Annotated in this window: 54 protein-coding genes (1 of these 54 only partly in view); 48 read left to right on the forward strand and 6 right to left on the reverse strand. The window is 33.6% G+C overall.

All coding sequences use genetic code 11. The annotated features are described in order from the left end of the window. From HGP29_RS09485 to HGP29_RS09515, 7 genes are all read left to right on the forward strand, one after another. Positions 1 to 833: the 3' portion of an MBL fold metallo-hydrolase gene (locus HGP29_RS09485; protein WP_168882159.1), read on the forward strand. The gene continues 319 nt to the left of window position 1, outside the view; the window shows 833 of its 1,152 coding nt (coding positions 320-1,152); its start codon lies off the left edge, out of view; the stop codon is at positions 831 to 833. 121 nt (positions 834 to 954) lie between these two features. After that, positions 955 to 1,797, forward strand: a complete 843-nt coding sequence (locus tag HGP29_RS09490; protein WP_168882160.1) for a class I SAM-dependent methyltransferase — start codon at positions 955 to 957, stop codon at positions 1,795 to 1,797. A gap of 87 nt (positions 1,798 to 1,884) precedes the next feature. Beyond that, complete coding sequence (locus HGP29_RS09495) at positions 1,885 to 2,460, forward strand: Crp/Fnr family transcriptional regulator (protein ID WP_168882161.1); 576 nt, start codon at positions 1,885 to 1,887, stop codon at positions 2,458 to 2,460. A 77-nt stretch (positions 2,461 to 2,537) separates the two neighbouring features. Beyond that, positions 2,538 to 3,392, forward strand: coding sequence for a glyoxalase III HchA (gene hchA, locus HGP29_RS09500; RefSeq protein WP_168882162.1), 855 nt, complete (start codon positions 2,538 to 2,540; stop codon positions 3,390 to 3,392). A 174-nt stretch (positions 3,393 to 3,566) separates the two neighbouring features. After that, positions 3,567 to 5,828 (forward strand): ATP-binding cassette domain-containing protein, encoded by a 2,262-nt coding sequence (locus HGP29_RS09505; RefSeq protein ID WP_168882163.1) that lies wholly within the window; start codon positions 3,567 to 3,569, stop codon positions 5,826 to 5,828. Positions 5,829 to 5,861: 33 nt separating this feature from the next. Continuing rightward, a complete protein-coding gene (locus HGP29_RS09510) occupies positions 5,862 to 6,314 on the forward strand; it encodes a DinB family protein (protein ID WP_168882164.1) in 453 nt (150 codons plus the stop codon). A gap of 147 nt (positions 6,315 to 6,461) precedes the next feature. Continuing rightward, positions 6,462 to 7,910, forward strand: a complete 1,449-nt coding sequence (locus tag HGP29_RS09515; RefSeq protein WP_168882165.1) for an alpha-L-fucosidase — start codon at positions 6,462 to 6,464, stop codon at positions 7,908 to 7,910. Positions 7,911 to 7,993: 83 nt separating this feature from the next. Here the strand turns inward: HGP29_RS09515 and HGP29_RS09520 are convergent, their stop codons facing one another. Continuing rightward, positions 7,994 to 10,240 (reverse strand): TerD family protein, encoded by a 2,247-nt coding sequence (locus HGP29_RS09520; protein ID WP_168882166.1) that lies wholly within the window; start codon positions 10,238 to 10,240, stop codon positions 7,994 to 7,996. 450 nt (positions 10,241 to 10,690) lie between these two features. After that, positions 10,691 to 12,067: an RtcB family protein gene (locus HGP29_RS09525; RefSeq protein ID WP_168882167.1), complete on the reverse strand. Its 1,377-nt coding sequence runs from the start codon at positions 12,065 to 12,067 to the stop codon at positions 10,691 to 10,693. Between the two features lie 88 nt (positions 12,068 to 12,155). On the opposite strand from HGP29_RS09525, the gene HGP29_RS09530 reads away from it, so the two are divergent. The 3 genes from HGP29_RS09530 to HGP29_RS09540 all read left to right on the forward strand — a co-directional run bounded on the left by HGP29_RS09530 (position 12,156) and on the right by HGP29_RS09540 (position 14,678). Next, on the forward strand, positions 12,156 to 13,193 hold the full coding sequence (locus tag HGP29_RS09530) for a helix-turn-helix transcriptional regulator (protein ID WP_168882168.1): 1,038 nt from the start codon (positions 12,156 to 12,158) through the stop codon (positions 13,191 to 13,193). Beyond that, on the forward strand, positions 13,181 to 13,762 hold the full coding sequence (locus HGP29_RS09535) for a Crp/Fnr family transcriptional regulator (protein WP_168882169.1): 582 nt from the start codon (positions 13,181 to 13,183) through the stop codon (positions 13,760 to 13,762). The genes HGP29_RS09530 and HGP29_RS09535 overlap by 13 nt, the downstream gene beginning before the upstream one ends. A gap of 64 nt (positions 13,763 to 13,826) precedes the next feature. Continuing rightward, a complete protein-coding gene (locus tag HGP29_RS09540; protein ID WP_168882170.1) occupies positions 13,827 to 14,678 on the forward strand; it encodes an SDR family oxidoreductase in 852 nt (283 codons plus the stop codon). Here the strand turns inward: HGP29_RS09540 and HGP29_RS09545 are convergent. Both HGP29_RS09545 and HGP29_RS09550 read right to left on the reverse strand, forming a co-directional pair. After that, positions 14,675 to 15,907 (reverse strand): hypothetical protein, encoded by a 1,233-nt coding sequence (locus HGP29_RS09545; protein ID WP_168882171.1) that lies wholly within the window; start codon positions 15,905 to 15,907, stop codon positions 14,675 to 14,677. The genes HGP29_RS09540 and HGP29_RS09545 overlap by 4 nt on opposite strands. 106 nt (positions 15,908 to 16,013) lie before the next feature. Then, positions 16,014 to 16,586, reverse strand: a complete 573-nt coding sequence (locus HGP29_RS09550) for a Crp/Fnr family transcriptional regulator (RefSeq protein ID WP_168882172.1) — start codon at positions 16,584 to 16,586, stop codon at positions 16,014 to 16,016. A gap of 81 nt (positions 16,587 to 16,667) precedes the next feature. On the opposite strand from HGP29_RS09550, the gene HGP29_RS09555 reads away from it, so the two are divergent. Next, positions 16,668 to 17,360 (forward strand): HAD family hydrolase, encoded by a 693-nt coding sequence (locus HGP29_RS09555; RefSeq protein WP_168882173.1) that lies wholly within the window; start codon positions 16,668 to 16,670, stop codon positions 17,358 to 17,360. A 47-nt stretch (positions 17,361 to 17,407) separates the two neighbouring features. On the opposite strand, the gene HGP29_RS09560 is transcribed toward HGP29_RS09555, so the two are convergent. Next, the gene (locus HGP29_RS09560; protein WP_211093250.1) at positions 17,408 to 18,376 is read right to left on the reverse strand and encodes a helix-turn-helix domain-containing protein; all 969 of its coding nucleotides are present in this window, start codon (positions 18,374 to 18,376) and stop codon (positions 17,408 to 17,410) included. Between the two features lie 236 nt (positions 18,377 to 18,612). On the opposite strand from HGP29_RS09560, the gene HGP29_RS09565 reads away from it, so the two are divergent. The 32 genes from HGP29_RS09565 to HGP29_RS09720 all read left to right on the forward strand — a co-directional run bounded on the left by HGP29_RS09565 (position 18,613) and on the right by HGP29_RS09720 (position 52,664). Beyond that, positions 18,613 to 19,854, forward strand: a complete 1,242-nt coding sequence (locus HGP29_RS09565) for a C45 family autoproteolytic acyltransferase/hydolase (protein ID WP_168882175.1) — start codon at positions 18,613 to 18,615, stop codon at positions 19,852 to 19,854. A 528-nt stretch (positions 19,855 to 20,382) separates the two neighbouring features. Further along, positions 20,383 to 21,528 carry a C45 family autoproteolytic acyltransferase/hydolase gene (locus HGP29_RS09570; RefSeq protein WP_168882176.1) on the forward strand — a complete coding sequence of 382 codons (1,146 nt, stop codon included), beginning with the start codon at positions 20,383 to 20,385 and terminating at the stop codon, positions 21,526 to 21,528. Positions 21,529 to 21,625: 97 nt separating this feature from the next. Continuing rightward, a complete protein-coding gene (locus tag HGP29_RS09575; RefSeq protein WP_168882177.1) occupies positions 21,626 to 22,726 on the forward strand; it encodes a porin in 1,101 nt (366 codons plus the stop codon). Between the two features lie 263 nt (positions 22,727 to 22,989). Beyond that, positions 22,990 to 24,003 carry a sensor histidine kinase gene (locus HGP29_RS09580; RefSeq protein ID WP_168882178.1) on the forward strand — a complete coding sequence of 338 codons (1,014 nt, stop codon included), beginning with the start codon at positions 22,990 to 22,992 and terminating at the stop codon, positions 24,001 to 24,003. Positions 24,004 to 24,011: 8 nt separating this feature from the next. Continuing rightward, positions 24,012 to 24,419 carry a response regulator gene (locus HGP29_RS09585; RefSeq protein WP_168882179.1) on the forward strand — a complete coding sequence of 136 codons (408 nt, stop codon included), beginning with the start codon at positions 24,012 to 24,014 and terminating at the stop codon, positions 24,417 to 24,419. Between the two features lie 113 nt (positions 24,420 to 24,532). Next, entirely contained in the window at positions 24,533 to 25,111 is a 579-nt protein-coding gene (locus HGP29_RS09590; RefSeq protein WP_168882180.1) for a Crp/Fnr family transcriptional regulator, read from the forward strand. A 90-nt stretch (positions 25,112 to 25,201) separates the two neighbouring features. After that, the gene (locus tag HGP29_RS09595; RefSeq protein WP_235958290.1) at positions 25,202 to 25,828 is read left to right on the forward strand and encodes a hypothetical protein; all 627 of its coding nucleotides are present in this window, start codon (positions 25,202 to 25,204) and stop codon (positions 25,826 to 25,828) included. Between the two features lie 102 nt (positions 25,829 to 25,930). Then, the gene (locus HGP29_RS09600) at positions 25,931 to 26,503 is read left to right on the forward strand and encodes a Crp/Fnr family transcriptional regulator (protein WP_168882181.1); all 573 of its coding nucleotides are present in this window, start codon (positions 25,931 to 25,933) and stop codon (positions 26,501 to 26,503) included. A gap of 61 nt (positions 26,504 to 26,564) precedes the next feature. Next, the gene (locus HGP29_RS09605; RefSeq protein WP_168882182.1) at positions 26,565 to 27,503 is read left to right on the forward strand and encodes an NAD(P)-dependent alcohol dehydrogenase; all 939 of its coding nucleotides are present in this window, start codon (positions 26,565 to 26,567) and stop codon (positions 27,501 to 27,503) included. A 223-nt stretch (positions 27,504 to 27,726) separates the two neighbouring features. Further along, positions 27,727 to 28,035, forward strand: a complete 309-nt coding sequence (locus tag HGP29_RS09610; protein WP_211093251.1) for a hypothetical protein — start codon at positions 27,727 to 27,729, stop codon at positions 28,033 to 28,035. A 108-nt stretch (positions 28,036 to 28,143) separates the two neighbouring features. Continuing rightward, positions 28,144 to 29,190 (forward strand): DUF3626 domain-containing protein, encoded by a 1,047-nt coding sequence (locus HGP29_RS09615; protein ID WP_168882184.1) that lies wholly within the window; start codon positions 28,144 to 28,146, stop codon positions 29,188 to 29,190. A gap of 19 nt (positions 29,191 to 29,209) precedes the next feature. Next, positions 29,210 to 29,950, forward strand: a complete 741-nt coding sequence (locus HGP29_RS09620) for a helix-turn-helix transcriptional regulator (RefSeq protein ID WP_168882185.1) — start codon at positions 29,210 to 29,212, stop codon at positions 29,948 to 29,950. A 46-nt stretch (positions 29,951 to 29,996) separates the two neighbouring features. Then, on the forward strand, positions 29,997 to 30,725 hold the full coding sequence (locus HGP29_RS09625) for a transglutaminase-like domain-containing protein (protein WP_168882186.1): 729 nt from the start codon (positions 29,997 to 29,999) through the stop codon (positions 30,723 to 30,725). A gap of 173 nt (positions 30,726 to 30,898) precedes the next feature. Next, the gene (locus tag HGP29_RS09630; RefSeq protein WP_168882187.1) at positions 30,899 to 31,900 is read left to right on the forward strand and encodes a S1 family peptidase; all 1,002 of its coding nucleotides are present in this window, start codon (positions 30,899 to 30,901) and stop codon (positions 31,898 to 31,900) included. A gap of 213 nt (positions 31,901 to 32,113) precedes the next feature. Beyond that, complete coding sequence (locus HGP29_RS09635; protein ID WP_168882188.1) at positions 32,114 to 32,674, forward strand: hypothetical protein; 561 nt, start codon at positions 32,114 to 32,116, stop codon at positions 32,672 to 32,674. Positions 32,675 to 32,697: 23 nt separating this feature from the next. Beyond that, on the forward strand, positions 32,698 to 33,354 hold the full coding sequence (locus HGP29_RS09640; protein WP_168882189.1) for a class I SAM-dependent methyltransferase: 657 nt from the start codon (positions 32,698 to 32,700) through the stop codon (positions 33,352 to 33,354). Positions 33,355 to 33,475: 121 nt separating this feature from the next. Further along, entirely contained in the window at positions 33,476 to 34,312 is an 837-nt protein-coding gene (locus tag HGP29_RS09645; protein WP_211093252.1) for a helix-turn-helix domain-containing protein, read from the forward strand. Between the two features lie 85 nt (positions 34,313 to 34,397). Further along, positions 34,398 to 34,805, forward strand: a complete 408-nt coding sequence (locus HGP29_RS09650; protein WP_168882190.1) for a DUF4345 domain-containing protein — start codon at positions 34,398 to 34,400, stop codon at positions 34,803 to 34,805. Positions 34,806 to 34,825: 20 nt separating this feature from the next. Then, positions 34,826 to 35,749: an SDR family NAD(P)-dependent oxidoreductase gene (locus HGP29_RS09655; protein WP_168882191.1), complete on the forward strand. Its 924-nt coding sequence runs from the start codon at positions 34,826 to 34,828 to the stop codon at positions 35,747 to 35,749. 148 nt (positions 35,750 to 35,897) lie between these two features. Then, a complete protein-coding gene (locus HGP29_RS09660) occupies positions 35,898 to 37,067 on the forward strand; it encodes a vWA domain-containing protein (RefSeq protein WP_168882192.1) in 1,170 nt (389 codons plus the stop codon). 12 nt (positions 37,068 to 37,079) lie between these two features. Next, positions 37,080 to 37,454 carry a VOC family protein gene (locus HGP29_RS09665; RefSeq protein ID WP_168882193.1) on the forward strand — a complete coding sequence of 125 codons (375 nt, stop codon included), beginning with the start codon at positions 37,080 to 37,082 and terminating at the stop codon, positions 37,452 to 37,454. Between the two features lie 252 nt (positions 37,455 to 37,706). Beyond that, complete coding sequence (locus HGP29_RS09670; RefSeq protein ID WP_168882194.1) at positions 37,707 to 40,544, forward strand: DUF7619 domain-containing protein; 2,838 nt, start codon at positions 37,707 to 37,709, stop codon at positions 40,542 to 40,544. A 636-nt stretch (positions 40,545 to 41,180) separates the two neighbouring features. Then, entirely contained in the window at positions 41,181 to 41,879 is a 699-nt protein-coding gene (locus HGP29_RS09675) for a hypothetical protein (RefSeq protein ID WP_168882195.1), read from the forward strand. Positions 41,880 to 41,888: 9 nt separating this feature from the next. Beyond that, positions 41,889 to 42,473 (forward strand): MotA/TolQ/ExbB proton channel family protein, encoded by a 585-nt coding sequence (locus HGP29_RS09680; protein ID WP_168882196.1) that lies wholly within the window; start codon positions 41,889 to 41,891, stop codon positions 42,471 to 42,473. Between the two features lie 12 nt (positions 42,474 to 42,485). Then, on the forward strand, positions 42,486 to 42,818 hold the full coding sequence (locus HGP29_RS09685; protein ID WP_168882197.1) for a DUF2149 domain-containing protein: 333 nt from the start codon (positions 42,486 to 42,488) through the stop codon (positions 42,816 to 42,818). Between the two features lie 63 nt (positions 42,819 to 42,881). Further along, positions 42,882 to 47,660: a cobaltochelatase subunit CobN gene (locus HGP29_RS09690; RefSeq protein WP_168882198.1), complete on the forward strand. Its 4,779-nt coding sequence runs from the start codon at positions 42,882 to 42,884 to the stop codon at positions 47,658 to 47,660. A gap of 148 nt (positions 47,661 to 47,808) precedes the next feature. Then, complete coding sequence (gene fumC / locus HGP29_RS09695) at positions 47,809 to 49,203, forward strand: class II fumarate hydratase (protein WP_168882199.1); 1,395 nt, start codon at positions 47,809 to 47,811, stop codon at positions 49,201 to 49,203. A gap of 10 nt (positions 49,204 to 49,213) precedes the next feature. Continuing rightward, complete coding sequence (locus HGP29_RS09700) at positions 49,214 to 49,444, forward strand: DUF2249 domain-containing protein (RefSeq protein WP_168882200.1); 231 nt, start codon at positions 49,214 to 49,216, stop codon at positions 49,442 to 49,444. A gap of 138 nt (positions 49,445 to 49,582) precedes the next feature. Continuing rightward, positions 49,583 to 49,954, forward strand: coding sequence for a DUF2200 domain-containing protein (locus HGP29_RS09705; RefSeq protein WP_168882201.1), 372 nt, complete (start codon positions 49,583 to 49,585; stop codon positions 49,952 to 49,954). Between the two features lie 48 nt (positions 49,955 to 50,002). Then, entirely contained in the window at positions 50,003 to 50,545 is a 543-nt protein-coding gene (locus HGP29_RS09710) for a GNAT family N-acetyltransferase (protein ID WP_168882202.1), read from the forward strand. Positions 50,546 to 50,551: 6 nt separating this feature from the next. After that, positions 50,552 to 51,271, forward strand: coding sequence for a GNAT family N-acetyltransferase (locus tag HGP29_RS09715; protein ID WP_168882203.1), 720 nt, complete (start codon positions 50,552 to 50,554; stop codon positions 51,269 to 51,271). Between the two features lie 151 nt (positions 51,272 to 51,422). Next, entirely contained in the window at positions 51,423 to 52,664 is a 1,242-nt protein-coding gene (locus HGP29_RS09720) for an adenylate/guanylate cyclase domain-containing protein (protein WP_168882204.1), read from the forward strand. Positions 52,665 to 52,725: 61 nt separating this feature from the next. Here the strand turns inward: HGP29_RS09720 and HGP29_RS09725 are convergent, their stop codons facing one another. Further along, complete coding sequence (locus HGP29_RS09725) at positions 52,726 to 53,148, reverse strand: hypothetical protein (RefSeq protein WP_168882205.1); 423 nt, start codon at positions 53,146 to 53,148, stop codon at positions 52,726 to 52,728. 260 nt (positions 53,149 to 53,408) lie between these two features. Here HGP29_RS09725 and HGP29_RS09730 point away from each other — a divergent pair, with 260 nt between their 5' ends. The 5 genes from HGP29_RS09730 (at position 53,409) to HGP29_RS09750 (ending at position 57,463) form a co-directional block, all read left to right on the forward strand. Beyond that, the gene (locus HGP29_RS09730) at positions 53,409 to 53,966 is read left to right on the forward strand and encodes a hypothetical protein (protein WP_168882206.1); all 558 of its coding nucleotides are present in this window, start codon (positions 53,409 to 53,411) and stop codon (positions 53,964 to 53,966) included. A gap of 186 nt (positions 53,967 to 54,152) precedes the next feature. After that, complete coding sequence (locus HGP29_RS09735; RefSeq protein WP_211093253.1) at positions 54,153 to 55,037, forward strand: alpha/beta hydrolase family protein; 885 nt, start codon at positions 54,153 to 54,155, stop codon at positions 55,035 to 55,037. A gap of 11 nt (positions 55,038 to 55,048) precedes the next feature. Beyond that, positions 55,049 to 56,008, forward strand: a complete 960-nt coding sequence (locus HGP29_RS09740; RefSeq protein ID WP_168882208.1) for an SDR family NAD(P)-dependent oxidoreductase — start codon at positions 55,049 to 55,051, stop codon at positions 56,006 to 56,008. Between the two features lie 39 nt (positions 56,009 to 56,047). Then, positions 56,048 to 56,548: an SRPBCC domain-containing protein gene (locus tag HGP29_RS09745; RefSeq protein ID WP_168882209.1), complete on the forward strand. Its 501-nt coding sequence runs from the start codon at positions 56,048 to 56,050 to the stop codon at positions 56,546 to 56,548. A 6-nt stretch (positions 56,549 to 56,554) separates the two neighbouring features. Continuing rightward, positions 56,555 to 57,463 (forward strand): helix-turn-helix domain-containing protein, encoded by a 909-nt coding sequence (locus HGP29_RS09750; protein WP_168882210.1) that lies wholly within the window; start codon positions 56,555 to 56,557, stop codon positions 57,461 to 57,463. Positions 57,464 to 57,671: the final 208 nt, after the last annotated feature.

Here is a 57,671-nt window from a genome sequence, read left to right on the forward strand (position 1 = left end):
CATTACCTAGAATCACTTGGTTAGGTCACTCGTCATTCTTAATAGAAATTGATGGTAAAAAGGGTTTAATTGATCCTGTTTTTGGTCAATACGCTGCTCCACATCCTTGGTTAGGAAGAGCTCGATTCAATAAGGAAATGCCCATAACTATTGATGATTTATCTAATATTGATTTTGTAATTATCTCTCATGATCACTACGATCATTTGGATTATGAATCGATTGATGAATTAAAAGAAAAAGTGAACCATTTCTATGTTCCGCTGGGTGTTGGAAATCATTTAAGAAGATGGGAAATCAGTGATGATAAAATCTCAGAAATGGATTGGTGGCAAGAAGCCAAGTATAAAGATTTAAAAATAGTACTCACCCCATCAAGGCATATGTCGGGAAGAGGGTTAAGCGATCAATCTGCTACACTTTGGGGATCATGGGTGATACAAAGTCAAAACACTAATATTTACTTTAGTGGCGATGGTGGATATGGAAAACACTTTAAAGAAATAGGAGAAAAATATGGCCCTTTTGATGTAGGTTTAATGGAATGTGGACAATACAATGAACTATGGAGAGATGTTCATATGATGCCCGAAGAATCCGTTACTGCTGCACAAGACATCCAAGCGAAATTAATTGTCCCTATACATTGGGGATCATTTGCATTGGCTACGCATTCTTGGACTGATCCTGTTGAGAGGATAGTTAAAGCTGCCAAAAAAGAAAATATGCCAATTGCAACGCCAAAAATTGGTCAATCTATATTGATTGATGGAGAGCTGAAAACAGATTATACACATTGGTGGGAAAGTAAACGCTACGCAATGATGAGATAGACATTTAAAAGACTACATCTTTAGAAAGGTGTAGTCTTTTCTATTTTACATAAAAATGCATTCAGAAATAAATAGTATTTTTAATATCTAAGAACAAAAATCCATCAATTATTTACGTATCATGAACATCAAGAAAATTATCAATTCCACTCAACGCCCTGCCCTATATGAAAAAGGAACCACCTTTATGTGGACAGATCCTTATATTTCGAAACAATTACTTCAAATTCATCTGAACCCCGATATTGACCTTGCTAGCCGTAAACAATCTTCTATCGAAAAAACTGTCAATTGGATTCTTGATCACTTAAAAGTGGAGAAACCTTTAAAAATTCTGGATCTAGGATGTGGTCCAGGTTTGTATACCAAAATTCTTGCAGAAAAAGGACATCAAGTCACAGGTATGGATATCTCTAAAAACTCAATAGAGTATGCCACTTCCACAGCAGACAAAAATGGTCTCTCTATTCATTACAGAAATGAAAGTTATCTTGAAGCTGATTTAGGAACTGAAGAATATGACCTCATTCTACTTATTTATACTGATCTCGGTGCTTTAACTCCTTCAGAAAGAGCTCCTTTACTCATCAATATAAAAAATGCCCTAAAGAAAGGTGGTTCATTTATTTTTGATGTATTGAAAGATAAAGACTTTACGAAAAAGGCATCTCTCAAATCTTGGGATGCAGTAGAAGCAGGCTTTTGGAAAGGTACACCACACTTAGCTTTATCAGAATCATTCTTGTTTGAAGAGGAGAAAGTTCTCCTTTCACAACATACCATTATCGACGAAAATGATACTACAGATGTCTACCGTTTTTGGACACACTTCTTCTCTAAGAAAGATATTTTAGAAATGATTGCCGCTCCAAATTTTAGCAACGTTACTTTTGAAGAAGGTTTACTCCCAAAAAGCGATATGTGGAATGGCGATAATGTATTGTTTATCAAATGTGATAAATAAGAAAGAATCAATTAATTTTGGAGAATTAAAACAACCAAAAGCTATTCATAATTGTAGAATCGCTTTACTCATCAATTTATTTAGAGATTGCAACAATTATTTGATAAAATCAGAAACGACATTCCATTGTCACCCGAAGCAGAGGAACATATTTATTCGATCGGGGAAATAAAGAATATATCTAAAGGTGACTTATTAATACAACAAGGCCATACTGTTCATACAACTTTCTTTGTTACTGAGGGATGTTTACGTTCTTTTTATGTTGATAAAGATGGGAAAGAACATACCCTACAATTTGCAGTAAATGATTGGTGGATAAGTGATTTTATGGCCGTCTACAACCAAGATGTCGCATCACTTACTGTTGAGTGTATACAAGACTCTAGAGTCATCGAATTCCAGATGGAACAATTGCAAGAGATCTACCCTTTATTCCCTGAATTTGAGACATTTCAAAGAAAGAACTTGGAACGTCATGTGATGCACTTACATAAAAGAATTCTAAATCAGCTTAGGTTAACAGCTACCGAAAGATATGAATTATTCATAAGACAATATCCTAATATAGAACAGTTTACCCCTAACTATTATATTGCTTCTTATCTTGGTGTAACAAAGGAAAGTTTAAGTAGAATACGAAAATTAAAAGCTCAGAAGTAGCTTTGTTATCATAGGGTAATTTCTGAGAGATCTTTATCATGTAACTTTGTGAATTGAATATAAAATCACCAAAAGTTATGCTAAAGAAAATTCTTGGATTATCACCAAAATTAGAGTCTGATGGCTCATACAGCCCGTCTAAATTGGCGTTAATGATAGGAACATCGAAAAAAACTGACTATGAAAATATCTCTTACAATCAATACAAAGGTGAAAAAACTAAGATTTTAGTCATCTTTACAGAAGAGAAAAATCTTAAAATGAAGAACGGTAAATACTTCTCAACAGGCAACCACCCTGTTGAAGCACTATTACCAATGCTTCATCTGAGAAATGCTGGGTTTGAATTTGAAATCGCAACTACTACTGGTAAACCTGTCGTATTTGAAATGTGGGCTTTCCCAGATAACGATATCGCTGTGAATACCCTATACTATGATCTGAAATCTGAATTTGATAATCCTGTTAAACTCTCTGATTTCATAAACCTATCTTCTCACCGCCCAGAAGATTATGCAGCAATATTTATTCCGGGAGGGCATGGAGCCATGATTGGAATTCCTGAAGATAAAAATGTAGATAACGTCTTAAGATGGGCTGATGAGAATGAACTGTTTACAATCAGTTTATGTCATGGTCCGGGAGCTTTTTTAGCTACTACATTAGACGATCAGAAGTTCCTTTATGAAGGGTATAACATGGCTGTTTTTCCAGATTCTGTGGATAATCAAACGCCAATGTTTGGATACTTACCCGGAAAAATGCCCTATGGGTTAAGTGAAAAACTAAAAAGCCTCGGAGTATCTCTAATGAATACAAAAATGGATAAAACGGTTTGTCTTGATAGAAAACTGATTACAGGAGCTAGTCCTTTAGCCTCTAATGAGCTTGGTAAATTAGCTGCAAATACCTTATTGAAAGAATTAGGTTAAAAGGGTATTATCCAAAAAAATACTACAACGGTCTGTGGATTTGTTCATCACCATTGAATGAATTTACTGGCCGTTTTTTTATTCAATTACCTCTTTTAATAGTATTTTTAATGGTGATTCATTGAGTTGAATGGACTAAAAAGTCTAGTTTTCATAACCTTCTATTGTCATTTCATGAGAAATATTATTATCAAAGGTGCAAGGCAAAACAATCTTAAGAACTTGGACTTAAAAATACCAAGAAATAAGATTGTAGTATTTACGGGTGTTTCTGGATCGGGGAAATCGTCTTTGGTTTTTGAAACCATAAATGCTGAAGCACAACGTCAGCTGTACGATACTTTTAGCACTTTTGCGAGAAGCAGAATGCCAAAATACGAACAAGCAGACTACGACTTGATAGAAAATTTATCTCCTGCAATATTAATAGAACAAAAGCGGTTTTCTGGTAATTCTAGATCTACTGTAGGTACTGTAACGGAAATATACACTTACCTTAGATTATTATTTTCTCGTATTGGTTCTGAATTTATTGGAGGTTCTAACCACTTTTCCTTTAACTCTCCTGAAGGGATGTGTGAGCACTGCAGTGGAACCGGATTCGCCACTAAAATTGAAGTCGATGCCCTCATAGATTGGAATAAAACTATTAATAATGGTGGCATTTTATTTAGTGATTTTAAAGTTGGTTCTATCTTTTGGAAACAGATTGTGATGTCCAATTTATTTGACTGCGATAAGCCTTTCAAAAATTTCTCTGAAAAAGAGATACATGACTTCTTATATGCAAAAAGTATTCGACATGATTTTGGAGATGAGGAAGGTTTTCTGAAAGGTAATTATGAAGGCTTATACCGAAAAATCAATCGCCTGTATCTGAATAAAGATATCGCTAGTCTTTCAAAAAAGAAACAGGATGTGATCAAAAATTATATCCATCAAGGAACATGTGACCAATGCAACGGTACTCGTCTAAACTCAAAAGCTTTATCAGTAACTATCCATCAAAAAAACATATTTGAATTATGTGAGATGCAACTAAATCAATTATCTCATTTTATCTCACAAATAAAAAATGAGATGGTAGCTACGGTGCTGGAACAAATACAATTGCGTTTACAATATCTGATAAATATTGGCGTCGGGTACCTCAACTTATCGAGAGAAACCAGTACATTATCGGGAGGAGAAGCACAACGAGTAAAACTTGCTAAACAACTAGGCAGTAGCCTTACTGAGATGATCTATATACTTGATGAACCAAGTGTTGGACTCCATCCTAGAGATGTTCATTTAGTCAATGAATTATTCAAAGAACTCAAAGCAGGAGGAAATACGGTCTTAATTGTTGAGCATGATCCTGATGTGATTAAGATTGCTGACCATATTATCGATATCGGTCCTCATGCTGGAGTGAAAGGTGGTAAAATTATGTATCAAGGTGATTTTAAGGGCTTACAAAGAGCAGATACTCTCACCGGAAAGTTCTTACATACTCCGATTCCTAAAAAGGAGCCAATAAGAAATTCAAATGAGTACTTCACAATAGAAAAGGCTACGTCCAATAACCTAAAGAATATTACCGTAAAGATTCCAAAGGAGTTATTTGTCTGCATTACTGGCGTTGCCGGATCTGGAAAAAGCTCATTGATACATCAAGAGTTCTTGAAGAAAAACGCTAAAGCCATTGTGATTGATCAAAGTCCAGTTGGACAATCTGAACGTTCTAATTCGGCCACCTATACCGGTGTATTCGATTTGATTCGTAAAGTGTTTGCTAAACAGAATAAAGTAAGTAGTGCATTATTTAGTTTTAATTCAAAAGGCGCCTGTCCAAAATGTAATGGATTAGGTTATATCACGATAGACATGGCATTTTTGGATGCTGTGAAGTCGAAGTGTGAAGAATGTAATGGAAAACGATATAATCATGAAGTACTCACCTATAAGTATCAAGGGAAAAATATCCATGAAGTATTAGAACTTACGATTCAGCAAGCCTACGAATTCTTTGCCATCAAGGAAATTCAATTAAAACTAAAGCTGTTAATTGATGTAGGACTTGGCTACTTAAAACTAGGACAACCTCTTTCTACATTATCTGGAGGGGAATGTCAAAGGGTGAAGCTAGCTAGTGAATTACATAAAGAAGGGAATATCTATATTATGGATGAGCCAACAACGGGCCTTCATATGTCAGATATTCAAAAAATTATTGAGTTAATGAATCAATTGGTAGATAATGGAAATTCATTAATCGTTATCGAACATAATTTGGATGTGATTAATAATGCCGATTGGATTATCGATATTGGACCTGAGGGAGGTATTGCTGGAGGGGAATTAGTTTTTGAAGGAACACCAGATAAGATTGTACTTTCGAAGACAAGTTACACAGGCAGATACCTAAAGGAATATAAGAACGCTTTCAAGTAAAACAGCCACTCTCTCAATAAATGATTTAATAAAATGAAAGAAACTATACTAAAATTCAGTCAGCTATTATCAAAAGGAAAAGAGTATATTGAAAACTCTCCGATTGAAGAATTCACCAAAAAAGAAAGGCTAGAAAAATGGTCAAAACAAGAGATCTTAGGCCATCTTATCGACTCAGCAGTAAATAATCTTCAACGTTTTACGGAAATTCAATTTGAGGAAAAACCTTATGTTATCAGAAAATACAACCAAGATGAGTTGGTAAAGGTCAATGATTATCAAAATGCCAATCGTACCGAATTACTTCATTTCTGGATGTCGATAAACTATAGAATCATAGCAATTATGAAACTCCAAACGGAAGCAACTTTAGGATACAAAATTGTATTAGGTGATCATGAAATTTCGGATTTAAAGTTTCTCATGCAAGATTATGTTGCTCATTTAGAACATCATCTCCAACAACTAACCATCCAAAGTAAATAATATATCTTCCACATTTTCTGTATATAAACTATTTATCGCTCTTTGTCTTTTAAGATTCGGGCAATACTTTGAAAGCAATACGACATCTTTTGACAGGATAAATAATTAGAATTACAACATCAATTTTTTAAGTATAGAAATGTTGTAATGAAAAAATTCACTCTATTTTTAATATTAGCAAGTCTGGTATTTACCTCCTCAGCACAAACTTGGGAACAAATGAATGCTTCAAAAAAAGAAGCAATGGAACATTTTAATGAAGATAAATTTGGAATGTTTATTCATTGGGGACTGTACTCCATTTTAGGAGGAATGTATAAAGGTCAAAAAATTGATGATATAAAAAGTCCAGATCCTGGTGTTGCAGAGTGGATTCAAGCAAGAGCTAGAATTTCTAGAGATGAATATTCAAAACTAGTTGATGAATTCAATCCTGTAAAATTTGATGCAGAGGAGTATGTGTTGCTATTAAAAAATGCAGGAATGAAATACTTGGTCATAACTTCTAAGCATCATGATGGTTTTGCACTTTTTGATTCTAAACATAGCACATTTGATATAGGTTCTACTCCTTTTAAAAGAGATATCATCCAAGAATTATACAATGCCTGTCAGAAACATAATATTGATTTTGGGGTATACTATTCCCATAATATCGATTGGAATGATGCGAACGATTGTAACATTAAAAATTACTTAGATTATACGGGAGAAGTTTGGCCAGAACCTGCCGACTTTAAAGGAAAAAAACGCAGAACAATGGGGGCAAATCTTTGGGATCCATCACCAAATACATTTGATGACTACTTATATAACAAGGCGTTTCCTCAAGTGAGGGAATTACTCACAAGGTTCCCAAATATTAAATTTATGTGGTACGATTTTGCTCACTTTTTAACGAAATACCAAAGTTTTCAATTTTATAAAACGGTGTACGATATCAACCCTAATGTGATTGTTACTGATAGAGTGGGGCATGGTTTGGGTGACTACAAAATTCCAGGGGATAATAAAATTCCAACAGTAGAAGAAATGGAAGGCAAACCTTGGGAGACAGTAGGAACTTTCAACCATTCTTGGGGGTACAAAGAATATGATAACGATTGGAAATCTCCTTATGAGTTAATCTATTGGCTTACTGCTATTGCTTCGAGAGGAGGCAATTACATGTTAAATATTGGACCTAAAGGTGACGGATCTATTCCAGCACAAAACATTGAAAACTTAAAAGCTTTAGGCAAGTGGACTAGCGTAAATGGTAAAGCAATTTATGGAACGCATAAGTGGAAAATTAATCAGGAGAGTGCTGAAATAGATAAGAACGAAAAAGGCTACGGCTTTAAAGAAAAGTTTACTCCATCTGATTTCTGGTTTACAGCAAAAGGAGATAAAGTATACGCTATCGCTTTAGAAAGAGGTAAAACAGCTCTTATTAAAAGTTTTGCCAATGAGGATATCAAAGACGTAAAACTGTTAGGTTACGATAAGAAATTAAAATGGAAACAAACTGATGATGGGTTATCAATTGTTCTACCTAAAAATAAAGATAATCAAATTGGTTTTGCTGTAGAGGTAACATTAAGTAACTCATTATAGAGTACTTTTGAGGAATATATAAGGCTCCCAACCATTAAACTAAAGTTTGTTTAATGGTTGGGAGCTTTCATATTACATGCCCATCAAGCTCCTAAAAATACTCTCGATACTTCAGCCGTATTTCTTGACCAGTCAATATCATACACTTCATCTGCTTCTTCTATATTATCAACAACCGTCAAACTTTGTACTTCAGATTTAAGCTTCAATAATTGACCAATTTTTAATTTAGCATCAAGTTTTTTGATCAAGGCTTCTACACCTTCTGTATTTAAATTACGAATCAATTGCCCTTGAAAACTCATTTCTAACCAAATGATTTCTCTTGTTTCAATTGCTAAAACTCCAAATACCAATCCTTTCGTTAAAGTCTGATTTATTCTCACTTGATGTTGGACCGTTGTCGGGTCGTAAGCCACTCCACTTTCAGAGATTTTCATAGGATGTTTACTATTCATCCAGCCAACAACTAGATTCGGAGATAAACTACCATTTGTGTAAGAGTTGCAGGTGAAAGTAACATACTTTGCATTGAGCTTTTCTAACCTAGAAAGATCTACATCTATATATTCGGCGGTCCCCACTTTTTCAGGGATATACTGTATATCTCCACTGTGCTGACATCCTGGAATTGTTAATTGAGAATATGAGCAAAATTCTGATTTACCTTCATAGGCAACATGACAACTTAAATCCATATCTAAGTGTTGAGCCGATAATCCCTCTCCCCACTGTAAAAATAACCTAACCGTATCTCCCTCCACCTTAAATCGAGTTCCCATTAATCCACAAGAAATATCCTGAACCGTTTCCGAACGGTCTCCAATGGCAATAGGAATATTAAATAGACTCTCTTCAATATATATTGTTGAATGTTCATTATTCTCAGCCAAAAACTTCTTTTTCATACATTTCAAACTAAGGTCTTTTACCAATTCCTGCATATTGCTTAGTTCTTCATGGGTATACAATTGAAGCAACTTATTAGGAGGAATCATTTTATTTACTCCTCCCAAAGGATTCACTGACCTTGATACATTCTTATCAAAATAATTTTCAGCATACATATCTAAAGTAAATACTAGTCGTAATGGAACTTGATCCATAATATCTTCGAAATGTTGGATAGTGATATCTCCACCAAACCAAAGCATATTAGAAAACAATGAGCGAGCAAAAATTCCTGGTCTTTTTTTCAATATCTGAAAAGTATTTTCAGCATCTGATTTCATTCTGAAATGATCCACTTTACCCTGCCATACCTCATACTTTTCATTATAAAAAGTATCCATTAAAAGAGATAACTGACTAAAGCCTTTTCTTTTGCTATATTCTGATAACCGTAATGCTCTAATCACTCTCACCCAAATGTTTCTTTTCGAGTGCATTAGTTCACATTGAGACTGAATATCCATCGAAAGGCTATTTAACCAAAATGCATATTGACGACACTCCTTTCTTGTAAATTTCAGCTTAAGTTTATTTTTCGCTTTTTCTTCTGCAAGCGTACTTTGGTCTGATGCTGAATGTAAATGGTATGAATTTTTCTTATTGCGGCGAACGATCACTTTTGGCTCAACAAGCTGAAGGAAACCCGTATGTTTAAACCATAAATATCTAAGAATATCATTTGGTGATTTAAACAATGCATTCACTTCCTCAATTTTACCCTCTTCGACTAATGCATCTATCACAAACATTAGCGTTTCTTTTATTTTAATATCTGTATGAGGTAGTACACCAAACTCATTGATCAAGATTTTTAAATCCTCTCTTTGAGTGGCATCTAAAGCAACAGGAGAAGCGAGAAGATCTGCTAAATACTCTTTTAATTGATCCATAGACCATAGTTTCAATACCTTCAACTTATTCTTTGATGGCTGTAAGTCTAATTGATCAAATTGAAACGGAGTACCACAAAATGGACACCCGTTGTATCGTTCCAATGGAAAAGTGTGCTCTGGTATATGATGGCCACATTCTAAAGTCACCCCATTTTGATGTTGAAATAACTGAGCAAATAGTGTAATAATATAATTTTTAATTGACGCACCAGTAGGTATATCCCATTGTCTAACCAAGGGAGTCCAATTCTTATTTACTCCTGTGACTTCTTTTATGAGGTCCAAAATCTCTAATAGAGTTTCTTGAGAACATTGATTCACTTCTTTCAATAGTTCCTCAGAAAATGTAAAGCCTAATTTAGTACAATTGGCCACCAATAATGTAGTGGTATGATGTAAGTGAGATCCACTAATTCTCGTTTTCCATTGTGTAGGAACTACCAATGCGTTTTTTCTTAACGCTACTTTTAATATATCTGATTTCATAATAATTAGTTTAAATCAGGTAATCTTGCTTCTAATTAGTTATCAATAATGGTGGGGACGGATCCCCTGAAGTAAGAAGCAATTGACCTTGATTATATTGGGTAATTTAGAGACTTTTGCCAACCAATCGTTCTCCTTTCGGAGACCAGGATTCGAACCTGGATTATAGAAGTAAGCCTCTATTGACCCATGAGTAAACAATACATCAGTTTCTAATTTTGTAGGACAGGTAGGATTCGAACCTACGACACAGATACCCAAAGTATAGGAGTAAATTTGACTTGACCTCACTATGGTAATTTAATAACATAGTCTGGATTCGAACCAGTTTAAACCGTTCTGTAGTAAGTTAGTATTGACCAAGATTCGGTAATCATCAAATTATCTTGCTCTACCTACTGAGCTACTGTCCTAGTATGAGGAAGGTGACTACGCAATAGTTGCGTAGCCTTATTTTTTCTTTCTCCAAGGGGCATTTTTATTATGATCACCTGCCATAATAGAACCATAAGGTAAAATCTCGTCGACTACTTCACCTAAACCGAACTCTTTCATCTGTTGTCTTACAGTGTCAGCATTCTTATAGGCAGAAGGTAATTCTGAAATATCAATTTCGTTAGAGTAGAATCTAACATCTAACCCTGCAGTTTCATCAGCAAAAATTTCTGCATCAGTTTTATGATCATTATTTTTCTTATGCTGAGTTCTACTCATATTTCTTCCTGCACCATGTGGAGCAAAGCCTAAATTGGTAGCACTTTTTTGTCCTTTCACTACTAATATTGGTGATGCCATGTTCAATGGAATCAACCTTAAATCAGAGTCTTCCGGCATAAAAGAAGGATGTAAAGGTGTAGCTCCTTTCGCATGATAAAAGTGATTACCTTCTTTGAAAACAAAGTTATGCTCATTCCAAAACCTGTCTTTAACATCCAATTGAAGTTTATCTGCAATATCATCATGTATACAAGTATGATTTTGCTTGGTCCAATCTCTCATCACTTGTAAAGCCTTCCAATACTCTTGTCCTTCCTCCGTATCAAAAGGAATCCATGCATTTTGCTTTAAGGTTTTAGGAGAAAGATTCCTTCTAAATTTTTCAGCTACTTTCATCCCTGCCTTAAATAACTTCGCTCCAGGAGCTCTCGAACCATGATGAGTTACTACAACTGTATGTCCAGTAGCTTTTGATATCCCTACATAAAGAAAATGATTTCCATCTCCTTGAGTACCTAGGTGTTTTCTTGCATCATGGATCATAAATCTTTGATTCAAGAATGAATTTCCATTGAAAGCTGCTAATAAATCTGCAGGAAATCTATATTGATCATCTCTACTTCTGCCTCCAGGACCAAAGTGTGTGGCCTCATGAGCTGCATCCAATACTAGCTTGGGATCAACTTTTCCGTAATCTGAAAGCATTAGCGAGCAACATATATCTGCACTGTGCATACCTGGGTGAATAGCATTTTCTGTCACCACTACCCCACCAACTGGGATCGTTCCCTCTGGTCCACTTGGACAAGCATCTGGCATAATGGCTCCATTCACCACTGTAGGTGTCTGCATCACTTTTTGCATTGTATTTAATACTGATGCTACATTCGATTTTTCTAACTCATTATCTGCTTTAATATTGATTGAAAAATCAATAGGCTGATCATGTAAGTCCATTACAGGAGCCGTTTTAAATTGCTCTAAGTAAGTCTTCATTTCATCATCGGTAAGTGAGTTTGCATTGATATGCTCTATCGCTTTCTTAAACCATTTCCCCGGTCTATATCCTAAATCTATTAGTGTATTTCCATTAATCATTTTCTTTTCCATTTGATTGTGTTTTTGATAACAATTCAAAGGTGAAACTCAACTACGCAATGAATTTGCGTAGAAGTAAATATTTTTTAATTTTTGTGATATGGCACAAAATAAGAATGCTTTAATACGTTACAAAACGATAGATAAATGTCTGCAAAACAAGTATAAAGAGTGGACATTAAATGATTTAATAGAAGCTTGCTCTGAAGCGTTGTATGAATATGAGGGAAGAGACATCAACGTAAGTAAACGTAGTGTTCAGCTTGATATTCAAATGATGCGGAGTGATAAATTAGGATACAATGCTCCTATTGTTGTATATAATAAGAAATACTACAAATACGAAGACGACAACTACTCTATCATGAATATCCCTTTAAATGAAAATGATATGAGTATTTTATCGGAAACCGTAGAAATGCTAAAGCAATTCAAAGACTTTTCCTTGTTTTCTGAATTGGGTGGCATCATTCAACGTTTAGAAGACAAAGTCTATTCTGAGAAAACCAATCAACCCTCGATTATTCATCTAGATAAAAATGAAAACTTAAAAGGTCTTCAACATTTAGATATTATCTATCAAGCAATATTAAAGGAGGTAACTTTAGATATAAAGTATCAATCATTCACAGCAAAGAACCCTTCTAAAGTGGTGTTTTTTCCATATATACTGAAAGAATTTAATAACCGGTGGTTTGTCATAGGAAAACGACAAAAAAATAGAGTAATCCTCACTTTCGCATTAGACCGAATTTTGGAAATCGACTACAATCTAAAGGTCGACTATGTAAAAGAAAACTTTGATGGGGATGAATATTACAAAGACACTATTGGGGTAACGGTAATGAACAAAAAGCAACTTCATGATTGCCATCTAAAAGTCAATGCTTTTAATGCTCCCTATGTGATTACCAAACCAATTCACCATTCTCAAAAACTTATCGAAACCTATGATGATGGTAGTGTTGTAGTATCTGTAAGAGTACATCTCAATTATGAGTTTGAACGAATAATATTAGGTTTTGGTGATAGTATGGAGGTACTGAAACCTTGGAGTTTAAAAAGTAGAATAAAACAAAGACATAAAAAGGCCTATCACAATTATCTAAAGGAAGAGGAAGAACAATGCAAAGATTAATAGATAGCATCAAAGCTTATATTACATTAGATCAAGAAGAACTTTCTATTTTAGAAGAGTCTCTATCCATCAAACAGTATACAAAAAAAGAAGTCATTTTTAGCGAGGGCCAAGTAGCCAATGAGCTTTACTTTGTTACTAAAGGCTGTGTACGACTATTTTATAATGTAGAGGGAATCGACAAAACAGCTTTTTTCTATACTGAAGGACAATTTATCTGTGCTGGCGAAAGTTTTACCTTTGGAACGCCTGCTTTGGAAAGTTATCAAGCCATTGAACCTACAGAGTTGATTATTTTTACTAAATCTGATATTGAAAAACTAACTCGCCTAGTTCCAAAAATGGAAGTGATTGCAAGAGTGGCGGTAGAAAATGAATTAATTACAAGTCAGAAAATCATTGCTTCTTTTGTCACCAAATCTGCTAAAGAAAGATATCGTGATTTACTAAATACTCAAAAAGAATTATTCCAAAGAGTTCCACAACAATTTATTGCTTCCTTCTTGGGTGTATCTCCTGAGACCTTAAGTAGAATAAAAGCTAGAGTTCACAAAGAAGACCTTTCTTGACGATCGTCAAGAGAATTCTAATCTGCTGCCTGTACCTTTAAAATATCATTAAATAACAAAGAAAATGAAGCATGTATTAGTAGCAGGTGCAACCGGTTATCTTGGGCAGTACCTTGTCAAAGAACTTAAAAACAAAGGTTTTTGGGTTAGAGTTTTGATCCGCAAAGAAAGTCAAAAAAGCCTTTTTGAACAGGTAGATGATTTTTACGTTGGTGAAATCACAAAACCTGAAAGTATCCAAGACTTAACTCAAAATATTGACTGGGTAATTTCAACGATTGGAATCACCCGTCAGAAAGATGGTCTCACTTATATGGATGTCGATTACCAAGGCAATGCCAACTTATTAGCGTTAGCAAAAAAAGATAAGGTAGAGAAGTTTCAGTACATTTCTGCTCTTAACGGTGACCGATTGAAACATCTAAAAATCTTCGAAGCCAAAGAGAAGTTTGTAGATGAGTTAAAACAATCTGGTTTATCGTATTCCATTGTAAGACCTTGCGGGTTCTTTTCAGACATGAAAGATTTTCTTGATATGGCAAAAAGCGGTAGAGTTTATCTTTTCGGTGACGGAAACTTAAAAATGAATCCGATTCACGGTGAAGACCTTGCAAAAGTATGTTTGCAACTGATACAAGGAGAAAACAAAGAATCCACAGTTGGTGGACCCGATATATTTACTCAAAATGATATTGCTACTTTAGCATTGCAAGCATGGGGTAATCCTATTAAAATCAGTCACCTGCCTGATGCAATAAGAAAACTTACCATCTGGTTATTAAGAACATTTACATCATCAAAAACATATGGCCCATTTGAGTTTTTCTTAACTGCAATGGCCTTAGACAATGTAGCTGATGTGTATGGAGATCATCAACTTGAAATTTACTTTAATAACAATACATATAACAGTTAAATATTCTTTGTAGACCAAAATCGATCCATCTCAATGTGTTCTTTCAATGAATATTGACAGTATTCGATATAAAAAATATTTGATATTATTGAGCTCATTATTCTAGATATTTTAATCCAGTTTTCATAGGATTTTATAGTAATGAAAATTAGAATAAATAATGACATAAAGTATTTAAATAGTGTGAATAATGAAGATCTTGTTAGATCATCAATCAAAGGTTCGTTTCTTGTATTCTCTTCTAAAATATAATCACAAATTTCTTTGAATAGTGTTTTGTTTGTAATAGAATTAATTTGAATAAAATCAAAATATATATCCGAAAAAAATGAAAAAGCTAAAACAAAAGAAGGTAAAAAAGAAAAAACAAAAGTAATAAAATCTTCTTCTTTCTTTGTTTTTATTTTTGAAAAAAGAATTAAAAATTTAGAAGGAAGTAGCTCAATTATTGAATATGTCTCAGATTTTAACTCTTCAATTATTAAATTCAACTGTTTTTCTTGTTTATTTTTTTTATTTAGAAGGTTACTTTTTACTATTGTTACATCATCATTGTTTTGTATTGAATATTTCCGTTTAAAAGAAATTAATTCATGATTTTCAGAATGATTTGATTCTATTTGTTCTATTAAGAATAGTTCTTTTATTATTTCTTTATTATTTCCCCATAAAATATGAGCTTCCTCATCTTGAGGTTTCGCTGTTAAAGGGTATATTAATTGAGTTAAAATATTTTTTTCTTTCAGAATAGTCTTCGAGTACCAAAAATTTAATAGAAGAAAAACAATTGACGAAATAAAAGTAAGGTCCCTTGCTGAAAATGAAATATTAATTATTGGAACTTTAACAGTATCAAACTCTTTAATTTTTTGTGTTTTTAAAATATTTATCTCTTTTTCTTCTTTTGAAATATTGCTTTCATATTTATAATCTGAATATTCACCAATAGAATTTATATTATTCAATGGCTTACCTTGATTTAAAATTTCAAATTTTTGATTAAAGAAATTCTTATTATGATCAGAGAATTTCAATTTTAAAATATTGTTCTCTCTAACTTCTATTCTTATATTATTTCCACTATAAATATGATTAATAACTCCAATAAATATTATCAATGAGAACAAGCTCATTATAATCCAACTCTGTCTTGAATTATTGGATTTTTCATTCAATGTTTTTAAAAGTTCAGATGTTCTATAAGAGAGATCTATTTTTAGCTTAGTCATTGCTATTAAGTTTGTTAATTTATATCATAACGTCCGATCAAACACACATTATAAATATAATTAATACAATCAAAAATTTAAAATTTTATTATAAATCCTATAGTATTTAATAATTAATTCTAACTTTCTTCAATGCTCGATTCAAACTTCTTATTGTCACACCTAAATAAGAAGCCATGTTCTCTTTGGATAATGGTACTTCCTGCTTTGCTTGAAGTTCTAATAGTTTACCTAAACTATGTTCTATTGTATAAAGTTGTTGAAATGATGCTCTACTTGATGTATTGATAATTCTTTCTGCAAAAACATCTAGCAGCAAATTATTCAGAGCAAGATCCGTCTTCACTAATTCTGAAAAGTAATCATAGGCAATTGCATAAACAGAAACATCAGTAATTGCTTGAATGCTACATAGACATTTTATTTTCTTGATAAACTCAATTTCTCCGACGATTTCACCACTACCTAAAAACTCTAAAATATATTCTTTATCATTATCTTCAGTAAAAAAACACTTTGTAATCCCTTCTTTGATGAAAATTACTTTGGTCGGTTTTTCGTCCTGACTAAACAAAAAATCTCCTTTACGATAGTGTTTTACAAGAATCTTATCCTTTCTATTTTCTTGTTCATAGAGACGTTGTATATAGGTTAAAAATGTCTGGTTTTTCCTTAGCATAAATTAGGTGGGACAAATGTCCTTTTATAGATTTTCTCTTCTATTTAATTTTGTATTTTTAAAAAAGATAAACATAAAGAAATGAAAAACAATATTAAAACCATAGCATTTGATGCTGACGATACATTGTGGGTCAATGAGACGTATTTTCAGGAAGCTGAAAAGCAATTTGCAGAATTATTAAAAGATTACCTTCCATTACAAGAAGTCTCTAAGGAGTTATTTCAGACAGAAATCAAAAATTTACCATTATACGGTTATGGAGTAAAGGGATTTATGCTGTGTATGATTGAAACAGCCAATAGAGTATCCAATAACACCATCTCACCTACTGTAATCAATAAAATTTTAGAAATAGGAAACGAGCTTATCCTCCAACCTATCGATGTACTTGATGGAGTAATTACTACTTTAGATGCCTTAAAAGATGATTACAGATTGATTGTAGCTACAAAAGGTGATCTTTTAGACCAAGAACGTAAATTGAAAAACTCAGGATTGGAACATTATTTCCATCACATTGAAATCATGAGTGATAAAAAAGTAATGGATTACCAAAAACTTATTCATCACTTAGATAGCAAACCTGAAGAGTTTTTGATGATTGGTAACTCAGTAAAATCAGATATTCTTCCAGTATTGGAGCTAGGGGGTTATGCAGCACATGTACCATTCCATACAACATGGGCGCATGAAAAGCATGAGGAAGATATACAAAACCCTCACTTCACAAAGTTACAAGCTATCAATGAAATCGTTAGTATTTTAAAATAGATAGCAAAAAAGTCTCTCAATAAGGTAAATCCTCATGAGAGACTTTTTTATTTCTTATCCCTTAAATCAGATGGTGGATATCCATAGTATTTTTTAAATACTTTACTCATATGAGCGATATGGCTAAAGTTTAAATCAAATGCTATTTCCGTCAAGCTTTTATCAGTATAGGTTATCTGCCTAAAAACCTCTTCTACTTTTTGTTGATTATAAAACTGAAGTACTGGCTGATCAAATATGGATTTAAAAATACGATTCAACTTAGAAACACTCATGCCATATTCATCGCTTAGTTCTGTTAAGTTGGGTTGTTCTGAAAAGTCCGATAAATAGGTATTCTTTAGTCGAACCATTGCTTTCAGGTCTTCCGGATGGATATTCGTCTTTAATCTTGTCGACTCGTTTTCCATCTTCTCTATTATTGCCCCCATAATATCTGCAGACTTACTAAAAAATGTAATATGTCTACGTCTTGACGGGTCAACATTGGCCATAATAGTCTTTACATAGTTCTCAATTTCTACATCAAGAGAAAAATATTGCAACCAAGGTGATTTGTCATCAAAAAGAGTTTTGAGTTTAAAATCTGGGTTGGGGGAATTAAAGCTATTGAAAAGATCTAATGAAAAGCGGATCGTTACCCATTGACAGTCAATATTATTAGGAAACTCTAACTCAAACTCCTGACTAGAATTATATATGTATATGCCAAGGTTATTAAAGTTGGTACTCTGTCCTTTTCTATAAAATTCACCAGTACATCCTATACGAACAATGATATAATGCTTTTCCTCATTGGGAGTATATTGAGCAACTATAGGTTTCTTAGAATTGAGGTGAAAGATATCTACAAACATATCTCCTAAGAAGCGTATAGAATTGGCTTTCACCTGACACCAACTATTATTAATATTTAATTCTTCACCATCCCAAGTTCCACCTAACTCTTTGGCAATTATCTCATACCCTTTATGATGGTCTATATCACTGGTTGAAATGATGTACTTATCTTCCATAATCTGCATTTTCTATTTATTCTAATATACAACGCTCCATTATTTTACACATCATTTCATGAAAAAATCAAAAAAAATATGAATTGACGATTTTTGACAACCGCTTAAAGAAAACGTACAAATCATTGCATAGGATAACGACGACATTTGTAATGTAATCAATTGGGAAACACACTTAATCATCTCTTCCTAAACTGTTTACAACAAAATATTTTATCATAAATAAATTCATAAAAATGAAAAACTTAAAAAATTACTTATTCGTTGTTATCGCATTTATCTTTTCTACAAATGTTATCGCTCAAAAAAGCATTACAGAAAATTTATCTGAATTGAATCTAAAAAGTGAATACAAAGGAGGCAAGCTATATGAAGCCAATGGATTTTTAATTCCAGTAATTGAAGGTTCAAATGAGGAAATGGGAGAACAATATGGAGCCTTAATGAAAGAAGAAATGCAAAAAGCATATGACTTCTTAATTCAACCAGAATTGAAAGAAGGTAAACTCGATCAAGAAACGATTCAGTTCTGGGTAAATAGAGCATACGGAACAGGCTCTCTTAGAACTAAACAATTTTATGATGGTGTGGCCAAAGGATCCGGTTGGTCTTTAAATGATGTTGTATTCTTAGATCAAATAATGGAATATGGTATCTATTATGGTAAACTTCATTCATTTGCAGGTTGTACATCTATTGCGGCTTGGGGAGAAAATTCTAAAGATGGAGAAATGTACATCGGTCGTAATATGGACTGGTCTGAAGCCTTTTTAAATTTCCCAACTGTACTTACTGTTAGAAAGCCTAACGATGGATCATACAAAATGGCAACTACAGGATGGCCTGGTATGTTCTGTGCTTTCACTGCAATGAACGAAGAAGGTGTTTATATTGATTTGCATGATGGTACAAGTATGGGTGGTTCTTTAGTATTCTTAGAGAGACCGTCGATCATCAATACTCTAACTGACTTTATGAGTGAGTCGGCTTCATTAGATGCTTTAAAAGCAAAATTCAACGGAATGAATAACAGTACTTCTACCATCTTTACTATTGCTGATAGTAAAAGTGCTGCTTCGATGGAATGTTCTTCATTAAACGGAAATAGAGTGCGCTTACCAAAAGGTGATGCGATTACAGTTGTAAATACTTTCTTAGTAGATGATTGGGGATTAGGTAAGAGAGAAACTGTAAGTAATTCGTTAAGAAGATACTCTAATATGGAAGATCGCTTAGCTGAAAGTAAAGGTAAAGTAGATGCTCAATACACAAGAGACCTAATGGATATTAGAATCTTCAATGAAGATGGTTCTTTCAAAGAAAATGGTGGGTCTACAAAGCCAGCATTACAGGATGCAGACTTAACAGTATACCAAACAGTATTTGATATCCATAATCAAAAGGTTTGGATGAAAGTTCCTGTTCCAGAGTACTTTGCTGACTGGACTGAAATCAACCTAAACGAATTATGGAAATAAAATAAATAGATTGATGGATAGAAGCGGGCCTCGAATTGAGGTCCGTTTTTTTATACTAACTATTTTGTAAAAATAATGATTAACGATAATACACAACTACTTGACGAAAAGGTATAACTAAATCATCTTTTAAAATCGGATATTTGTTGTGTAATAAGGAGAAACAATAGATAAAAACATCTCTAGTTTCATTTAGTATTTGATGATTAATATAATGTTCGAACTTCAATCATTTCCCTTAACTCTACATTGAATTCGGACGATTACAGTGAATCAAATCGTAGTTAAGATTGACTTGAACGGGCCCCTAAAAAGGCCCGTTTTTTTATATCAAAATTTTTAGGCTTTCTCCCTCTTAAAAAAAGAAAAAACACGATGACGATTTTTGACAACCACTTAAAGAAAACGTACAAATCATTGCTTCAAAATACCCCGACATTTGTAATGTACTCAATTGGGGAAGACACTTAATCAACTCTTCCTAAGATCGATACAGAAATATTTTATCAATTTAAAAATTATAATACAATGCAATTAGTAAAAGAATTCAAAGCGGGTAAACTTTATGTAGCAAACAATTTTTTAGTACCAGTATTAGAAGGTTCTAACATTGAAATGGGTGAACAATACGGGGCATTAATGTTGGATGAAATGCAAAAAACATTTGATCTAGTAGTACAACCAGAAATTAACTCGGGACACTTGGACCAAGAAGCGATTGATCTTTGGGTAAATAGAGCATACGGAACTGGTTCTTTAAGAACAAAAGATTTTTATGATGGTGTAGCTCTTGGTACAGGTTGGAGTCTAGAAAATGTAGTTCTTCTAGACCAAATTATGGAATATGGTATCTATAAAGAAAAACTTCACTCTTTTGCGGGTTGTACTTCTATCGTTTCTTATGGAGAACAATCAAAAGATGGCGGAATGTACATCGGACGTAACTTAGACTGGAGTCCTGCTTTTAATAAATTCCCTACCGTATTTACAGTTAGAAAACCTAACGATGGTTCTTACAAAATGGCTACTGCAGGCTGGCCAGGAATGTATTGTGCTTTTACTGCGATGAATGAACATGGAGTATACCTGGATGTTCATGATGGAACAAGCATGGGTGGTTCTTTAGTCTTTTTAGAAAGACCTTCGCTTCTCAACACTTTAACTGATATTTTAAGTGAGTCGAAAACACTAAAAGCAGTAAAAAGTAGATTTAATGGTATGGTCAATAGCCTTTCTATCATCTTTACCTTAGCAGACAAAACAGATGCAGCTTCTGTTGAAGGATCATCTTTTGGTGGCAATAGAGTACGTAATGCAAAAGAAGATACGTTAGTGGTTGCCAATTCATTTTTTAATGAAGATTGGGGACTAGGTTTAAGAGAAACAGTAAGTAACTCTATGAGACGTTTCTCTAATATGACTGATCGCTTGGCTGAACGTCGTGGTGAAGTGGATGCTAAAATCACAAGAGATTTAATGGACCTAAGATTATTTAATGAAGACGGTACATTTAAAGAAAATGGTGGTTGTACTAAACCCGCTTTACAAGATGCTGATCTTACCAACTATCAAACAGTATTTGATATCAATGAGCAAAAGGTGTGGATAAAAATTCCTGTTCCTGAATACTTTGCTGACTGGACTGAGATTGATTTAAAGAAATTGTGGAACTAATCACCCACCCATCCAAAAGTCTCGGTATTCTGAAAATGAATCCGGGACTTTCTTCTCTTATATAAAACTCTTATACATCTATTAATGTCAAACTAGAATGAAGAAGCTGCTTTTCATATGTCTATTTATATTATCTTTTGTTCCTTTTACTTTCGCCTCAGATAATCCCAAAGAAAGTAATTGGAAGAGTTTTCAAGATAGCTTGACCTTAACCTTGGATAGTCGATTAGATTTTAGATCTATCAGTTATCAACAACAAACGGATCAATTGGGCAATGACCAAAGATTTCAGTTTTCTGATTTTAGGATTGGCTTAGAAGGAAAATTTAATCAAAATTTTGGGTTTCAATTTCTCTATTCCCCTAATGATTCTAGAATGGGAATGAATAACCTATCGGATAATATCTTATATGCTAATGTTCATTATACCACACATAATGAAAGATGGCATATAAAAGCAGGTAGAAGTTTTTTAAATGTGGGTACAGTGGAACAATCCTACAACCCTAATGATGTCTATACCTATTCTATTATTGGAAATAAATTAGGTGTTTTTAAAACCGGTATTACTACTGAATACCGTACCAAGAAAGGACAAAGAATAGGACTTCAGATTGTCAATGCTAATGAAGACTCTTTGGGGCATCAACTAAATTTAGAATACAACTTTTATTGGTATGGAACACTTATTAAAGATAGAATCAAAACTTTCTTTAGTTACACAACAATCCATGATAAGACGAATGCTTTTACTTCCACACCTTATGCCGTCAACTTAGGTGTTCGTTGGAAAATGGGGAATTGGTTATTGGACACCGATTATGCTTTTGTACAGAACATGCCCAATTTTCGGGACAATACTATGTACCAGTCAATACCCATTCGTTTCATGTATAATGGTAAGAAATTTAAACCTTCTATAAAATACATTTATGACCACGTACACTTTCTAGATGGATTAAATCCCGAAAATAGTTTAGGTGAAATGAGCGTTTTAAATACAAACCGTATCCATACTTTAGAAGTTGCTTTACAGTATTATCCATTTCCAGATAGGAATCTAAGATTTCATCTTGTAGGTAGTTACGCTTCTGATACCTATCAATATAAACATGTTACCAATAGTGAATTTTTCAATTCAAAATTTACTGTTTCTGCAGGAGTAAGAATAGGTTTTGATGTGCTAAAAGGGCGATAAATAATAGTACATTTTCCATGAAAAATATAAGGTAGTCTTTCTGATTCAGAATTTCATAAGTAAAAGTTTTGAATTTTTCCTCCTAATTATTTTAATGTGAACACCCGATTTAATTACTATTAATTAAAATATTATTAACTGATATCCCATATTCATCCTTTTAAAAACTAATACTATTTTCTTTCCCTTCTATCTCTGATTATTCAGCTATTTCCAAAAGCAATAATTAGCATAGAAAAAAATAGTAATATTGCTGTACTATAATGATTCGTTTGCTTAAAAGACCTGTTTACCTGAGCACTATTTTAATTATTCTTATTTTTATAATAGACCTTATTATACCATTAGGAGTAGCTGTAGGTGTTCTTTATGTATGTTGTATTGCCCTTTTAATTAGAGTAGACACTGCTACCACTTTAAAACTTGCTCTATTATCCACTTTTTTAACTGCAGTTATTCCAATTTTGACGATTGACTCCCATACTACATGGATGGCTTTTGTTAATCGAGGGATTTCTATTGCGTCCATTTGGGTACTTTATTTTATTGTTATCAAACACAAAAAGTTAAATGACATAAAAAAAGTCTATACCAATAAGCTAATTCATAAAAACAAAGAACAAGAACAGTTTATATATATTGCAAGCCATGATCTCCAAGAACCACTAAATACGGTGATGAGTTTTTCTAATGTATTGAATGATAAATATTATGATGTTTTAGATGAGCGGGGACGAAAATGTCTCACCTATGTTCACCAAGCTAGTGCAAGAATGAGTGCTTTGGTAAAAGCTCTTTTAGATTATGGTCGCTTAGGTAAAAATAGAGAAAAAGAGGAGATCGATTGTAATGTGATGTTAAATGATATTATTATGGATCTTGATGAGAGAATTCAAACATCACATGCTAAAATCACAATTGGTGAACTCCCTATTATTAATGGATATAAGAATGAGTTAAGAATGCTCTTTCAGAATTTACTGACCAATGCCATCAAATTTAGAAGAGAAGGGCATCCACCTCAAATCACTATTAGTGCACAAAAAGAAGATAAATCTTGGACCTTCTATGTACAAGATAATGGTATTGGTATCGCAGAAGAACATAAACAAAAGGTATTCACCATTTTCCAACGCTTACATACAACTAGTGAGTATGAAGGAACAGGTATTGGTTTAGCCCATTGCAATAAAATTATCGATTTACACCATGGAAAATTATGGTTAGAATCTGAATTAAATAAAGGAAGTACATTTTACTTTAACTTACCCATATAATTAATACCATGACAGAACAACCAAAAAACATACTACTTGTTGACGACGACGAGGCAACTAATTTCCTTAACGAAATGATCTTGGATGAAATGGGTTGTGCCAAAAGTATACACATTGCTACTGATGGGCAAAAAGCCCTTAATCATTTAAATGCTCATTTTAATGATGTAGATCTCATTATGCTAGATATCAATATGCCTAGAATGAATGGGTGGGAGTTTCTAGAAAAATACAAAAGCTTGGATAAAAGCCATAGAGCTAAGATTGTCATTATTATGGTTACTACCTCGTTTAACCACGACGATAAGGAAAAAGCTGAAAACATGGCGGAAATTAGTGGCTTTTTGAATAAACCTTTAACCAAAGAAAAGATGAGTGCTCTATTAGAACATTATTTTGATGATCAGGAGGTTTAATCTTAAAGATTGTAGAAATAATCATTGTTCTACTACCTATCAGTGGATGAACTATAGTAACTTTAATAACAATATCTATTTTTCAATCCTAATAACTAGGTACGAAGCTTACAATGAACCTTGACAACTTTAAAATTCAAATAAGAAAAATCACTGATTTCTCAGAAGATGAATGTGCGTTATTTACTCCTCATCTGAAGAAAAAAACACTAAAAAAAGGAGAATATCTTTTACAAGTAGATCAACCCGTAAATGAAATCGCTTTTATAGAAAAAGGTGTTTTACGTCTTTATTATCAATCACAAGATGGTAAAGAAGTGAATAACCATTTTTTCTTAGAGAATGACTATGCTGTATCCTACTTAGATTTATTGAAAGGTCGTCCAAGCAGATACAATATTCAAGCATTAGAAGATTGTGAACTAATTACATTCGAGGTTCAAACGTTGACAAATGCTTATGATCAATCAAAAAACTGGGAACGCTTTGGGAGAATCATTGCTGAAAGTGTCTATGCTATTGCTACCAATAGATTCGAATCTTTCTTATTTCTATCTGCAAAAGAACGGTACTTACAAATGCTACAAGATTACCCTTTTTTTATTGAACAAATTCCACTTTATCATTTAGCTTCTTATTTAGGTATTGAAAGAGAGAGTCTTAGTCGAATAAGAAAAGAAATTACTCTTTAAAGTATGATTGTAACATACATCAATTTTTAAGACATCACATGAAAATACTTTTATGGTATAATAATTATTCATCTTAAAAATGTATTTACAATGAGACATCACTTCTCTCTTCTTATGGTCCTTACAACTTTATTCATATCATGTGGTACTTCTAGCAAAATCATTGTCCCTTTAAATGAAACATTGCCTTCGACTAATGATAACTACACGATTGTGTGGGTAGGAAAAGGGAAAGCTTTTACTTTCCAAGATGGTAAGTACATAAGAAATGCAGCAAATGACTATGCTTTTGAGGTAGTACAAAGAAGATATACGAATACTTGGAAGTCAATAAAAAATATGCACCGAGTACATCCCAACTACGATGGAAAAGCAGGAGAAAGAGAACAGACAATGTTTTTTGAAATCGATTACCATAAAGAAGGAAGTCAGATTAGGTCTGAAATACATTCTTCTTTAGGTAATGGAAAAGGACATTCTGATCATGAATTTAGAGAACAGAAAATACAATTCGAAGCTGAAGGAATAAGTTATTTTGCCCCTTATAATACCTACCGTATTACTCAGCACTATAATTATGAGGAAGGGGTATTGACTGAGACTGTAGAATTGTTCAAACTAGAAAATGATATAGAAATACCTTTTGCGAAAATAGAAGAAAAAGCATTGATATTTATACCTACCCAATTGGCAAAAGCTCCAACATTATTTGAATAAATAACCAGGGAAGATTCTTACTAAAAAAATAGCTTGAAAAGTAAAGACATATGGATTCAATAACTTTTCAAGCTATTTTTGTGTAGAGATCACTACTAACAAATGGAAGAACTAAAAAAATCTATCATCAAAACATACAGTATTCCCGAGGCAATAGTCGATGACTTTATTTCGTATTGGGAGACCATTTCTATTCCCAAGGGAACTATTTTATCAGAACCTGATAGAACTGATAAGTATTTATATTTTACCCTATCAGGGTATCAAAAAGCTTACTATGTAGTAGATGGTAAACAATGTATTATTTCATTTACACAACCCAACCATTTCACTTGTGCTCCAGAATCTTTTCTCACTAATAAACCTTCGAAATATTACTTTGAATGCATTACCGATAGTGTATTCTATCGACTCTCCTATCGAGATTTTATACTCAATACAGAGAAACATCAACATATACAACGATTTTTCATGGAAGCATTAATGGGTTTAGTTAATAATATAACTGATCGATTTATCAAACAAACTTCGTTAACTATAGAAGAGAAGTACAAAGATTTTATGAATAAGAATGCTCAACTAATACATCATATTCCACAAAAAGATATTGCCAATTTTCTAAGTATCAATCCTACTAACTTCTCGAAACTCATAAATAAAGTACCCATACAATAGTTGGTATAGACCAAGAACTATACTTCCCATTTACTCTACATTTGAAAAAAAATCAAGAGTAATGAAACAAGTTGTATATAATCAGTACGGAAACAGTGATGTGCTAAAAGTAGAGCACAAAGACAGACCTGCTTTAAAGAGGAGAAACTCGATGCTTATTAAAGTCTCCTACTCTTCTTTAAATGCCATTGACTGGAAAAATAGAAAAGGTCACTTCAAACTATTTACGGGCTTATTTAAACCTAAAACAAAACAGGGGTTTGATGTTGTAGGTATTATTGAAGACAAATCTAAGGATGTCTCTGAATTTTCTATTGGAGACCAAGTGATCGGGCAACTTGGTAATTTTGATGGAGGTGCTTTAAGCGAATACCTTGTCGTTAATACAAAAGAGTTTGTGAAGATTCCAAAGGGAATACAATTAAATCAAGCCGCGGGAATTCCTATGGCAGGTACCACTGCCTGGATGGCATTGATGGAACTAGGAAATCTTAAAAAAGGAGATAAAGTCCTGATCAATGGCGGAAGTAGTGGAGTGGGACATTTTGCAATCCAAATCGCAAAAGCATATGGTGCACATGTAACTAGTGTCTCAAGTAGTAAAAATTTGACATTTTGTACTCAGATGGGTGCAGATACTGTAATCAGTTACCAAGAAGAAAACTTTCTAGATAAAGAGGCTCAATTTGATATCATCTTCGATGTAGTGTTCAATTCATCTTACAAAAAAACAAAACATTTACTAGGAACCAATGGCATTTATATCGGCACTACTCCTTCCAAAACAATGGTATTTGAGCTATTGCGATATCAAAAGGCAAAGTTTGTTGCAGTACAACCAAACAAAAACGCCCTACAAAGCCTGATACATCTTATGGAGGAAAATAAACTAAAAGTAAACATAGATAAAGAATACTTGCTCGATGATATTATCCCTGCTCATCAGTATTTAGAGAAATCTAGAACTAAGGGAAAAGTAATCATAAAAATTGCAAAATAGTACTATAAATCAGTGTGCTTACTTGGAGAAACTTGACCAAAGTTTGGTATATTTACTATAACAATTTTAACGGTTTATAAGTTAATACCGTAATCTTGCTTTTAACCGTTAGAATTGTTACTCTACTTAAGCAAACTATACTATTCTTATGAAACTTTATACCTATTGTTCAAACTGTAAAGCTGAAATCAATTTCTCGGCATCCGTAAAAAAACGATCCGATTTGACAAAGAAATTTGAAACACAAAATTCAAATTCTATCATTTTAAGCTGCAATTGCTGTAAAACACAATCGATTAATACCATTGATTCCATTAAAGCAGAAGTCAATCAGAAAATCATTGGTTTTTCGACCATTTTCTTTGCTATAGCAGCTATTATCCTCTCTGTGTACATCTTTACATTGGCAGTAAAGTTCTTAAATATTTATACGGTAGGCGGATTAGTTTCTGTGATTAGCATTCCATATCTAATTTGTCATGCAATTAAAAACTATCTCCAAAATAAAGTAATGGATTTTAATTTTTCATAATTGATTTAAGCGATAATCATTGAGCATGATGAGTTACTCTTTTCTTTCGGGAAAAAGTAATATCTTTATTTGAGATGAACTTTTAGGAAACAAAAGGAACTTCTTGTCATGCTCACATCAAGTCAACTACAGGCGATAGAAAATGTATCAAAGACAGCTTTAATGATGAAAGAAAAATCACAAGAGCTGATTGATATGATTCTATATCAATCCAATATTGATATGGATCTCTATGTCCAATTTTATGCAAACCTTATAAAAAATGCGCCGGTAGCACTTCATTTTCATCCTGATCGAATAAGCAATCAAGGAAATACCATTACAGAAGGTTTACTGTCATCAGGTGTCTATAAAAATCAATTTGAGACCAATATATCTTCAGGTAGTGTTTCCGCACATCTTGGTGGATTACGTAATGAATGGGAAGACGATATTTTTAAAGGAGCATATACTCATTCCGAACCAAAAGAACGAGCTAAATATGGTGCACTTCATCTAACCCACTCTGAAAGTGGTCCTGCCCCTAGATTCGGCTCTTGTTACTTTGTACTTCATCCGGAGGTAAATCAAAGAACTACTTTTACTTACGGAGATACCTATGCTTCTCCTAAAGAAGTAGGGACAATACAACATATTGAACCAATTATTTCAGCACTTTTCAATGACTTATCTACTAGAGAAAGTGCTTTGGGAGAAAATAATATTACCACTTTGGAGTTTATTACACTCATTAATCAGATATACCTCAACACTATTAATCAAAAATCGTTGAGGCCGTTTTCTCAGAACCTAGATTTCTATATTGAAGCACAAATTCATGGAGAAATTTCATTGGAAAAAGATGTCTCAGAACTAATTGTAGATTATTCATTTTTCAATACTAAAGTAGGTAATACATTGATGGCATTGAGTCAAAAATATAAGATTCAGCTACATTGGAACTCCGGTTTAGAGTTAGGAGTAGACGAATTTCCGAATAATTTCAGAGGCCCAGAAGTACCTAAATTTGCTAAACAATTTGGCCATAATGGTAAACTAAATCCATTTTTACTGGGCAAGGCTGCACTAGAAATAGGCAACGAATATGAAGAATTGCAAATGCTCAAGTACTTATGGCATTGCTTGGTGAAGTTTGGTAGACCTATACAAAAATAATTCACCTAAGTGCTGATAAATGATAAATCACATACAAGTTGAAAAGGATTTTGGTTGGTTCATTGGAAGTTTTGATAATAATCAATTCCATAAGCATTATGCTCTTCAGATAAGTATTCCACTCACTGGAACTATCACCATAAATACACCAATTCATCATCTTACCACGCAGAAAGCCATTATTATAAAATCCAATATTAAACATCAGGTATTATCTAAGTCTGATCATTTCATATTACTTATTAACCCTGTCTCAGCATTAGGGCATTTCTGGAATCGTTTCCTTAAGAAGGACATACAAGAAATCAATACTACAATCATTGATCAGCTCATTTCTATTCTTCATCACAAAACATCTTTTCCAGACTTTATAGAACAAGTCAATTCTACTATTCAAGCAATGGAGTGCAATTGTAAAACAGCACTTCATGATGGTGATCTAAGAATAAGCAACGCTTTAGATTACCTTTATGAACATGCTGATAGAATCGTTTCTCTAGAAGAAATTGCTAATTACTCTCACCTATCTGAGAGTCGATTTATTCACCTTTTCAAAGAAAATACAGGTATTACCTACAGGAGAGCCCAATTATGGAATAAAATATTAGTAGGAATGCCTTTGATAGGAACTAAAACATTTACTGAAATTGCTCATCAAACCGGTTTTTCGGATAGTGCTCACTTTAGTAGAGTATTTAAAGAAAACTTTGGTTTTAGTCCTCGAGACTTTCTTCATTTCAGCCAGTTTATTCAAGTTTAATGCGGTCTGAATACTGACTTTTGTTTCATCATCAAACAATAATACAATGGAACAAAAATTAGATCTAAATCCTACGTTCAATCATCTTCTAGTCGCTTCTAAAATATTAGATTTTAAGGCTGAATCATTGGAAACACTCACCGAAGAAAGAGGTTGGAGAAACCTATCTGATATGGAAAAAATCAAGGAAATATACAATTTCGTTAAAGATGAAATTGCTTTTGGTTATAACTCTAGCGATGATATCAGTGCTTCTCAAGTATTAAAAGATGGGTATGGGCAATGCAATACCAAAGCTAATCTTTTTATGGCTCTGCTGAGAGGTGTAGGTATTCCGAATAGAATTCATGGATTTACGATTCATAAAGCTTTACAGAAAGGGGCCATTACTGGAATATGGTACAAAATGTCGCCAGCTTTTATATTACATAGCTGGGTTGAAGTACTCTTCCAAAATGAATGGTATAATCTAGAAGGACTTATTCTAGACCAAAAGTACCTCAACGCATTACAAAATAAATTTCAGGATTGCAAAGAGACCTTTTGTGGCTATGGTGCTTACACTGATCAATTTCAATCTCCGCAAATTGAATGGAACATGAATGACACCTACATTCAGAAAAAAGGAATTCACCATGACTTTGGTTTATATAATACCCCTGATGAATTTTATAAATCACATCAACAAGAACTTGGGGTCATAAAAAGATGGATATACAGATATTTCATTAGACACCTAATGAATAATAATGTCGATAAAATAAGAAAGGGCTAGAGGAATAGAACCCCTCAAAACACTCACTATTAATACATTATATCTTATAAATAAAAAATAGCACAATCAACCGATTTATTGATTTTTTACTTTCTGATACAATTGATCGGTTGGGTTGTTGCGTATATTTAGAAGTTAAAACCTAATTACTCTCTATTCAAAAGTTAAAACCTATGAATAAAAAAACACTCCTATTTTCTTTATTGTTTGCTACTATTATTATTTCCTGTAATAATGATGAAGTCGAAACCTCAAATGATAGTGATGAAGTTTCAACCTTTGGAATACGACATGATAAAGATTTATCAGATTATGAAAATGTAGCTAAAAGCAATGATACCAGTTTACCAAATTTTGATGCCGTTGTTAATTTCAGTTATAGCTTAGACGGAAGCAGTAACGAAGATTATACCGCTTCAGGAACATTGATTGATACAGAATGGGTATTAACAGCAGGACATAATTTTTATGATGCAAATGAGCAGAGTTCTCCCGCTCCCCTAGAAGGCATTAAGGTTAAAATAGGGAATGATCCGAATAACCCCGATGCAGTTTATTCAGTAACAGAAATGATTCTGCATCCTACATGGTTAGCAGGAAACCAAGAATACAGTCATGCTAATGACTTATGCCTGATAAAACTCTCCTCACCCGTTCAAAATATCACTCCTGTACTCCTCTTTGATGATGGTACCGAAAGCTTAGAAAGTACAGTTTGGTTCTGTGGCTTTGGTGATTACTCTGAACAAGCAGGCCAAGATAAAAACTCGGACTCCAAGAAACATGCAATGAGTAATACATTAGACCGCAAAGTCGATGGATTTCAGACTTCATTAAACGGTACTACCTACACTGGAGGTATTTTAGCTTTTGACTTCGACAACCCCAATGGTACTATCAACTCCTTAGGTGATGATCATATTGGAGGTTTTGAAGACCAACTTGGAACAGGAGCTAGTAGTGCATCCGCCTTAGATTATGAGGGAGCTACTGTTAAAGGGGATAGTGGAGGACCTTTATTTGTCAAAGACAATGGCGTATGGAAACTTGCTGGCGTTTTAGCGGGTGGTGTCACTAACCCTATTCCCAACCACACCGACGGTGATTATGGAGACATCAGTATATTTATAAGAGTTTCTTCTTCATACGACTGGATATTATCGAATATGGAGTAAGGTCACTTGTGAAAAATTATTATATGTCATCAACTACTTCAATTAATAAGAAGTGGTTGGTGACATTTTTCTTTCATCGTAAGGATTTCAACCAAAATAATTGTCCAATAATTTCAATTCTAAAAAAAATAGTGACAATATTATACTTAAGTTCTCATCAACAACATGTTGTAAATTAAAATAACTCAATACGCAAAAAACTAACTTCATCTTATGTACAATCAATCTATTAAATACCACCTGGATAAATTTTACGGCGATAATCCCGAATTTGGAGAAGATGGTGGAATTCATGAAAAATGGGCATGGCTAGAATTTGGCTTTTTTAAGATCCCATTTCCCAATTTTAAATCGAGAAGTGATATCATATATCTTCACGACGTTAATCATATTATTAATGATTATGATACCACTTGGAAAGGAGAAGTCTCTGTGTCTGCATGGGAAATTTCAACTGGAATGGGGCGATTTCTTACTGGTTGGTTGTTTGCCTCTTTCGCTTTTGGTTTTGGTATTCTGATCTACCCTAAGTCAGTTTATCAAGCTTTTATGAAAGGAAGAATTACAAAAAGTCTATTCAAAATGGAGATTCCAAAAGAAGAACTATTGAACATGTCTCTGAAAGAAGTAAAGCAAATTACAAACCACGAAGAGAAAGTGAATTATCAACCAACAACAAGTGATAAACTTAGGTTTGTACTTGCTGGAAGTTTAAGTTGTTTATTCTTCCTTTCCCCTTTTATTTTTTCAGTCCTATTACTTATCACACTATAAACCTTATAACACATCTCTAACTTATGGAAAGAAAATTAACAGAAGAAGAACTAAAAGAATTAGAAGCCCAACTCAGTTGTCCAGAAGGTGACAATGGTATTGAAGTGGGTAACTTGATGAACGAATCGAATATTCCAATGACTAAAAGTTCGATCCGCGAACTTGACATACAAGATGAAAATACTGTTTTAGAATTAGGTCATGGTAACTGTGGGCATCTTAATTTAATTATTGATGCCGCTGAGGATGTTTATTACTTTGGTTTGGAAGTATCAAAAACCATGTGGATTGAGGCCCAAAGGATAAATATCACCAAACAAGCAGAGTTTAGACTTTACGATGGGAAGTATATACCATTTCCAGAAAATCATTTTGATAGAGTATTAAGTGTTAACTCCATCTATTTCTGGGAAGAACCCTTAGCTGTTTTAGAAAGTATAGAAAATAGCTTAAAAGTGGGTGGACAATTTATCTTAACTTTTGCACATCGATCTTTCATGAAAAAATTACCTTTTGTAGGAGATAAGTTTACACTCTATGAAGTGAAAGACATTCAAGAACTAATTAAGCCTTTAAACTTAGTCATTACCGAAGTAACGAAAGAATCGGATGAGGTAAAAAATAAAAGTGGAGAAAAAGTATTACGAACATACTCTATTGTGAAAATGGTCAAAATGTAATCTCTGTGATACAAAAAACTTATCCTCTATTGACAAACACATTCTTTTATATCTAAATTGTATTGATTTTGACATCCAATTCATATCATAACTCTTAGTTTAAATTAACAGCATTACGAACATGGAATTCAAAGAAAAGGCAATTAAATACAAAGATCGTATTGTTTTTATGAAGCTTTCTATGCCTTCTTTCGATCGTACATTAAAGCAATTTGTAGAAGACGAAGCCTGCTTTATGTTTGTCAATAGAGGAGCTGTTGCTGTTCGCTCACCTGAGGAATACCTGACTTTAAATAAAGATCAGGCTATGATTGCAAAATGTCTTAATTACTTTTTTGAACCTGTCAAAGATCAGTCGAAGTGTACAGACGGTATCGAATCTGTAGGCATTTTTCTATACCCTTCCCTAATTAAAGATCTTTTTGAATTTGATGTATCCTCTTCTCAACATAAAGTAGATTACAATATTAAACAAGTTCAAGTTGATTTGCTATTAGACAACTTCAGACAGAGTATAGACATCCTATTAGAGAACCCTGATTTAGCAGACGAAGGGATCATAAAAACTAAACTAAAAGAGTTTATCCAATTAATATATAAATCACAAAATGCTCCTTCTGAATTAGACTTTCTATCTGCTCTTTTTCAACCCAACGATATTGATTTTAAGAAGGTCATTCAACAAAACCTCTACGCCAATCTTTCCCTTGATGAATTGGCTTTATTAACCCACTTGAGTATTTCCTCTTTCAAAAGAAAATTTAAGGAAGTATTTAACGAAAGCCCTAAGAAATATATCAATAGAAAAAAAGTAGAAAGGGCGGCTGAACTACTGAAGTCTACAAAAGAGAGAATTTCTGATATTGCGTATGATGTTGGGTTTGATTCTTTAGCTACGTTTAATAGAAACTTTACTGCAGAACTAGGGCAATCTCCATCAGAATTTCGAATGAACTAAAATGAGAAGTTCTTGAACTAAACTGTAAAAAGATCCTTTGAATTTTCAGAGACATTTGTTGTGTACTAATTAATAAAACAAAGTCATGAAAAATTCAAAGACGTTAAAAGTATACTTACTACTCTCTGGTATATTACTCTCTATCATTGGAGCACTCACTTCTTTCAATCCTATCGAGATCAAAGCAAATGAAGGAATTATTTTAGCTGGAAATCCTAGTGCTTTAAATGATGTTCGATCATTTGGTATGTTACTGATTGCTACAGCCTTTTTTAGTAGCATTGGAGTTTTCAAAGAGTCCATTAGAAAACCAGCCATTATCTCTGTTTTCACTCTCTTCTTATCCTTAGGCCTAGGCCGTGTTTTAAGTATTGCATTAGATGGTTTCCCTTCCGATGGAATAGTAAAAGCGACAGTGCTCGAACTTGTATTAGGTATTATCGGAGTAACACTTTTCAGTGTTTATAAAAATAAATCAACATCTACTCATTAATTATCAAAAGCTCTAGAACGATGAATAAAACAATTATGATCACCGGTGCTAATTCTGGTATTGGAAAAGAAACCGCAAGACAATTAGCCTTACTCCAAGAAACTGAAAAAATCTATCTGGCATGTAGAAGTATAGTTAAAGCCGAAGTAGCAAAAAAAGAACTGATCGAAAGTACAGGAAGAGATATATTTGAAATCATCATTATGGATGTTTCCCAACCAGAAACCGTCAGAAAAGCGATTCAAGAATTTAATGGTACTGTAGATGCATTAATAGAGAATGCAGGTGGAACTGGAGGTAAAACCCCAGAAAGGTTAACCAAAGATGGAGTAACCGAACTCACAGCCAGCAACTTACTAGGTCATGTCGTATTAGTCGATGAATTACTAAAGGCCAACAAATTAAATAACGTGGTCCTTTTTGCCAGTTCAGAGGCTGCCAGAGGGATTAAGAAAATGGGTATGCTACGCCCTAACTTAGAAACATCAAGTACAGAAGAGTTTATCTCTGTATTTAATGGCAGTAAGTTTGGAAACAACTTTGATGCTTTTCAAATCTATGGCTGGATAAAATATGGAGGATCACTATGGATTTCTTCAATGGCAAGAAAACACCCTAACATCAAGTTTCTAAGTATGAGTCCAGGGGCTACTAGAGGAACAGGTGGAATGGATGATCTGAGCTTTATTAAGAGAATATTCCTAAAACATATCGGGATGAAATTCATTATGCCGATGCTAGGGTTATCCCATTCATTAGAAAGTGGTGCACAAAGGTTTGTTGAAGGTATAAATAATCCTTTCTACAAAAGTGGTAAATTCTATGCCAGTAAGAAAAACGTATTAACTGGTAAAATGATTGACCAAGGTACTATTTGGAGTGATTTAGATAACTCTAAGTTCCAAGAAAATGCTGATAATGCTATCCATAGTTTTATAGCATAAATTACTTATTATCAATGAAACTGAGGGTTTAGAAGTAGCATTCTAAGCCCTTTTTTAATAACCTAAGCTTAATATTAGAAATACTTGTTCGGTATAACCTTTGATTACTATTTTTACATAAAGCAAACCAAAAACTAATTAAAGTAACATGCAATCAACAAGTATTTTTAAACAATTAAAAAGCGTACTTCTATTCTCTCTTTGTCTACTTTGTTTCTCTTGTGGAGAAGGTAGTTATGACATTGGATCTGATGACTTCAGCGAATCTGCAGAAGATAGTGGCGGAAGTACAGGAGGGCCACAATCTGGGTTAGTGACTGCTGGAGAATGGAATGATTTATCGAATTGGGAATTTTGGAACGACCTTCTTCAGGAAGATGAATTTTCTATTGCAGCGGCTCAATGGAATATTAACACCAATAACCGTTTCTCGTTCTTAGTTACCAACAATTCTACCCCTGTTATCAATGCTAAAATAGAATTGTTGAAGGATGACACAATACTCTGGACTTCCAAAACGGATAATCATGGATATGCAGAAGTATGGCTCGGGGCCTATGAGTATCAATACCAATCAACATTTAATAGTTTTTCGATAAAAGTAAATGATGAGTTGCTATCCCATCAACTGATTCCATTTGACGAAGGGGCCAATGAAATAAATATCACATCTGAAAGTAGTGATTTAAATAGAGTGGAGATTTCATTTATAGTAGATGCTACAGGTTCAATGGACGATGAATTGGAATTTTTAAAAGAAGACCTAAAAAGTGTTATTGAAAATGTAATGCAAAGCAACTCGACTCTGGATATCTATACTTCAACCGTTTTTTACAGAGATGAAGGAGAAGAATATGTTACCAGAAAATCCGATTTCACCAATCAACTTTCGGAAACGATAGCGTTTATCACTCAACAAGAAGCTGACGGAGGGGGCGATTTCCCTGAGGCTGTTCATACCGCCTTGGATCTTAGTATTAACGAATTACAATGGTCAGAAAATGCTAAAACGAGAATTGCTTTTTTACTTCTTGATGCACCTCCACATGAAAACTCACAAATCCTTGACGATATAAAAAATACTATACAAGAAGCTTCTAGAAAAGGGATAAAGATTATTCCCATTGCAGCAAGTGGTATCGATAAACCCACAGAATTTCTTTTACGATATATGGCAATTCTTACTAATGGAACTTATGTGTTTATCACCAACGATAGTGGTATTGGCAATGATCATTTGATACCAAGTGTGGGTCAGTACGACGTAGAATACCTAAACGAATTAATGATACGTCTAATCAATGAATATACAGAATAAATATATTTTTCAATGAACTTAAATCAGATTACAATTCCATCTTCGGACTTGTCTGTTTCAATCCCATTTTACCAAAAATTGGGATTGAAACTTATCGTAGATGCTCCACCTCATTATGCAAGGTTCGAAAGTCCAGAAGGTAGCACCACCTTTTCCATTCATTTAGTCGATCAACTACCACAAGGTGATGGTGTTTGGGTCTATTTTGAAAGTGAAAACTTAGATGAAAAAGTAGAAGAGTTTCTCGCTAAAGGGTTCGTTTTTGAGGAAATGCCTAATGACAAATCTTGGTTATGGAGAGAAGCAAGACTAAAAGATCCGGACGGCAACCAATTGATTCTATACTTTGCTGGGGAAAACCGATTAAACCCACCTTGGAGAGTATAATCCATGAATTTAATTCACTAAAACCTATTATTAAACAATTTATTTTTTCACCTATTTACCCTTCCTTTTGTCATGATAGCCATGTGACAAAATCTTACAATCTCTATTTTCTTCTCTCTTGAAAGAGTATATAACACTCAAAACACGTTATAGACTACTAACGGTTTTGTTTAGGACTTAATTTTGTGATCAATCTTTTGATGATAAAACAAACTACTTTTTTCTCTTTCAAACTACTTTATTAAATGACTTATGAAAAAATTATTTACTCTTCTATTCATCATTCAAACTCACTTATTATTTTCTCAGGATATTAATATACCAGATGAAAACTTTTTACACTCTGTCATTGAACAAGGTTATGATATAAATGGTGATAGTATTATTCAAGAAACTGAAGCTTTAGCGGTGACTAAATTAAATCTGTACCAAAAAGGTATTGATGATTTTACAGGACTCACTAGCTTTACAAATTTAACTTGGCTAGATATATCACATAATTATACACACAAGGCCCCTGGTTTTCCTATGGATTTTACCATGATGGAAAATCTAACCTACTTGGATGCTTCTGTCAATAATTTTAATGCTGTGAATGTTGTGGGGCTAACACACTTGGATACACTAGATATCGAACAGCTAAACTTAAATACTTTTGACTTCACAGGTTTAGAAGGCTTAAAGTTTCTAGATATACATTTTAATAATTTCAGTACGATAGATTTATCTATTCTAACTTCCTTAGAATACCTAGCCATTCATTACAATAATCTATCGACACTAGATGCCACCCCTTGTAAAAATTTGAAATGGTTGGCTGCTGGTAGTAATCCATTACTAAGTATTGATGTGACAGGCCTTACGGAATTAGAAACGCTCTACCTCACAAAAGTAGATATCAGTGAACTTGACTTATCTACTCAAACCAACTTGGAACGATTAAGTCTATCTTATACAAACCTTCCAAGTGATTACACTTTTGATGCTTTACCAAGTATAGAATACATTTCAATTTCACACAATGGTTTTGAAAATATTGATGTGAGCCATCTTTCAACATTGGAAGAATTAAGTATGTCATACAATAGTGTGGATAGTTTGAACGTATCAGGACTTGAGAAGCTTGAACGCTTAAGTTGTGCATTTAATGAAATGGATACCTTGGTTTTAGAAGGCTGTATAAGTCTAAATAATATTAGAGCATGGGACAATAATCTAAGAAATTTAGATTTATCTGACCTGAATAACTTACAGTATCTGTCTATTAGTGATAATGAGTTGACGGATATAAATGTATCGAATCTTGATAGTTTACTCTCAATCAATGCTCATGGAAACATGATTAGTGAACTTGATTTATCTAACAATCCATTAATCACATACCTATCGCTTCAAGAAAATGATTTAACAAGTTTAGACATCTCTCACCTTGATAGTTTAACTACGCTATATGTACAGGATAACAATAATATGACCTGCTTATCTCGTTTGCCAGATAAACTTAAAGTTTTAGACATCAACAATACAGATATTCAATGTATTGCTAACTACCCTGAAGCATTGGTTGAATACGCTAATTTATTACCTGGTTTTGGTATCTTAGAACGTTTAACTTTATGTCTTCCTGACAATAATACAAATGATTGTCCTACTAAACCGACAGTTTATGGTAATGTATTTTATGATTACAATAAGAATGGAATCAAAGATGAGGGTGAAAATAATTTTGAAGGATTAGAAATTACTTTTAACCCTGGCGAACAAGTATTCACCACAGATAAAGAAGGTTATTATTATGCCGTATTAAGTGATACTGGTACTTATACAGCAACGATTTCTGCTCCTGAATATTTCGATGTAGTTCCTGAATCATTTGAAGTTAGTACGACTGATTATTCTGATCAAATCATTCAAGATTTACCACTACAAGCCAATAAAGAGTTCAATGATTTACAGGTACGTATACCTTATCATACTAGAGCTAGACCAGGTTTCAATATGATTTATGCTGTCGAAGTACTCAATCATGGTTCACTACAAGCACAAGATATTATCATCGAATTGGATGCTCCAACTTTTGAAATTGCAGATACTTTAAGTGGTTTTGTTGTCAGCAATGATAAGATCTATTATACCATCGATCAATTGAATGTAGGAGAAATAAATAAAGTCTACTTATATGGTAAAACAGCTCTCGATGCATTAGGCGAACAAGTGGAAACTGAGGCAAGTATCAGTGCATTAGATTTTTCAGATGATAATACAGAGAACAATACTGACAAAGTTTCCTTTGAAGTTACGGGATCTTTTGATCCTAATGACAAACAAGCGATTGACTCCATCACCGTTTCTCATATTGAAGATAGAACACCGATAGAATATTTATTGCGCTTCCAAAATACAGGAACAGATACTGCATTTGATGTTCATATCCTCGATACTATATCGAACAAATTAGATTTAGAGACTTTTGAAGTGGTCAGTGCCTCTCATGATTACAATGCGGTATGGTATGCTGACAGTGTGGTTGTATTTGCTTTTGAAAATATACTTCTACCTGATAGCACTAATGATGAACCAAACAGTCATGGATATATCCGCTATCAGTTAACACCTAAAACGACCGTTAGTGAAGGTGATAGTATATTTAATACTGCACAAATTTACTTCGACTTCAATGATCCGGTAATCACGAATACTGTACAGACAATTGTTTATAATACTCCAATAGAAGAAGAAACAGAAGAGGAGTTAGAAGAAGAGGAGACGGAAGAAACAAATGAAGAAGAGACTTCGGAAGAAGATACTGAACCTTCTGACGAAACAACCGAAGAAGTGACGAGTATCGATTTAGATAAAAAGGAAGTACTATTTTACCCTAATCCTGTAAGAGGTGATAAACAAATTCATGTTCGTACTGATGGTTGGGTAAATGTTAGCATTTCTGATTATACAGGTAGAACTGTTTACTCTAAAGAAATGGTTGATCAAACTTTCTATGTCAATCAACTTTCACCAGGTTTCTACATCCTAAGGTATACTACAAATGATAATATCTCCGGAGTTGTTGAATTGATAATTAGTGAATAATTACGTCCAATTTCATAATTAAAAGATGGCTATTTCTTAAAAGGTTTACCTAAAGGAATAGCCTTCTTTTATTTTAATCCTATTATTTCAAGGTATCTTCATATTCTTTGCTATAACTGAAAATAACCCCCTCATTGATCAATCTGATTGAAAAATATGGCTTCAAATCAAGTCATTTTCCTTATTCGATATTATTATTTCCGATTTCGATAACGCCACTCATAATATAAAAACAACATTTGCACTCATTATTTATAAACAGTCTAAATAATTATTTAGACTAGAAGATGAAATATTGAAACTCTTGTTGATGGCTTTCTTCTTATGAATAGACACTATAGAAACATCTACTTATCTCAATAATGGACAAACAAACTAGATCTATCATTTAGAACAATTATTACATCACCAAGACTTCAATAAGTATACTAATTCAATACTTCCATAAGAATCACATAAAGTGATTTTGGTAGAAATTTTTTATTAAAAAAGACAACTGATCAGAAGTAATTTAACTGGTTTTACAATGATTTTGTCTTTACGTATTCACCTTCGATTAAATAATACAGGCTGTGTTGAAAACGAAAGCAATTTCATTTTCTCACAATAAAAAGTATTTCATAATCTCTTTTTATAATGTGGATTTTCATATTCATTTTCTTTGCTATTGCTTCTGCATTTACAGTGCTCAACTTATCGGTAGCAGAATCAAAGAAAGTATTTTTTACCACGATCTCAATTTTGATGATCGTAAATCTTATCTACTATCCTTATAGTGTAGAGGTGACCAACCAAACACTTAGCAATCTATTAGGAAGAAGTGATTTGGTTTCTTTTATCGCATTAGTACAAATTTTTGAGTCCATATTATTAATAGGACTTTTTGTGCTACAGATCAAAGGACACTACAAGAAACGAGCGAAAAAAATCATATCATGGTTTACCATTTTCCCATCCTTTATTTTTCTAATGGGGCTCTTCTTTTTACAAAGTTATTGCTTCATAAATATTGAAGAATATCCATTTCTATTGATCGCGTTCGCTTTTGCTCTCGGTGTAGGTGTCCTACTTTACTTGGCGGTAGCATTTGTGAAATTCATCTTACCGGAATGGGACTTAAGAGCAGAATTAAAGATGCTCACTTCATTACTCCAAATCTTATTGGCGATGTTTTTACCATTAATTGTGAAAGGTGTTCAAGTTCCTTTCTCCAACCTAGTGGTAGAGGTACAACCTATACTTGTAGCAGGAATTACCGTAATAAGCGTCGCATCTATCGGAGTATTCTTATACATGAAAAGAGAAAGAAAATATTATTCAAATAAAAATAAGTAAGAAACAAACATGACTAGTGTAACAAACATTTTGTATTGGATTTCAACTGGGTTACTCATTCCAGTAATCGCAATTCTACTCTTTAGTTTTGTCAAATCACTATTATTATTAGGTGGCTTCTTTGGTATGTTCATTAACAGATTAAAATATACGAAAGAGCAAAAAGAGATGATTGGTAAGCTCAATAAAGACATCTCTTTGTTAGACAGCCTAACCTCATTAAAAGGAAATAAACAATTCTCTATTCACCTAGAAAGAATCGTTGAAGCTGAAGGCGATGAAGTCGTTAGTGAAAAATCATTAGCTGATTTCGAAGTGTATTCAGAAAAAGAATTAAGCTCTTCTAAATCTCTTGGTCGTATTGGTCCTATGATTGGCCTAATGGGTACTTTGATTCCAATGGGGCCTGCCCTAGCTGGTCTAGCTTCTGGTGATATTGCTTCCATGGCTCAAAACATGCAGGTGGCCTTCTCTACAACAGTAGTAGGTATTTTCATAGGGGGTATTGGATATGTAACACAATTGGTAAAGCAAAGATGGTTTGTTGAAGACCTTAACAACCTAGAGTACATCCATAAATTAACGACAAGATAATTCCCTGAAACCATGAGAAAAAGACGATTTTTAACGAATGGTGGTGAGGATGAAGATCCACTATCAGGGATGGCCAACCTCTTTGATATTGCAATGGTATTTGCCTTAGCATTGATGGTCGCACTAGTATCCCGCTTTCAAATGACGGAAATGTTGAGTAGTGAGGATTTTACGATAGTAAAGAATCCTGGAAAAGAGAACATGGAGATCATTCAGAAGAAAGGGAAGAAGATCGAAAAATATAAAAGTGATAAAAAAGCAGGAGCATCTAAAGGACAAGGAAAAAAGATTGGTACTGCATATCAACTGGAAAATGGAGAGATCATTTATATACCAGAAGATTAATATCACGTAGTCAATTAGACTTTTAGTTAACACACAAACTTTATTCTTTTTCAATTAATTATTATGAAAAAATCCTACATCATAGTTGGAGGATTAATCGCTACATTACTTATCATTTTTTATGTAGTGGTCTTAATGCCAACAAAAATTGCTTTAGTCCATTTTAGAGATTCACAAATGGCTGAAGTGGCAAAAGTCAATGATAACTGGTTTATTCAACCAGAACAAATAGATTTAAAAACTGATGATTTTTCGGGGATTACAGATTACCCAGCTATCTATTTATTTCATATTTCTACACTTTCTTCTGAGCAAAAAGCCAACCTACAAAAGGCAATGGAAAACGGAAGCAAGGTACACGTTCTATCCGCAACCAGTAAAGAAAATGATTTAAGTAATATAGCTGGAGACGATCTAGACTACATCATGAAATGTTTTGACAACCATGGTGCAGAAAACGTAAAGAGATGGTTAAATTATTCTCGTAAAGTGTTTGATGATCAATCATTATTTGTAGATGAAATTACAGATCCAATCACTTATGCGAAGGATGTATTTTATAGAATAGGGAATGTTGCCTTTGAAGACCTAGACGATTATTGGAAATATTACAAGGAACAAGGACTTTACAAAGAAGGTAAGCCAAGAGTAGCTATTCTAAATATCAATGCTAACCCTCAAACAATTTTTAGATCTTACCAAGACAGTATCATCCTCAATATGGAAGCTAGAGGTTATAATGTTGCTGCAATCAGTGGAAGATATAAGAAACTGTCCAACCTGAAGAAGTTTCAACCGAATATGGTCATGAGCTTCCCACATGGTCGATTGGATATGAGAAAAGGAGATGATGTGGTAGAATGGTTAAAAGAAAATGATATTCTTTTACTTACACCTCAGCTTGTACACCAAACATATGAAGAGTGGGACAATGACCAACAAGGAATGTCGGGTTCTATTTTTGGGCAAAATGTAGTAGTACCTGAACTCGATGGTGCCATTCAACCTTTTGCTGTTGCTGCAGAATATATGAATAAGCAAGGTTTTCATACTTATAAACCAATCCCTGGTAGAATAAATAAGTTTTGTGAGACTGCAGATAGATGGTTGGCATTAAAAGATAAAGCGAACAAGGATAAGAAAGTAACTATATTCTATTACAAAGGACCTGGTCAGAATGCATTAGTAGGTGGTGGACTTGAAGTAGGTATTTCGATGTTCAATGTACTAACACAGATGAAAGCTCAAGGCTATGACCTTGGCGATCTACCTAAAGACTATGACACTTTTATACAACGAATCTATACTGAAGGACCTATTTTAGGTGAATATGCTCAGGGTACATTCAATAAATTCTTAAAAGAAGGTAACCCTGCATGGATCTCTACAGAAGAGTATGATGCGTGGTGTAAACAAGAACTGGATCCTGAGAGTTATGCAGAAGTAAAAGCCGCTTATGGAGAGGCTCCTGGAGATTATTATACTACTATTAAAGACGGTAAAAAGTATCTTGCTATTCCTAGAGTACAATTTGGTAATGTATCATTATTACCAGTTTTAAGTGCAGCCTTAGGAGTCAATGAATTTAAGGCGATCCATGGTGTTAAGAAGGCACCTCCACATGCCTATATTGCTTCTTACCTATGGCCAAGAATGAAAGAAAAGGTAGATGCTATCATCCACTTTGGTACACATGGTAGTGTTGAATTTACTCCTTGGAAACAGGTATTACTCTCACAGAAGGACTGGCCAGAAGTACTTATCACACCAATTCCTCACTTATACATTTATACCATCGACAACATCGGTGAAGCAATGATGGCGAAGCGTAGAACATATGCTACTATGGTTTCACACCTAACAGAGTCGTATTCTACAGCAGACTTATACGATGAGTTGGATGAGATTTCGAGAGTATTAGGCAACTTCGATGCAGTACCTGACGGTGATGTAAAAGAACTCCTAAGAGATAAAATTAGAGCATTTGCAGATACATTAGATCTTGAAAAAGACCTTGGTATTACCAAAGTAATGGTAAAAGAAATGAGTGATGAGACAGCAGGGTTAATTGAAAACTATGTCAATCACTTAGGGAAAGAAAAAATTACAATGGGATTACACACATTCGGCGTTTCATATTCTGATAAAGAAATTTATGAAACAGTGAAGATGATGTCCGTTGATCCTTTAACCCAAAGTATTAGAGAGCTAGATAAAACTGCAGGTACAAAAGGATTTTACCTTTCTAAATACAACAAAACATCTGGAGTTCGTAAGGAAGGATATGATGATATTGCACTTAGAATGATTACTGATGTATTGGATAAAGGGTATACTACTCAAAAGATCATGACACCAAAAGCTTTTGATACTATTGAGGAGTTAGAGAACGAATATGGTGCTCCAAAAGCATCGGTGATCTCTGATTATTATGGTGGTGCATATGCTAAGAAAAAGAAGAAAGAAGCTCCTTCAAAATCAAAAGAGGAAATGGTTTACAACCCAGTTACTCATAAAATGGTTCCAAAATCTTCATTGAAACCTCAGAAGGTAACAGATGATGCTGCTAAAGGATGGACAATGCATGTTGCTGCATCAAGAAATACGGCCTATGGTATCGATATCATTAAAGATGAAGAGTCATTTGAAGAAATCTCCTCATTGCTAGACCCTGCCACTTTACACAAGTTTTCTAATGCGGGTAAATTAGATGCGAACATTCAAGCTCAAGTAGATATCATTAATAATAAGACCTTTAATAAGTTGGTAAAATACCTACAAAATGAGGAGAAAAGAACAATGATATTAAAATGGTTGGCCGAAGAACAAACGCAAAACAGAATTGCAGGATACCGTTCTAGTATTGATAGTAGAATTATCAAAAAGATCTCTTCTGGTACTTATGTTGATGATTTCTTATCTGCGTATAAGTCTAAAAACTATAAAAATGTTGTTGCGAAATATGACAGAAAGAAAAGTAAAACTGTCAACAGTAACATTCAATATATCTTAGATAAGAAAGCGTCGATTATTGCTGCTGAGACTTCTAATTCAAACTTAACCGCAATTATTGCCATCTTAAAAAGTGAAGGAGCTCAGAAGCAATTGCAAAGCAATATTGCCATTCTAGAAAATAGAATTCTTGAGATTGCTATGGAAGAAAAGCAATTATTAGCTGCTCTTTTAATGATGCAAGAAAGCATTGAAGCTGTTCAAGAGTACAACGAAAACCTTAAAGCTTCTCCAAAAATGGAGATTGGTGCTTTACTCAATGGTTTAAAAGGTGGATACGTTGCTCCTTCTTCTGGTGGAGATCCTATTTCAAATCCATTGGCGACACCAACAGGTAAAAACCTCTACTCTATCAATGAGCAAGTAACGCCAACAAAAGAAGCCTTCGAAATTGGTAGAAATATGGCTGAACAAATCTTACAGAAACATATTTCTAAACATGGTGAATACCCTAAGAAGATTGCTTATTCTCTTTGGGGTGGTGAATTTATCCGTAATCAAGGTCTTAACATTGGACAGATCATGTACATGCTAGGTGTTGAGCCCGTTCGTAACCAAAGAGGACGTGTTTATGATGTCAAGCTGATTCCTATGAGTGAACTTCAACGTCCAAGAATTGATGTTGTGGTACAAACGTCTGGTCAGTTTAGAGATATCGCAGCATCAAGAATTTATCTTATTAATAAAGCTATTAAACTAGCTTCTGAAGCAGAAGATGATGGTGAATATAGAAATTATGTAAAAGAAGGTACGGCTCAAGCTGAAGCTTCAATGAAAGATAAAGGAATGTCTCCTGCGGAAGCGCGTAAGTTTTCTACTGTTAGAGTATTTGGTGGTGTAAACGGCAACTATGGTACAAATATCATGGGCTTGGTGGAACAAGGTGACAAATGGGAAACGGAAGAAGAAATTGCTGAACGATATATTCAAAACATGGGTTCAATGTATGCAGAAGGAAGCTGGTCAGAATTTAGAGAAGGTATGTTCGAAACAATGCTCGAAAATACTGAAGTGGTTGTTCACCCTAGATCTTCTAATGTTACGGGTCCTATTTCATTAGATCATGTGTATGAATTCATGGGAGGTATTACCGCAAGTGTTAGAGTAACAACGGGTAAAGATCCTGATGGTTATTTTAATGATTTCAGAAATAAATACGACCCTACCGTTCAAGGATTGAAAGAAGCTATCTGGTCAGAAACAAGAACACAGCTCTTTAACCCGAAATACATCAAAGCACAAATGGAAGAAGGTGAATCGGCTGCAGAAGTCTTTGCAGAAAACTTTAGAGATACGTATGGTTGGAATGTGATGAAACCTGCCGCTATCGATAAAGAGATCTGGGAAGGATATTATGATATCTATGTTAAGGATAAGAAAAACTTAGGAACAGTAGAGTTCTTCAAAAATAAGAACCCTTATGCTTTACAAGAAATGACGGCAGTGATGCTTGAAACAGTGCGTAAAGGTTATTGGAAACCTTCAGATGCGGTGAAGAAAGACATTGCAAAACTACATGCCGAATTAATTAAAGACAACAAAGCCGGTTGTAGTGGATTTGTTTGTGATAACGCAAAGCTTAGAGAAATGATCAAAGGGTTACTTTCAGATGAACTCAAAGAATCATACTCTCAAGAAATTGCTAATGTAAGAACAGGCGAAACAGCCGACAATAACAGTGAAAGTGTTGTTTTAAAGAAGGAAGAAATAAAAACGCTTTCTGAAATTATTCAAGACAATCAAAAGGCTATTATCAGTTTAGTTATTGCGATTCTACTATTTGGTGGTGCCATCACTTGGGGTATCGTTAAGAGAAGAAGAGAACAATAATCAATAGTTTTTATAAAAGATATAAGAGGGCCAACATAATACATGTTGGCCCTTTTTTTAATTACACACTCTAAAGTATTGGCTAGTAATCCAATTTTACTATATTTGTTTTTATTAAGACTAATTCTAAATTAACTATTCTTATATTATGGATTACAGAATTGAGAAAGACACCATGGGTGAGGTGAATGTACCAGTAGATAAATACTGGGGAGCCCAAACACAACGTTCCATTCAGAATTTCCCCATAGGAGCTCCCGCCTCAATGCCAAAAGAAATAATTCATGCTTTTGGATACTTAAAAAAAGCCGCCGCTATCACTAATGCTGAATTAGGTGTGCTACCAAAAGAGAAAAGTAAATTAATTGAAATGGCTTGTGATGAAGTGATCTCAGGTAAATTAGATAGTCATTTTCCATTAGTTGTTTGGCAAACTGGATCGGGTACTCAGTCTAATATGAACTGTAATGAAGTGGTTGCCAATAGATGTCATACTTTAGAAGGTAAAACACTTGGTGAAGGACAAAGAACGATACATCCAAATGACGATGTAAATAAGTCACAATCATCAAATGATACTTTTCCAACAGCAATGCATATTGCTGCTTACAAAAAAATTGTTGAGAAAACTATTCCTCAGGTAGAAACTCTTAGAGATACATTGGCTGAGAAATCTAAGGCAATGAGTAATGTTGTTAAAATCGGTAGAACACACTGGATGGATGCCACCCCAATTACACTAGGTCAAGAGTTCTCAGGTTATGTTGCTCAATTAAATTATGGATTAAAAAGTTTAAAAGGCTCATTAACTCATTTATCTGAATTAGCCTTAGGTGGAACTGCTGTTGGAACTGGGCTAAATACACCTAAAGGTTATACTGAAAGAGTAGCTCAAGTGATAGCCTCATTAACAGGGTTACCATTTATCACAGCTCCTAATAAATTTGAATCACTTGCAGCACATGATGCCATAGTTGAATCGCATGGAGCCTTAAAACAACTTGCAGTAAGCTTAACAAAAATTGCCAATGACATACGACTCTTAGCTTCTGGTCCTAGATCTGGAATTGGTGAACTTATTATTCCATCCAATGAACCAGGGTCATCAATTATGCCTGGTAAAGTAAACCCCACTCAAGTTGAGGCACTAACAATGGTTTGTGCAAGAGTAATGGGTAATGATACAACGATTTCATTTGCTGGTGCAAATGGTCATTTTGAGCTTAATGTTTATAAACCAGTAATGATTCAAGCCTACTTAGAGTCAGCTACTCTACTAGGAGACGCATGTCAAGCATTTAATGACAACTGTGCAATTGGTATTGAACCAAATATTATCAGAATTAACGAACACCTCAATAATTCACTAATGCTAGTTACTGCACTGAATACTCATATAGGATATGATAATGCTGCAAAAATTGCAAAAAAAGCGCATGCAGAAAATACAACATTAAAAGAAGCCGCACTTGCCCTTCAACTACTAACCGAAGAAGAATTTGAAAAATGGGTAGTACCTGAAAAAATGATTGGGTCATTATAAACCAAATACTATGAACATAACTTTAAGTATACTCGATTTAAGAAAAATTCAAGAAGAACAAAGAATCAAAGTATTGAATAAAGAACTTGATAACCTTACAAAAGAAGATTCACTTTGGTTGATTGATGATCATGAACCTTTTGATATTTATAATCATCTAATCATCAGAGAGCATCATTTCGAAACATTTATCGTTTCGAAAAGTGAATACCGAGTATTTATAAGTCCATGCTATATCTAATAGATCACAAGCCTTGTCTCATTTTTTGGGACAGGGCTTTTTTCAAAATCAATACTTTAATAACGTACTTTGAATGCAAAAGAGAATAAGGTAAATTGGATCATTGAAATAATTATTACCTCTCTAACTTTTTGCCATATGAAAGCAACTCAAGAACAAAATGATCGCATTGCGAAGATGACATTTGCTTCAGTTTATCCTCATTATATCACAAAAGTCGAAAAGAAAGGAAGAAGCATAGAAGAATTACATCAGGTTATTGAATGGCTAACAGGCTTTAATGCTTCCAAAGTGCAAGAGATGGCCGACGCTAACATCACTTTTGAAACTTTCTTTGAACAAGCTCAAATTAACCCTAATGCACACCTAATTACAGGAGTAATTTGTGGTTACAGAGTGGAAGAAATAGAGTTTGAATTAACACAGAAAGCCAGATATTTAGATAAACTGGTTGATGAACTCGCAAAAGGAAAAAAAATGGAGAAAATATTAAGAGAACCTAAGAAGTGATATTAAATTTGACTTACAATAAATAAAACCTAAAATTAAATACTAATTATGAATATCCATTTTGAAACAGATGAACTAATTGTCAGAGACCTTGAACAACAAGATCTTGAAGGTATTTTTCTTTTAGATTCTGACCCTGAAGTGCATGAATTTTTAGGAAAAAGACCAATAAAAACCATCGAAGAAGCCCAGAAAGTTGTAGACTATATTACAGGCCAATACAAAACAAATGGAATAGGACGTTGGGCAGTCATTGATAAAGCCACCAATGATTTTGTAGGTTGGACTGGCCTTAAATATGAAGAAGAGTTAAGAACTGAGTTTAACTATTATGATATCGGTTACAGACTCCGAAAGAAATATTGGGGTAAAGGCATTGCAACTACTACAGCCCTTGCCTCATTAAAATATGGTTTTGAAAAATTGAATTTAGAAGAGATCTGTGGAGCTGCTGAAATTGATCATATTGCCTCCAATACCGTTCTAAAGAAGATTGGGTTAAAGCTTTCAGGTACATTTATGTATGATAATGAGCCACATAATTGGTACAAAATCACAAAAGAGGAATGGATAAATAATCAGAAAAAGTAAGTACAAATGAATCATTTAATCATACAAAACCTCTTTGATCTTTGGGAACATATCGGTGAGATCACAAATACTTTAACAAAGACAGATCAGTACTCATCGGTATTTATGCAGCAATCCGATTGGCCCAAAAGAGTGTTCCGCATTATTGATAAAAAAGAAGTCCTTTTGGATGTAATTGAAAAAACTAAAAGTAATGAACTTCCTGAAGGTCTTACAATTCAATCTCCTAATTCCTTAGAAAACAACGATAGTTTTCAATATATCATGAGTCAGAAAAACATGGCGATTGATACAAAGGAAGTAAAACCAATGGGCGAAAATAATTTTATTAAACAGGTCACTACTAAGGAAGATGCCTATAGTTTTGCAGCAACAGCATCCCAATCATTTGGATATACTGTTGATGGCAAAGTCGTGAATGCTATTTTACAACATTCATCCAATGTCCGATTATTTATCTTTCAAGAAGAGAGTACTACATTAGGGTGCGGAATGGTTTATTTTGACCCTAGAGGTATTGCCGGATTGCACATGATTGGAACCATACCAGAAGGCAGAGGAAAAGGAGTAGGAAAAAGTATTACGGAAAGGTTATTAAAAGAAGCGAAAGCACAAGAAGCAGAACATTGTGTATTGCATGCTTCAAAAATGGGTGAACCTATCTATTCCAAATTAGGTTTTAAGACATTTGGAGAGATTGAGACTTACAGAATAATTAAAGAATAAATGATGTTTGATCATTCAAAATAGTATATTACGTTATGTATTCTTTCTTTTATGAAACAATACATAACGTAATCGATTAACTACTTATACAGTTAAAACAAAATATCAATTACAGCTGTCTTTCGTCCAAAATTAACGATACTTATTAAAGATGAAACACTTAACTCATCTTCAAATCTGGTTCTTTTCCAAACGTCATGTTTTAGCAAAGAATAAACAGTTTTATTATATCACACAAGCTGCCTATTTATTTGGGATGATTGCTCATGCGATGGGAATTCCAATGTTTTATGAGCTTGGTATCCACGAATTGGTCACCTTCAATGCAGTATTTAGTGTGCCCGCATTTTTAATAGCACTGATTCTAAACAGAAGAGGAAAACACAATTTTGCCTTCCTTTGGGCATTCCTGGAATTACTTTTCCATCAGGTCGTCACCACTTATTATTTAAGTTGGGATATTGGTGCTTATTTTTGGTTGATCTATCTCGCTGGTCTCTCCTTTTTTAATTCTCAATGGCAACTTAGGACTCAGATTTCTCTATTGATCACTGTAATTACCGCTTTTATATTGTTGTTTCTTTTTTGTCAGGAAGGTGTCTATTCTATCGACATTAACCTACTTAAAAATTACTATTTGATCAGTGGTGTCACTGTATTTATGGTACTTTCACTGTTGATTTATTACTTCGTTTCTACTACCACAAAAGCAGAATTACTATTAAAACAAGAACAAGAAGTCACTAAAAAAATGCTTCACAAAATTGAAGGATTATTTGGACAACAGGTTTCTAGAGAAATTGCTGCCGAGATGATCGACAGTGAAAAAGAAATAGAAAGTAAACAATATTCAGCAACGATTATGTTTCTTGATATTAGAGATTTCACATTGCTAGCTGATTCAAGACCTCCATCAGAAGTAGCACATATTCAAAACGTGGTTTTTAGTGCCTTAATTGATATTATCAGAGTACATCATGGTAATGTTCTGCAATTATTAGGTGATGGTTTAATGGCTGTTTTTGGTGCTCCAAGAGCAAATACAACACATGCTCAAGATGCCGTTAATGCCTCATTTGATATATTAGATAAGATTAAACATTTATCAGAAATAGGGCATATACCCAAAATCAGAGTAGGAATAGGATTAAATACAGGAGATATAGTTGCGGGTAATCTGGGTAATGATACCAGAAAAAGTTATTCGATCACAGGGAAAAATGTTATTATCGCTGCTCGCATAGAACCATTGAATAAAAAATACAATAGTCAATTATTGATTTCAGAAAGCGTCTATACTGAAATTAATAGTTCAGAGATAGAGACAGAGGAACTTGGCCATATTCCATTAAAAGGCATCGAACTCCCAGTGAATGTTTATAAGTTATCATAGACAATAATTTGAGAGAAATACTAATAACATACAATCGTTTACTTTAAGTAATGATTCTATTTTAGGATTGTACCTTAATCATTGATACACAAAAAAGTCTTTTTGAAATTAAGCCAGGTTTTTGATAAATATTCCCCGACATCTGATATCCGTTTTGTGACAGTAATTCTATTTGTTTGTGTAACTTAAAATCAAAGACTGATTCTAACTGTACAGTCATTCTTGTAAAGTTATTGGTTAAACGAATCACCTTATCTAATTCCTTTTCTCGCTTAAGTTCCTGTTTAGATAATTCATTTTGTAATTTTTTCTCTTCTCTTTGAGGTTTATTTTTTCTCCATTTACTGAACCTAAATATTGGAAAACCTACACCCCATATTATTAATAATATTGCTCCAAGTTCAGCTGATACCTGTCCTCCGATACCTCCTAATAAAAATAGGACACAAACATACAGAAGGATATTTAAGAAAAAGGATTTCATGATTTTATCTATAATTAATAGTTTAAAGAAATAATTTAAGCTGTGAAACCTAAAAGGTTACTTTTAATCTTACTGAAGACACATTGTTTGAGTTTCAACATAATGTCGTTTTTTATCATACATCAATATCCTTTGACTACTCTAGTGTAGAATACATTACTAAAAATCAGTAATAATTAATCATAAATCCCCATTTTAATATTACCCCAAAATATCGTAAATTGAGGATTGTGATTACTTAAAAAACTACACTATAACTTATGAACAGGATACTTAGAATCAAAGCAGGCGAAATTTCTAATGTTTCAAAAAGAGATCTTAAAAAAGCGGTCAAAATACTATTGATTACCTTGGCTGTTTATATTCCTCTACAAATTTTCACTATAAAAGGAGGCACAAACACACTCTTAATCGTAGCTATCAGTTCTATCTTTACGGTACTTATCTCTGGTGGAATATTGTGGTTTATGTATGGTTTCAAAAAATTATATTATCAAAGTCTTATTATTAAAGTAAATACAGAAGGAGTATCAAAAATTATTGATACCACTACCCCTCCATCACTATCAGGTATTCTAAAAATCAATTGGGAACAAGTAAAGAATAGCTCGCAAAAACATAGCATTTCTATCAATTGGGAAGATATAAAACTGATAAAAGAAAATAGATACGGGTTATTAATAAAAGGAAAGCAATCCAATAGTTTTTCAGGCAATGGACAATTTCAAATTCCAAAAGAAATTGAAGAATTCAATGAGTTAAAAACATTTCTGTTTAAAGTTCATCGAGACAAAAAAGAGGCTGTTCATGTAGACTAATAGATCTCCTACCCAATAAAACTCATTTAGAAACACCATACAATCACCAATATTTCTATGCATTCAATATGTATACATAATGCTCCGATATGTATACATTATTAGGATTCACATCGAGTAATTTTGCTTTATACCGTTACCGAAATCATAATTCTAAACCGTAAAAGCATGATTACTAAAATGATAATGAACAGAATAGTACCAATGATTGCTACTGTTCGAAGATCTCCAATTTTAAGAAGACCTGACGAATATGGGATGAACTATGAAGATATCTCATTTAAGGCTACAGATGGCGTAGTATTAGAGGGATGGTTTATTCCTGCCAAAGAAAAATCTAACAAAGTAGTGATATGTAATCACTTCTCTCCAGGTAACCGTTATGGCTATGCGGGCCATCTAAAACCATGGCAAAATGCAGGTGGTTTTGAAGTAAATTTTCTTCCTAAATATAAAGCATTAACAGATGCAGGCTATAATGTGTTAGCCTATGATCTTAGAAACCATGGCTTTAGTGCTCCGTCACAAAATGGAGCGTATAATCCAAAATTCTTTGAATATAAAGACGTTCTAGGTTCTTTATCCTACATCAGAGAACGAGAGGATACTAAAAACATGGAAATACATCTACATAGTATGTGCTTAGGTGGAAATGCTACTTTAGTGGCAATGAATAAACATCCAAAAGCCTTTGAGGGAATAAAATCAATGATGCTTATTCAACCTATCTCTGGAGAAGCATTAGTAAAAAAGTTATGCAAAACCATGTATCTAGGAGCAAAAGGAGAAAAAGTCTTCGAAGAAGTATACAGACAGAAATTTGGTTTTAGAACAGAAGACTCCTCACCTATTCTTGATGCAAAAGCCGTCAAAGTTCCTACTTTTATGACTCAAGTAAAAAATGATAAAGCGACTTTTCCGGAAGATGTACAATCTATTTTTAATGCCCTACCAATTGAAGAAAAGAAACTTTATTGGATAGAAGGAACAGACGAGCGATTTAGAGGTTATACCTACTATTCAGAACACCCTGAAGCGATGATCGAATGGTACAATAAATATTCATCTTAATAATAAAAACTATGGCTAATAAAAATGTTATTTGGTGTGATCCTTCAACTTTACAAAAAGATTTACAAGGAAAAATATATATCGTAACAGGAGCAAATTCTGGGGTCGGCTTAGAAACTTCAAAGCAGCTGATTACTCAAGGTGCTCATGTGATTATGGCCTGCAGAAGAGTTGATGCCGGCTTGCTTGCTGCAGAATCATTTCTATCATTAAAAGGAAGTTTTGAAGTTTCAAAAGTAGATTTTTCAGATTTACAATCTGTAAGAGAGTTTGTAGAAAGGTTCAAAGAAAATTACTCAAAATTAGACGGTCTTATGTGTAATGCTGGAGCTCTATTTTCCGGAGACAAAGCGAAATACACAAAAGATGGATTTGAAATGTCAATTGGAGTAAGCTATTTCGGGCATTTCTTATTAACAGAATTACTATTAGAGCTTCTTATATCAACTAAAGGTTCAAGAATAGGAATATTGTCTTCTGTAGGGCATGCAGGTAGTCCTAAAAAAAGATATCAAGTGCACTTAGATGATATTCATTGGAAGAGTAGAAAGTATAATAGTGTGGATGCTTATTGTGAGGCCAAGGTAGCTGTTAACCTATACGCACTAGAATTGGCTGATAGGTTAAAAAATACTGATGTTAGTACCGCGTCTGTACACCCTGGGTGGGCAAGAAGTAATTTTGGTGGAAACGGAAGTATGATGAAGATATTAAGAATTTTATTACTACCTTTTAGTAACTCAATAACAAATAGTAATGAGGAATCTGCACAAACTTCTCTACATGTTTTACTTTCTGATGATGCTCCAAAGCATTCTGGAGCCTACTTTAGTCAGCACAGCGTTTTGTATAGAGATAAGGAATGTAAAAAAGGCGGTTGGCCAATGACTTCACCCAATCCAAATGCAAGAGACCTCAATACTGCCAAGAAATTAGTGGCATTAAGCAATGAATTAGTCGGTCTTGCTTAAAAGTAATCTACACCTCAACTTTAATTAATTTCAAGAATCATGGAAATAATCAACTCAAAATGGATATTGATCATCGGAATTCCTTTAGTTATCATTATTGTGTTATATTTCTTAGGTAATAAATCTGTCCATACAGAAATAAAAATTAATGCTACGCCCGAGCAAATCTGGAAAGTTTTAATGAATAAAGATCAATACAGGGAATGGAACACTGTGCTGATACCAGTCAAAGGGAATTTAAATGTCGGAGAAACCGTTGAATATGAATTCCACCAAGACAGTGAAAACCAAAGTATTATTCCTTCAAAAGTATTGAAAATAGAAACCAATCGATTACTTAATCAAGGGGGTGGGATTCCGGGGATTCTTACGTATAATCACTGCTACATTATTGATCAAACTGAAAGTGGAAGTAAATTGACCATTCATGAAGACTATAAAGGAATAGGAGTTCCTTTCTGGAATCCTTCTCCAGTACAAAGGGCCTATGAGCGACTCTGCCATAACTTAAAAGATCGTGTTGAAAGTTTGAACAAATAGCATGTTATGAAAAATAATATCGTAGAAATAAACTCTATTACGCAAATACACAATAGCTTGGACATTCAAAAACCCAAGCATCCATTAGTATCAGTGATTCCTATGAGTTTATTATCACAATATAATTATGGTGATTACACCTATGTAATGGATTTATATCAGATCAGCTTAAAGACTGGAGTGAGTGGTGCAATTACATATGGACGTAATTCATACGACTTTCAAGAAGGCACCTTAGTTTTTTCGAAACCTGGTCAATCATTAAGTTATTCTGAAAATGAGGGAACTGATGGAGAAGAAGGGTGGATGTTAATATTTCACCCGGATTTAATTAGAAAATCTCCCTTAGGAGAGTCTATCGATAATTATACATTCTTCTCTTACGAAGCCAATGAAGCATTGCATCTTTCAAATGATGAAAAACAAATCCTAACTGAGCTTATTCAGAAAATTGAAAGAGAATATGAGAATAATATTGACCGACACAGTCAAGAATTGATCATTTCAAATATTGAGATGGTTCTAAAATACTGTACTAGATACTTTGACAGACAATTCTATACCAGAACGAACCTCAATAAGGACGCCTTCTCTAAATTTGAAAAACTACTGAAAAGTTATTACATAGATGAATTACACTTAGATCTGGGGATACCTACTGTAAAATATTGTGCTACCGAACTCAATATGTCCTCACATTATTTGAGTGATATGCTAAGAAAAGAAACCGGCAAAAGTGCACAAGAACATATTTATAATTTTGTGATTAATAAAGCCAAAACAAGATTATTAAGTTCATCAGAATCTATAAGTCAAGTAGCCTATAGTTTGGGCTTTGAATACCCTCAGCATTTTAGTAAACTATTTAAAAGCAAAACGGGTTATAGCCCAGTTGAATACAGAAAATCTTCATAAACTAAGGCCTTTTTACAAAAACGTAGCATATTCATAAAAATGCTTACTGATCAAGGAAGGGAGTATTTTAAGAGTAGAACAATTCAAATTACAGGTATAAAGATTTCAATGAATTGTCTTTTTTACAGAAAATTGTTGTACTCATTTTTTCTGAGGGGTCGTTTTTGTTTTACATTTGTAGTTGGAATATGACTATTTATTTCATTAA

It is taken from the genome of Flammeovirga agarivorans, from assembly GCF_012641475.1.
Lineage (GTDB): Bacteria > Bacteroidota > Bacteroidia > Cytophagales > Flammeovirgaceae > Flammeovirga > Flammeovirga agarivorans.

Coding starts and splice junctions, on each gene's coding strand:
- HGP29_RS09670 (WP_168882194.1), top strand. CDS start 37,707: ATGAAAAAATTATTTACTCTTCTATTCATCATTCAAACTCACTTATTA.
- HGP29_RS09750 (WP_168882210.1), top strand. CDS start 56,555: ATGAAAAATAATATCGTAGAAATAAACTCTATTACGCAAATACACAAT.
- HGP29_RS09585 (WP_168882179.1), top strand. CDS start 24,012: ATGACAGAACAACCAAAAAACATACTACTTGTTGACGACGACGAGGCA.
- HGP29_RS09515 (WP_168882165.1), top strand. CDS start 6,462: ATGAAAAAATTCACTCTATTTTTAATATTAGCAAGTCTGGTATTTACC.
- HGP29_RS09550 (WP_168882172.1), bottom strand. CDS start 16,586: ATGCTAAGGAAAAACCAGACATTTTTAACCTATATACAACGTCTCTAT.
- HGP29_RS09525 (WP_168882167.1), bottom strand. CDS start 12,067: ATGGAAAAGAAAATGATTAATGGAAATACACTAATAGATTTAGGATAT.
- HGP29_RS09735 (WP_211093253.1), top strand. CDS start 54,153: ATGAACAGAATAGTACCAATGATTGCTACTGTTCGAAGATCTCCAATT.
- HGP29_RS09715 (WP_168882203.1), top strand. CDS start 50,552: ATGAATCATTTAATCATACAAAACCTCTTTGATCTTTGGGAACATATC.
- HGP29_RS09520 (WP_168882166.1), bottom strand. CDS start 10,240: ATGAAATCAGATATATTAAAAGTAGCGTTAAGAAAAAACGCATTGGTA.
- HGP29_RS09565 (WP_168882175.1), top strand. CDS start 18,613: ATGAAAAACTTAAAAAATTACTTATTCGTTGTTATCGCATTTATCTTT.
- HGP29_RS09575 (WP_168882177.1), top strand. CDS start 21,626: ATGAAGAAGCTGCTTTTCATATGTCTATTTATATTATCTTTTGTTCCT.
- HGP29_RS09560 (WP_211093250.1), bottom strand. CDS start 18,376: ATGGAAGATAAGTACATCATTTCAACCAGTGATATAGACCATCATAAA.
- HGP29_RS09580 (WP_168882178.1), top strand. CDS start 22,990: ATGATTCGTTTGCTTAAAAGACCTGTTTACCTGAGCACTATTTTAATT.
- HGP29_RS09740 (WP_168882208.1), top strand. CDS start 55,049: ATGGCTAATAAAAATGTTATTTGGTGTGATCCTTCAACTTTACAAAAA.
- HGP29_RS09700 (WP_168882200.1), top strand. CDS start 49,214: ATGAACATAACTTTAAGTATACTCGATTTAAGAAAAATTCAAGAAGAA.
- HGP29_RS09490 (WP_168882160.1), top strand. CDS start 955: ATGAACATCAAGAAAATTATCAATTCCACTCAACGCCCTGCCCTATAT.
- HGP29_RS09690 (WP_168882198.1), top strand. CDS start 42,882: ATGAAAAAATCCTACATCATAGTTGGAGGATTAATCGCTACATTACTT.
- HGP29_RS09600 (WP_168882181.1), top strand. CDS start 25,931: ATGGAAGAACTAAAAAAATCTATCATCAAAACATACAGTATTCCCGAG.
- HGP29_RS09535 (WP_168882169.1), top strand. CDS start 13,181: ATGCAAAGATTAATAGATAGCATCAAAGCTTATATTACATTAGATCAA.
- HGP29_RS09705 (WP_168882201.1), top strand. CDS start 49,583: ATGAAAGCAACTCAAGAACAAAATGATCGCATTGCGAAGATGACATTT.
- HGP29_RS09510 (WP_168882164.1), top strand. CDS start 5,862: ATGAAAGAAACTATACTAAAATTCAGTCAGCTATTATCAAAAGGAAAA.
- HGP29_RS09725 (WP_168882205.1), bottom strand. CDS start 53,148: ATGAAATCCTTTTTCTTAAATATCCTTCTGTATGTTTGTGTCCTATTT.
- HGP29_RS09730 (WP_168882206.1), top strand. CDS start 53,409: ATGAACAGGATACTTAGAATCAAAGCAGGCGAAATTTCTAATGTTTCA.
- HGP29_RS09635 (WP_168882188.1), top strand. CDS start 32,114: ATGTACAATCAATCTATTAAATACCACCTGGATAAATTTTACGGCGAT.
- fumC (WP_168882199.1), top strand. CDS start 47,809: ATGGATTACAGAATTGAGAAAGACACCATGGGTGAGGTGAATGTACCA.
- HGP29_RS09645 (WP_211093252.1), top strand. CDS start 33,476: ATGGAATTCAAAGAAAAGGCAATTAAATACAAAGATCGTATTGTTTTT.
- HGP29_RS09605 (WP_168882182.1), top strand. CDS start 26,565: ATGAAACAAGTTGTATATAATCAGTACGGAAACAGTGATGTGCTAAAA.
- HGP29_RS09530 (WP_168882168.1), top strand. CDS start 12,156: ATGGCACAAAATAAGAATGCTTTAATACGTTACAAAACGATAGATAAA.
- HGP29_RS09720 (WP_168882204.1), top strand. CDS start 51,423: ATGAAACACTTAACTCATCTTCAAATCTGGTTCTTTTCCAAACGTCAT.
- HGP29_RS09590 (WP_168882180.1), top strand. CDS start 24,533: ATGAACCTTGACAACTTTAAAATTCAAATAAGAAAAATCACTGATTTC.
- HGP29_RS09745 (WP_168882209.1), top strand. CDS start 56,048: ATGGAAATAATCAACTCAAAATGGATATTGATCATCGGAATTCCTTTA.
- HGP29_RS09620 (WP_168882185.1), top strand. CDS start 29,210: ATGATAAATCACATACAAGTTGAAAAGGATTTTGGTTGGTTCATTGGA.
- HGP29_RS09675 (WP_168882195.1), top strand. CDS start 41,181: ATGTGGATTTTCATATTCATTTTCTTTGCTATTGCTTCTGCATTTACA.
- HGP29_RS09680 (WP_168882196.1), top strand. CDS start 41,889: ATGACTAGTGTAACAAACATTTTGTATTGGATTTCAACTGGGTTACTC.
- HGP29_RS09555 (WP_168882173.1), top strand. CDS start 16,668: ATGAAAAACAATATTAAAACCATAGCATTTGATGCTGACGATACATTG.
- HGP29_RS09595 (WP_235958290.1), top strand. CDS start 25,202: ATGAGACATCACTTCTCTCTTCTTATGGTCCTTACAACTTTATTCATA.
- HGP29_RS09615 (WP_168882184.1), top strand. CDS start 28,144: ATGCTCACATCAAGTCAACTACAGGCGATAGAAAATGTATCAAAGACA.
- HGP29_RS09625 (WP_168882186.1), top strand. CDS start 29,997: ATGGAACAAAAATTAGATCTAAATCCTACGTTCAATCATCTTCTAGTC.
- HGP29_RS09710 (WP_168882202.1), top strand. CDS start 50,003: ATGAATATCCATTTTGAAACAGATGAACTAATTGTCAGAGACCTTGAA.
- HGP29_RS09540 (WP_168882170.1), top strand. CDS start 13,827: ATGAAGCATGTATTAGTAGCAGGTGCAACCGGTTATCTTGGGCAGTAC.
- HGP29_RS09505 (WP_168882163.1), top strand. CDS start 3,567: ATGAGAAATATTATTATCAAAGGTGCAAGGCAAAACAATCTTAAGAAC.
- HGP29_RS09665 (WP_168882193.1), top strand. CDS start 37,080: ATGAACTTAAATCAGATTACAATTCCATCTTCGGACTTGTCTGTTTCA.
- HGP29_RS09655 (WP_168882191.1), top strand. CDS start 34,826: ATGAATAAAACAATTATGATCACCGGTGCTAATTCTGGTATTGGAAAA.
- HGP29_RS09570 (WP_168882176.1), top strand. CDS start 20,383: ATGCAATTAGTAAAAGAATTCAAAGCGGGTAAACTTTATGTAGCAAAC.
- HGP29_RS09660 (WP_168882192.1), top strand. CDS start 35,898: ATGCAATCAACAAGTATTTTTAAACAATTAAAAAGCGTACTTCTATTC.
- HGP29_RS09630 (WP_168882187.1), top strand. CDS start 30,899: ATGAATAAAAAAACACTCCTATTTTCTTTATTGTTTGCTACTATTATT.
- hchA (WP_168882162.1), top strand. CDS start 2,538: ATGCTAAAGAAAATTCTTGGATTATCACCAAAATTAGAGTCTGATGGC.
- HGP29_RS09650 (WP_168882190.1), top strand. CDS start 34,398: ATGAAAAATTCAAAGACGTTAAAAGTATACTTACTACTCTCTGGTATA.
- HGP29_RS09685 (WP_168882197.1), top strand. CDS start 42,486: ATGAGAAAAAGACGATTTTTAACGAATGGTGGTGAGGATGAAGATCCA.
- HGP29_RS09640 (WP_168882189.1), top strand. CDS start 32,698: ATGGAAAGAAAATTAACAGAAGAAGAACTAAAAGAATTAGAAGCCCAA.
- HGP29_RS09545 (WP_168882171.1), bottom strand. CDS start 15,907: ATGACTAAGCTAAAAATAGATCTCTCTTATAGAACATCTGAACTTTTA.